Genomic DNA, 57,671 nt, shown 5'->3' on the forward strand with positions numbered 1-57,671 from the left:
TTGCTTAAATAAGTCACGTACTCTTGAGGCACCTACACCCACAAACATTTCAACAAAGTCAGATCCTGATAAGGAGAAGAACGGTACCTTTGCTTCACCAGCAACAGCTTTAGCCAATAAGGTTTTTCCTGTTCCAGGAGGTCCAACTAATAATGCTCCCTTCGGTATTTTACCTCCTAACGAAGTGTATTTATCAGGGTTTTTCAAGAAATCTACGATTTCTTCAACCTCTTCTTTTGCACCTTCAAGCCCGGCTACGTTCTTAAAAGAAACTTTAACGTCCGTATTTTGGTCAAAAAGCTTAGCCTTTGATTTTCCAATATTAAAGATCTGACCACCGGCACCACCACTCGCGCCACCACTCATTCGTCGCATGATAAAAATCCATACTCCAATGATCAACGCAAACGGAAGTAAAGTAATTAAAATTTCTCCCCAGAAATTATTTTCGGTATCGTAGATAACCTGAGTATCCAAACCTTCTTCACTTTTAATTTTGGCTATTTGATTTTCAAAGTTTTGAAGATCTCCAAACTCAAATTGATAATCGGGTTCACCTGCGGTAGAAGGGAGAAGGGATTTGTTTTTCTTGCTTTGATGTTTTTCCAGAGATTTGGCCTCTTGTGTTAAATATACTTTTGCATCACGACGATTTAAAATGACAACTTTGTCTACTTCGCCATTACGCAAAAACTCTTGGAAATTGGAAGTCGTAGTCTTAGGAGCGGAGTTCCATCCACTACCTCCCATAAAATTCAATGCTAAAAAACCGACTATAATGATAGCGTAAATCCAGTATGCACTAAATTTCGGTTTCTTATTAGGTTCCATTTTTTTATTTTCTTTAGCCATGTATGCTTAGTCTTTTAATATTTAGTTTGAATTGAAGTGGTTTTTGCGTCTCCCCATAAACCTTCAATATCATAAAATTCTCGAATATGTTTTTGAAAAACATGAACTACAACATTCACATAATCCATTAGTACCCATTCAGCATTTTCACTTCCTTCAATATGCCAGGGTTTGTCTTTAAGTGCTTTACTAACTATTTTTTGAATTGAGCTTACAATAGCATTAACTTGAGTGTTGGAGGTACCATTACAAATTACGAAGTAGTCACAAACGGTGTTTTCAATTTCTCTTAAATCAAGGATATCAATATCATTTCCTTTTACCTCTTCTATGCCTTTTATTATTTGAGCAATTAATTCATCAGAGTTTATTTCTTTTTTACTCATGCATTTTTTTAATTTGTGTAAAGTTATTATTTTTTATGATTTTTATGTTCGTATTAAAGGAACATTTATAAAACTTTCACACCATTTTATATGCATATAATCAAAGTTGATGCCATTGAGTCAACAAATTCATTTTTGCGTGATTTAATTCGGGACAACGCGTTGACCGAACCTACCTGTGTGCTGACAAATGAACAATTAGCCGGAAGGGGTCAAATGGGAACGACTTGGCAAAGTGAGAAAGGAGAAAATTTGACTACTAGCGTGTTTATGCCTTGTGACGATCTTAATATTAAGGAGCAGTTTAACGTTTCGATGGTTGTAGCTTTAGCAATTTATGACACCTTGCGTGAGATTTCCTTACCTAAACTTACCATAAAATGGCCAAACGACATTCTGTCAGACAAGTTGAAGGTTTGCGGAATTTTAATCGAAAACAGTATACGTAATGACAGGTTGCAAGGCGTGATTATAGGAATTGGTCTTAATATTAATCAACTATCCTTCAAGAATCTTCCGCAGGCAGGTTCGATACGTGCTATTTTGGGAATTCGGTATGAAGTGGAAGAAATTTTGGATATTTTATTAAAAAAGATAGTCTACCGTTTTAAAATGCTGAAGGCATCAAAATTTAATCTCATAAAAGAAGCTTACGAGGCAAAGCTTTTTAGAAAAGACAAGCCTTCTATGTTTACAGCACCCTCTAAAGGATCATTTGTTGGTATCATTCAAGGGGTTGATAGTTCGGGTAAATTGCAATTGCTTGTCGAGGACAATGAGATTGAAACCTATGATCTAAAAGAGTTGAAGTTTGTGTATTAAAAAAGGCAGCAACTATGGTCATATAGAAGCTGCCTCATTTATATATAGTACTTATATCTTGCTTAAATTTTCGCTCAGTGTACTGATAAATTTTTGAATTGGATTCTTAATCATCATCCCCATCATAGCGTTAAATTGCCCTTCAAATAATAACTGTGTAGTGCTTTTACCGGGTGCTACTTCATTAATGTTTGCTGTTAAGGTAAATGGAAGTTTATCACTTGCCGCACCTAAAACAACTTGAGAAGAAGCTGTACTCTCTTTTTGTTCCAGTACTATTTCGGGCATGCCTTTAAGTTGAAATAAAAACCTTGAATCGCTCAATTTTTCAAATTTCTGAATACTGTCCGGCATTATTTTTTCAAAGTTTTCAACTTGCGTTAAAAATTGGTAGACTTCTGCAGGGCTTTTTTCTACGGTAACCGTAGGACTTTCTAAATTCATATGATAATTATAAGGTTACTGGACTCCAGGAAGCCGGATCTTTTTTCCAGCTTTGCAAGGTTTGGTGTTGTTCTTTATTTATGTAGTTTGTGTCTAACGCCTGCTCTAATAGGTTGTCGTAATTGCTTAAAGTATGTAAGTTCAATTCGGCAGTTTTGAAATTTTGAACGGCAATATCGAATCCATAGTTAAAAATAGCAACCATTCCTTTAACATGCGCATTACATTCCCGCAAAGCTTTAACCGCGTTGAGACTACTTTGACCGGTACTAATCAAATCTTCGACTACTACTACGGTCTTTCCAGAAGGTACAATTCCTTCAATTTGATTCTTTCTTCCATGCTTTTTAGCTTCGGGGCGTACATAGATAAAAGGAAGATTTAGCTGTTCTGCAACAAGCATACCAATACCAATAGCACCCGTGGCAACACCGGCGATTACATCGGGTTTACCATATTTATCTTCTATAAATTTCGCTAAATTTTCTCTTAAGTAATTGCGTATCAATGGATAAGAAAGAGTTATTCTGTTGTCGCAATAGATAGGAGATTTCCATCCCGAAGCCCATGTAAATGGTTCTTGTGGTTGTAATTTTATTGCATTAATTTGCAACAATAATTCAGCGGTTTTTTTTGCTGTATTTTTATCAAAAATCATAGTGCAAATGTATAAAGTTTTTGTGAATAATACCCCAATTATTCTTTCTACCAAAAAGGCTGTTCAGGATTATACTACAATTCCTATAAAAGAGGTCGATTTTAATGATTTGATTCTTAAAATTTTGAAGGATGACAAACTAAAATTTCACCTCTATCATAAAAATCAAGAAAAACTAATTGACCATCTGTATACTAAACTTCCTGTGGTGCTCGCCGGTGGTGGGAAAGTTTATAATGATAGTAAAGAGATATTATTTATTCGCAGAAATGGAAAGTGGGACCTTCCAAAAGGTAAATCGGAGAAAAAGGAAGATATGGAGACCACTGCTATTCGAGAAGTAGAAGAGGAAACTGGGGTTAAGGATCTTGAAATTACAAAATTTCTCTATAAAACTTTTCATGTTTTTAAGCGCAATGACGAATATCGATTAAAAGTTACCTATTGGTTTGAAATGAAAACTGAATACAATGGCCCATTAACGCCTCAAATTGATGAAGGCATTAAAAAGGTGAAGTGGAAGGATGCAAAAAAAGCCAAAAAAGCATTGCAAAACTCCTATGCTAATATTCGTGAATTATTTTCTCACGAATACCTTTCGTAAGCTTTACTTCAAAATACGATAAATAGGATAGCGTTTATGTGCTTTTTCGTAATGTTCGGATTGCTTATGTAGCCAATCTAATTGTGAGTACCAGTTTTTGGCAAAAGCAGTATCCTCTTTCTTGTGATCAAATGCTGCTTGCAGTTCTTTATTACCCTTTAATATTTCCAAGGCTTTATCTTCCCATACATAAGGAGAAAAACCTTCCTTTTGTTGAAGAATGCTATCAAAAAAGTTCCAGTTAAAAAAAGAATCTATAGCTTCCGGCTCCAAGGTCTCTAATAAGTAACGTATTCCTTGTTGATTCGTGCTAACATAAAAGTCGCCTTGATTCACTTGTACTTGTTGAATACTTGGTGTGACTTTGGTGTTGGCATGCAAATAATGACCTTCATAAGGACTATCTTTAGTAGTAAAGCTCTTTATATAATATACTTCAGCAATCAACGTGGTGTCTTTTTGGTACTCCTTAAGTTTGATTTGATTGCGCTGTAATTTTTCAATGATTTCCCACTGTCCTTTAGGGATGATATATCCTTTGGGAATTAAAATATTCTCGGCCGGCTTAAAATAATTTTGATAGACCACTTCTTTAACATAGGGTTCTTCTTTGTAATATTTTAAACGATTTTGACCGGTTACCTCGCTGGGTATCATGTCACCTTTATATCCTTTGAATTGTAATTTGGACGACTTGGTAGTGTCAAGCTCCCATTGTACCGGATATTTATTTAAGGCTCCAATTTCATCAAAAGCACGGGCTCTTAACTCTTTAATTTTTGCACCATCTTTCTCAATGATTTGTAGCATAGATTTCATTAATTCATAAGTTCCCAGCACACGATCTTTATAAGGCTTTAGCATATGTGTCTCTACCATCATGCCCAGCGTATTCCATAATGCCGTGTACCCTGTAGAATAACGGGGATGGTCTATGAATTGTGAAAATCCTTTATCCGGAGTAGTACCCCATACATTGACGTAAGGAGTAATATCCCATTTTTTGGCTTGCAGGGATGTCTCTAGTTGTGGTTGGAAACTCTTTAGCAGGTAATCGCCTAACGCACCCCCAAGTTTGTTATGTTGTGTAAATAAATGAGTTAAGATATATTGATAGTCAGCTCCGTTACTAACATGATTGTCGATAAAAACATCCGGTTGGACTTCATGAAAAATTTCGGTAAAAGCGATTGCGTTCTTGGTATCACTCTTGATAAAGTCACGATTCAAATCATAATTACGTGCATTCCCTCTAAAACCATATGCTTTGGGGCCGTTTTGATTCGTACGTGTGCCTGAATTGCGATTCAATGCGCCTCCAATATTGTACACAGGAATCGTAGCTATGACGGTATTTTTTGGGATCTCATTTTTTTTGAGAGCAAGATCTCTAAATAAAAGCATCGTAGCATCTATCCCGTCACTTTCGCCTGGATGAATTCCATTATTAATTAAAAGGACGTTCTTATTTTTTCTTTGCTTTTCAAAATTAAAATTACCGTCTGCAGCATAAACAATCAGATGCAAGGGATGACCACTATCTGTCATACCCATCTCTTTTATTTCAATTTCCCTGAAATCGTCAGCAAGCTTTTGATAAAATTCAATAACTTCGGGATACGTGGGAGTTTCCGTGCCTTCACTTCTTTCAAAAAGCGTTTGATACGATGTGGTTTGACTTTGTGAAGAAAAAGATATAATATTCGTGAATACTATGAAAACTAGGAAGGAAACTGAATTGAAACGTCTATTGTCCATGAATTTTTGAATTATTCGATAAAGATAAAAAGATTTTTGACCCTTGTTTACGTAAATTTCATCAAGTCTTAAAAGTGCTATAAAACCGGATTTTCTTGTCATAAATCAAAATAACGTTACTTTTGCATCTTCAAAAAAAAATACTATGACTGAGTTTGTTAGAAAAATTGTTCCGAATGCAAAAGATGATGTACTGGCTGGAATTACAGTGTCACTAGCTATGATACCAGAGGTGGTTGCATTTGCATTTGTAGCTCAGATAGACCCCTTGGTAGCGCTTTCAGGAGCATTCATTATTGGGTTGATAGCAGCTGTTTTTGGAGGAAGACCAGGTCTTATTTCAGGGGCTGCAGGTGCAGTTGCTGTGATATTTGTGCATTTGATTTCCGAAGGTCATGCAAGAGGTCTTGCTTTTGAAACACCAATAGAGAACATGGGATATTACTATCTCCTTGCTACAGTTATTTTAATGGGTATTATACAGATCGGTGCCGGTGTTTTAAAATTGGGTCGATTTGTACGCTTGATTCCCCACCCGGTTATGATGGGATTTGTTAACGGATTGGCAATTGTGATTTTTATTGCACAAGTTAAAATGTTTTCGCATAAACAATTAGAAGTTGCTGCTGACGGAGTTAAAAAATATATCAATATTCCTATGGAAGGCAGTGAACTGTATACAACGCTCGCTTTAGTTCTATTAACAATGGGTATTGTATGGCTATTACCAAAACTTACTACCAAAATCCCCGCTGCTTTAACGGCGATTCTTGTGACCACCGGAGTAGTGATTTTTGCCAAATTAAATGTTAGCACCGTGGGCTCTTATATTCGTGAAGGAGGAGGAGATGGTCTTTCTGGAGAATTACCAACGCCAAATCTCGAATTATGGGAGTATCTTCCTTTTACTGCCGATACGTTCTCTTTTATTCTTCCGTATGCATTTTTGGCTGCTTCTGTAGGGCTTATAGAATCTTTGATGACCATGAACTTGGTTGATGAGTTGACGGAGTCTCGAGGAAATGGTAACCGTGAATGTATGGCACAAGGATTAGGTAATATGATGAGTGGTTTGTTTGGAGGTACCGGAGGATGTGGAATGATTGGCCAAACCGTAATTAATATCAACGCGGGTGGACGCGGACGACTATCCGGTATTATGATGGCACTTACCTTATTGACTTTTATATTGTTTACGGATCAATATATAGAGCAGGTACCAATTGCCGCATTGGTTGGGGTCATGTTTATGATGGTTATTGAGACCTTCGCATGGTCAAGTTTTAGAATTCTCAGAAAAATTCCTAAATCAGATGCGGCAGTGTTAATTATTGTTTCTGCAGTAACGGTAGTATATGATTTAGCAATTGCCGTGTTTGTCGGGGTGATCATATCGGCGCTTGTATTTGCCTGGGAAAATGCAAAACGTATTCGAGCGCGTAAACATATAAAGGAAGATGGTACTAAGGTTTATGAGATTTGGGGTCCTTTGTTCTTTGGTTCTATTCAAGATTTTAATGGGAAATTTGATATAAAGAATGACCCGGATATGGTTGAAATTGATTTTATGGAATCTCGGGTAACAGATCACTCAGCGCTTGAAGCAATATTCAATTTGGTAGGGAAGTATGAGGATGCTGGAAAACAGGTGCGTATAAAACATTTGAGTGAAGAATGTCAGGCATTAATGATCAAAGCTTCTCCTAAATTAGCAGGTGTTATAGAGCCTAATGTCGACGATCCTCGTTACCATGTAATGGCCAAAGTAATGAAATAAATAAGATTTTATATCTTTAGCAGGTCTAACAACCTGATCAATATAAAAAATGGATATTCCTGTTGAGCCTATAGTTTTTGGTGTTCAATTGAATATCCATTTACTTTTTGAATATCTGGCGTTCTTTGTTGGTTTTCGTTATTATGTTTATTTACGAAAGAGATCCAACGACACCATTTCATCTACTAATCGGCTGTCTATAATTATTGGTGCAGTGTTTGGTGCTTTTTTAGGATCTCGTGTGTTTGGTTATTTAGAGTATCCCATCGCGATTTCCAACCTAACCAAAGTATTGCAATTGCTTAATTCCAAAACTATTATGGGGGGATTGTTTGGAGGTTTGTTAGGAGTTGAGCTGAGTAAAAAGATAATCGGGGAGCAGCGATCCTCTGGCGATTTATTTGTATATCCTACACTATTAGCTATCATTATTGGTAGAATTGGCTGTTTTTTATACGGAATTAATGATTTTACCTACGGCGTTGAAACTGACTTTTTTTTGGGAATGGATCTTGGAGATGGGATACAGCGTCATCCGTTATCAGTATATGAAATCTTATTTTTAATAGCACTCTGGGTCTTTTTAAGGTATAAAGAGTCGCAGTTTGAGAGTAACCAAGGGTTGCTTTTTAGAGTTTTTATGATTGGATATTTTTCCTTCCGTTTTCTGATAGAATTTCTTAAACCAAATGAATTTTTAATATTGGGACTCAGTAGTATCCAGTATTTATGTATTTTGTGTCTGCTTTACTATCGCAAAACGATTGCAATACTTTTCTCAAGTACAAACGTACCACAGTTGAGATAGGTATGGTTAGACTCTAACATAAAAGCAAAAAAAACTAAGCTTATACTATGCCTACAAGATCCTATACGTATTATGATTTTACTTTAAGTTTATGTCCGACGTGCCTCAAAAGAATTGATGCTAAAATAGTATTTGAAGATGATAAAGTATATATGCTAAAACGCTGCCCGGAGCATGGGCGATCCAAAGTGTTAATAGCCGATGATATCGCATATTATGAGAACCTCCGAAATTATAATAAACCTTCAGAATTTCCATATAAATTTAATACAACCACTGATTATGGATGCCCCTACGATTGTGGGTTATGTCCGGATCATGAGCAGCATTCCTGTTTGTCGATAGTTGAAGTTACAGATCGTTGTAACCTGAGCTGTCCAACGTGTTATGCGGGCTCTTCTCCAACGTATGGCAGACATCGTACGCTCGATGAAATAAAAAAGATGCTCGATACGATCGTAGCTAATGAAAAAGAGCCTGATGTCGTTCAAATAAGTGGAGGAGAACCTACCGTTCATCCCCAGTTTTTTGAGATATTAGAGTACGCAAAACAATTGCCTATACGACACTTAATGTTAAATACTAACGGGATTAGAATAGCAAAGGATAAAAAGTTTGTCGAACGGTTAGCAGGGTTTATGCCGGACTTTGAAATTTATCTGCAATTTGACTCTTTGCAACCTGGAGTGTTGAAAAAGATGCGAGGTGAAGATCTTACTCAGGTACGCAAACGGGCTCTTGACAATTTAAACGAATTGAACCTGTCTACTACGCTGGTAGTTACTTTAGAAAAGCACTTAAATGATCATGAAATAGGAGAAATATTAGCATACGCAGTACGGCAGAAGTGTGTACGCGGAGTTACATTTCAGCCAACACAAATTGCGGGACGTTTAGAGGACTTTGATGCTCAAAACAACCGTATTACGTTGACCGAGGTACGCAGGAAAATATTAGAGCAATTTCCTGTTTTTGAATCCGATGATCTGATTCCCGTACCATGTAATCCTGATGCCTTAGTCATGGGGTATGCGCTCAAAAATGATGATGGGCTTCTTCCCTTAACACGATACATCAATCCGGCAGATCTATTGGATAATGGTAAAAACACCATCGTATACGAGCAGGATCAAGAACTGCACGGCAAAATGCTCGAGCTATTTAGTACCGGAAATTCTGTTGCAACAGCTAATAAAAATTTAAAATCTATCATGTGCTGTTTGCCTGAAATCAATGCGCCAGATTTGGGATATGATAATCTTTTTCGCATCATAATCATGCAATTTATTGATGCGTATAACTTTGATGTGCGCTCAGTTAAAAAATCCTGTGTTCATATAGTGGATAAAGATTATAAAATTATTCCGTTTGAGACCATGAACCTCTTTTATCGCGATGATAAACGAGATTATTTAGAAAAACTCAGAAAAGACGAACTATGATAGCTACTTTGATAATGCTGGAAGGAGGCAACTACGACGGGATCATTTATTTTATTCTGGGAATCATGTTTGGACCACCATTGGTTTTAGGACTTATAGGTTTAGTGCTTTGGAAGGCATTACAAAAAAAAGCTGCAAAAGTGTTCTTTATCCTGGCCGGTGTATATCTTATAGTTGGACTGGGAATTTGCGGTGCCCTGATATTAGGGAATTAGTTTTTCTTTAAAATATAAAAACTTTCGTTCAATACTTCGGCTTTTTTAGGCAGCGTATAGTTTACTGCATAGACACGGGCAGTTTCAAATTCATCAGTGTTTTTTAATAGCGTATATTCTTTTAAGTTTTGATAAAATGAAACAGGAAGTGTTTGATGCGCAAAGGTATCGTTGGTGTCATTATTCTTATCAAAATAAGCCAATAACTTTTGATAAACATCCGTTGTCTGGACTTGAGGGTCATAGGACACACTACCTAAGAGATCACCACTTTTTTGAATCGCTCCAAATAGTTGAAATAACTCGTTGGTTGTTTTTGAATTTAGAAAAAACAGTACCCCTTCCAAAAGAATAAACGTAGGGGCATCAGTTAATGATTTGGTTAGTTCATGTACTATTTTATTTACCGCAATCGTATTAAAATCCATCGATAGATAGTTGATTTTACGTTTTGGTAGCGTGCCATCTTTCATCCATGCAGTAACTTTTTCTTTTTTATAATTTACGATATCTTCCTTATCGATTTCAACCGTTAGCACAGTTTCAGGAAGTACAAATTGATACATACTAAAACCTGCGCCAAAATTTAATAAAGTTGCATTTGGATAGCGCTCAAAGAATGCAGTCATTTCTTCCAGAAAGAAGCGGTTTCTTAGACTATGCAGTAGAGGCTCATGTTCAGAAATCGAATCTAAAATTTCAGGAAGAAGGCTGTCGGTTTTAGAGTTGTTCCAAAGATGTGCGTATGGATCTTTACTTACCTCGGGATGAATGGATCGATACGTAGATATTATAAAGGCGGTTTCGTGGATTTGCATGGATTACAAATAGTTTGTTCAATTCAATAAATATATTAAATATCCAATTTAGTTCTTCAAAATCAATAGCTAATTTGATGAGTTTCTCTCTATCAAATCCCAGGTGTTTCCATATAAGTCCTCAAAAACAACTACAGTTCCATACGGTTCTTCTCGTGGTTCTTCTTTAAAAACTACTCCCTTGCCTTTCATACTGTTGTAGTCTCTCCAAAAATCATCAGTATGGAGAAATAAAAACACACGTCCGCCGGTTTGATTACCGATAGCTAATTTTTGAGCTTCATTAGTGGCTTTGCCCAAAATAAGTCTGGTTTCTGACTCTTGAGTGGGAGCAAGTACTACCCATCGCTTGGTATCATCGATTTTGAAATCTTCAATTATAATAAACCCTAAGCTTTTTGTGTAATACGAAATAGCTTCGTCGTAGTCTTTTACAACGATCTTAATGCCTCCCAAGTGTCTTTTCATAAGTTATTTGTTTACGCGAACTGTGTCTGGAACGAGTCCTGTATAATCACCACCATGCCGAATTACGTCACGTACAATGGATGAGGATATATAACTTTTTCCCGATGAGGTTAATAAAAATACAGTTTCTATTTCAGACATTTTGCGATTGGTGTGGGCTATTGCTTTTTCAAACTCAAAATCACCAGGGTTACGGAGCCCTCTCAAAATAAATTGTGCATTTTGAGTTCGACAAAAATCAACAGTTAACCCTTTATATGTCATTACTTTGATTCGGGGCTCATTTTTAAAAGCTTCTTTCATGAACCGGGTTCTCTCCTCAAGGGAGAACATATATTTTTTATCAGCATTGATACCGATTGCCAAAATAATTTCGTCAAAGAGTGTGAGCCCTCGTTCGATGATGTCATAATGTCCTAAGGTGATTGGGTCAAACGACCCTGGAAAAACTGCTCTTCTCATGATGTTTTTAATCAAATTGTTATTCGCTCCATGCGGGTTTATTTATACACGCTTCAATAACATTAGTGAATAATTCTTGAAGTGAGATGCCAGCTTTTAAGGCTTGTTGTGGTAAAATGCTAGCTTCACTAAGTCCCGGATTCGTATTTAATTCTAAAAAATGAGGTTCTCCATTATGAAAAATGTATTCACTACGAGAAAAACCTTTCATTTTAAGCGTTTGATATACTTTTAACGCCAGTTTTTTTACTTTCTCTGTATCCTCTTCAGACAATCTTGCGGGGGTGATTTCTTCTGACTGACCTAAATATTTGGCTTCGTAATCAAAAAACTCATTATGACTTACAATTTCTGTTATAGGAAGTACGATGTCTTCGCCATTAAAATTAATAACCCCTACAGAGACTTCGGTGCCACTTAAAAAAGACTCTATGATAATTTCATCATCTTCTTTGTAGGCATGTTCGATTGCCGGCAATAACTCCTGAAGCTTTTTAACTTTTGATATACCGTAGCTGCTTCCTGCTTTATTCGCTTTCACGAAACAAGGCAAACCGACTGTGTTTATGATGGCTTCAGGGTCTATGGGATCCCCTTGATTAAGAAAATAATTACTGGCCGTCGGGATACCATACGGTTTAAGTGTACTGATGCAATCTCGCTTGTTAAAAGATAACGCTGCTTGATAATAGTCGCAAGAGGTCTGGGGTATCCTAATTAATCTGAAATACGCTTGAAGCAGACCATCTTCTCCAGGGGTACCATGGACTGTATTAAATGCAGCGTCGAAGGTGATCTTCTCACCATCGATAAGTACAGAAAAATCATTTCTGTCAATAGTATGAGTTGCATCGCTATCATCCACATAAAACCATCGCTCTTTTGTAATATGCACTCTGTAAGGTGTATATTTATCTCGATCAATGTGTTTATAAACAACGTTTCCGCTGTTAATGGATATATCGAATTCACTCGAATATCCACCCATGAGAATGGCAATGTTCTTTTTCATTAAGGCTATGTTTGATAACAAAAATATCATTTATCTAATAACAAAGCGTAAAACTTTCCGTTTTTATATCTTTGCGCAAACTATCGATCTGTATATGAATTTCTTTAAATTTATTTTTAGCAAACTTTTTCTGATTCAGTTAATACTTGCTGTAGCCTTATTTGTGATTTTGTGTTTTGTCACCTTACAATGGTTGGACAGCACTACCAATCATGATCAACGTATTGTCGTGCCAAGTTTGAGTAAAAAAACATTGGACGAGGTAAAACAGATTTTAGAAGAAAAGGAATTGCGTTATGAGGTTCAGGATTCTGCCAATTTTGACCCTGCGTACCCAAGATATTCGGTTATAGAGCAAAACCCTGCAGCCGGTAATAGTGTTAAGGAGAATCGTAAAATTTATGTTACGTTGAACCCCTCGGGATACCGCAAAATTGAAATTCCGCAAGATGTTATACAAAAAACAAGACGACAGGTAGAACCAAAACTTTTGGCACTAGGATTTAAAATAGGATCCATTACCTATAAACCAAATATTGCAGAAGATATGGTGTTAGAGCTGCGTCATAAAGGTAAGCGTGTACAACCGGGGACAAAATTAATGAAAACTTCTACGATAGATTTGGTTTTGGGAGATGGTAAAGGAGCAACAATTAATTTATCTGACGATAATTAAGATTGCTCTGATTGCTAAGAGAATTTGCTCTTAAGCTCGCTGCTATATACATATGTTAATTTAATACTACTCACGTTGGAAGATTATAAAGAACCGGAGAATTTTGATACAAATGATGATGATTTATATGAACATCACCGCTTTGTTGCAAGCAGTGGACAAGAGCCCTTGCGAGTAGATAAATTTTTGATGAATTTTGTTGAAAACGCAACGCGCAATAAAATTCAGCAAGCTGCCAAAGACGGGAGTGTATTCGTAAACGATATACCGGTCAAGTCAAATTACAAAGTGAAACCCAATGATATAGTTCGGGTGCTGTTTACGCATCCACCTTATGAACAATTACTAACTCCAGAGGCTATCCCGCTAGATATTGTTTATGAAGATGAAGTATTATTAGTTGTAAATAAACCGGCAGGTATGGTGGTGCATCCCGGGCACGGTAATTATTCGGGAACTTTAATTAATGCGTTGGTATATCATTTTGATAATTTACCCAATAACAGCAGTAATCGTCCCGGCTTGGTTCATAGAATTGATAAAGATACCAGCGGACTTTTGGTGATTGCAAAAACTGAAGAGGCTATGACACACCTGGCCAAACAATTTTTTGATAAGACCTCAGAGCGGGAGTATATTGCCATTGTTTGGGGCAATATTGAAGATGATGAAGGTACTATCGAAGGTAATATTGGAAGGCATCCAAAAAATCGATTACAAAACACGGTGTATTATGGAGAAGAGGAAGACAAAGGAAAGCCAGCCGTTACGCATTTCAAAGTAATAGAACGATTGGGGTATGTAACTTTGGTATCGTGTAGGTTAGAAACCGGAAGAACACATCAAATACGTGTCCACATGAAACATATCGGGCATACCTTATTTAACGATGAGCGATATGGAGGCGAGAAAATTCTGAAGGGTACCACCTTTACCAAATATAAGCAGTTCGTCGATAATTGCTTTAAAGTTCTGCCAAGACAAGCGTTGCATGCGAGAACTTTGGGTTTCATACATCCTGAAACAGGTGAAAAAATGCATTTTGAAAGCGAAATACCTCAGGATATCCAGAACTGTATTGAAAAGTGGCGCGCTTACGCCAAAAATCAAACGTTACTGGAAGAATAATTTTTTATGCAAATAGATTTTGCATAAAGAATTTAAATACTGGAATAAGAATTTATTTCTAAAAACTATTTTCAGTAGTAATGCAAGGACGTATTTTTGATGTAAACTACAATAAATGAAAATCGTAATATCTCCAGCCAAGTCTTTGAATTTTGAAGATGCTTTACCTACAACACGTGGGACACAACCGGCATTTTTGGAAGTAAGTTCTAAAATCAATCGTAAACTTGCTCGAATGAGCAAAAATGAGATTGGTGAGCTCATGCATATAAGTGATAAACTGGCAGATCTCAATTACATAAGGAATCAGGAGTTTGAGCCAACGCACACGAAGTCAAATTCAAGACCGGCGGTATATGCCTTTGATGGCGATGTGTATGCCGGGCTGGACGCCTATACGATTCCTGAAGATAAATTAGACACCTTGCAGGATACATTGCGAATACTATCAGGATTGTATGGAGTTTTGAGACCGTTGGATTTGATACAACCCTATCGATTAGAGATGGGAACTAAGTTGCCAATCGAGCGAAATGATAATCTTTATGACATCTGGAGACCCATGCTTGCTGAAGCACTAAATAAAGAATTAGAGAAAGATGAATTGTTTGTCAACCTAGCGAGTAATGAATATTTTAAAGCAGTAGACACCAAGAAACTTAAAGTGCCTGTAATTACACCAGTTTTCAAAGATTGGAAAAATGACAAATTAAAAGTTATCAGTTTTTTTGCTAAGAAAGCCCGTGGCTTGATGGTGCGTTATATACTTGACACGAATGCCAAGACCGTTGAGGATTTAAAAGGGTTCAATTATGAAGGCTATGGCTTTAGTGAGGAGCACTCTGTCAAAAAAAATGAGTTGGTTTTTACAAGATAGCTGAAATCAATCTAAGATATTTTTGTATCTTACTTAATATTAATTCTGTAAGATGGATAGAATTATTACTTTAATTGATTGGATCAGTAAGAAGATTGGTGAACTAGTCAGTTGGTTTTCTGTTTTTTTAGCAATAATCATTGGGTTGGATGTAGTTATTCGCTACATTTTTCAGTTTACTTATATTTGGGTTATAGAAACAGAAATCTATTTATTCGGTTTTATGTTTCTCCTCGCTTCCGGATATACTTTTCAATTTCAAAAGCACGTACGGGTCGATTTATTTTATGCACGATTCTCTGAAAAGGGAAAAGCATGGATAGATCTGATAGGGGGCGTTTTATTTTTAATACCATGGTGTTATGTGGTCATAGCCTCATCTTGGTACTATGTGACTATTTCTTATGGGATGAATGAATCATCCGCTCAACCGGGAGGTCTTCCGGCTTTATACATTTTAAAATTCAGTATTACCTTAGGATTTTTATTGTTATTGCTACAAGGAATTTCTGATATTCTTAAGTCAATTCGAACTATTTTTAAACAGTACATCTAATGGAAATATTGGCTATTGTATTGTTTGCTCTCATTTTTATCTTAATACTTAAAGGGTATCCGGTAGCTTTCACCTTAGGAGGAATTTCTGTAATTTTTGCTTTTGGAATTTCGATTTTAGCGCCAGAATATTTTTCAATGACAACATTTTATTTATTGCCCTCCAGAATCATGGGGGTGGTCAATAACTATGTGCTTATGGCGGTTCCTTTGTTTATTTTTATGGGAATTATGTTAGAAAAATCCGGTCTAGCTCAAAGTTTATTAGAAACGATGGCCATGATGTTTGGAAGTATACGAGGCGGTTTAGCAATATCTGTGGTGATTGTGGGAGCTTTATTGGCTGCATCAACCGGAATTGTTGGTGCTACGGTAGTTACCATGGGGTTGATTAGTTTGCCTACCATGTTAAAGCGAGGATATAAAACCGAATTGGCTACAGGTGTTATTGCATCTTCAGGAACGCTTGGTCAAATTATTCCACCTTCAATAGTATTAGTTTTATTAGCAGATACAATTAATAGTTCTTCAAGAGGTTCTGACTCTGTAGATGTAGGTACCTTATTTTCTGCAGCACTGCTACCCGGTTTACTGCTAGTTGCTTTATATGTCGTTTACATTCTAATTATTTCCTTTGTAAACAAAAATGACGCACCCAGTATACCTAAGGAAGAAATTCGAGAATTTAGAGGTGACAATTTTTTGAGTAAAATCATAAAAATTATGCTTCTTCCTATTTTACTAATAGTTATTGTCTTAGGGTCCATATTTACCGGAGTTGCATCCCCTACAGAAGCTTCTGCGATTGGGGCTCTCGGAGCTACACTATTAACGTTAATACAAAAGAAATTTAGCCTTAAAATACTCAAAGAAGTGGCTAGAGAAACTACCAAACTTACGTCCATGGTTTTTTTCATTCTTTTAGGAGCGACTACCTTTACCTTAGTTTTTAGAACACTCGGGGGAGATCGATATTTACAGGAACTTATAGTGTCATCCAATCTTACACCTTTAGTTTTTTTATTGCTAGTTATGGTGGTAGTTTTTATAGCAGGCTTTTTTATTGACTTTATAGAAATTATATTCATCATAGTGCCAGTGGTTACGCCTATTTTTAATGCACTAAACATGGATATGTTATGGGTGGGAATTTTAATAGCATTAAATCTTCAGACCTCATTTCTAACCCCTCCTTTTGGATTTGCACTCTTTTATCTGAAAGGGGTTGCGCCTCCCGAAGTAAAGACAAGTCAAATATATAGAGGAATTTTACCTTTTATCATTATACAGTTATTTATAGTTGGTTTAGTATTCTTTTTTCCTGATTTAATTTTCATTTAGTATAGAGAAATTTTTGACTGGTATAATTGAGAAAAAGTTATGATATTAATTCATTCCATTTCAATTGAATTTTTTAAAAAGTTTATGATGAAACAAATAATTTTTAATCGAAAAGCTAAATCGATACAAATTCAGCCTGTTTATTATTTGTTAGTAAGTATGGTATGTCTGCTTAGCTCGTGTTTAGGCGATCCACCGGGATCCGTTAAAAGTACATCGTACGATGTGACAAAACCTTCACAAGTTTTTCATTGGAAAATGACAACTACATGGCCACCAAATTTCCCGGTACTTGGAGAGGTAGCAGAGAAATATGCTATGTGGGTAGATGAAGCTTCAAACGGACAAATTAAAATTAAAGTTTATGGCGGAGGTGAGTTGGTACCGGCGCTCGAGGCATTTGATGCGGTATCCAACGGAACTATAGAAATGGGATGCGGTGCTTCCTATTATTGGGCAGGGAAAACACCTGCGGCTCAATTTTTTGCTGCTGTACCCTTTGGTATGAATAGTCAACAACTAACTTCTTGGCTGGAGACCGGTGGTGGATATGAACTTTGGAAGAAAACGTATGCTAAATTTAATCTGGTACCTTTTATCGGTGGTAATACCGGTGTTCAAATGGGTGGCTGGTTCAACAAAGAAATCAATTCGGTTTCAGATTTTAATGGTCTCAAAATGCGTTTACCGGGGATAGGAGGTAATGTTTTAGAAAAAGCCGGAGGTGCGGCGATATTAGTATCTGGGGGAGAAATATATACTAGTCTAGAGCGCGGAGTGATTGATGCAACAGAGTGGATTGGTCCTTATCATGATTACAAAATGGGCTTTCATAAAATTGCTAAATATTATTACTCTCCAGGATGGCATGAACCAGGAACACAGTTTGAGTTTTTTATTAATAAACAACTCCATGATGCTTTACCACCACATTTACAAGCGGTTTTAATGTCTGCTTCAAAACAAGCTCAAGTGTGGGTGCTTGCAGAATTCGATAAGCAGAATGCAATATTTTTGGATAAACTAATTAATGAGGAAAATGTTGAGGTCAGAGAGTTTTCTAAACAAACTTTGGATGCGTTACGCGCATATACAAAAGAAGCCATTCAAGAAATGATTGGTAACGATGCTTTATCAAAAGAGGTGTATAAAAGTTATGCTGATTTTCAGAAAAAAGCAACCAAATGGTCTGAAATTACAGAAAAAGCATATTACAATAAAATTCAACAGCAGTAATATTGTACTTAGTGGAGTTATGTAATCAATTAAAGAATGAATAAAAAAACAGTGGCTTTGGCTACTGTTTTTCTATTTTATGCAGAATTATGTTAACTATATAACGAGATGTATAAAATGCTCTTAAAATTTTAGCAATAATTGCAAAGATACCCTCGAATCAATATCTTCGTTGCGAATGTTCGCTAAATAAAAATCATCTATTTTACACACTTACAATGAAAATTAAAAAGGTTTTAGTTGCCAACCGCGGTGAAATTGCTATTCGAATCTTTAGGGCTTGTACAGAAATTGGTCTCAAAACTGTTGGAATATATACCTATGAGGATCGATATTCTTTACACAGATATAAAGCTGACGAAGCTTACCAGATTGGTGAAAATAATGAACCTCTTAAACCATACCTGAATATACAAGCCATTATTCAGGTAGCACTGCAAAATCAAGTAGACGCCATTCATCCGGGGTATGGCTTTTTATCCGAAAACGCGGAGCTGGCTGCGCAGTGTGAAGCAAACGGAATAATTTTTATAGGACCTAAAGTGTCTGTGTTAAAATCCTTGGGGGATAAAATCATGGCAAAGCAAGTTGCTGTTGAAAATAAAATCCCAATTATCCAAAGTAATAAAGCGGATCTGACCGATGTTAAAATAGCACTCAAAGAAGCAAAACGAATAGGATATCCGGTGATGCTAAAAGCTGCATCGGGTGGTGGTGGAAGAGGAATGCGAGTCATTCGTGATGCAGAGACGCTACAAAAAGCATTTCCCGAATCCAAACGTGAAGCAGGTAATGCCTTTGGGGATGATACGGTGTTTCTCGAGAAATTTGTTGAGAATCCAAAGCATATAGAGATACAAATTGTTGCAGATAATCATGGCAACATGGTACACTTATTCGAGAGGGACTGTTCTGTACAACGACGCTATCAGAAGGTGATTGAATATGCCCCTTCTTTTGGTATTGATGAGACAACAAAGCATAAGTTATATGACTATGCGTTAAAAATATGTAAAGCTGTTGATTACAATAACATCGGAACTGTCGAGTTTTTGGTCGATGACGATGGTAGTATATATTTTATTGAAGTGAATCCGCGGGTGCAGGTAGAACATACGGTTACCGAGGTGGTTACGGGAATCGATTTAATTAAAGCTCAAATTTTTATCGCAGGAGGATATAAACTATCCGATCAGCAAATTAAAATCGAGAGTCAGGAAAGTTTAACTACTACAGGATTCGCTTTACAATGTCGAATTACAACTGAGGATCCTGAAAATGATTTCAAACCTGATTATGGAACAATAACTACGTATAGAAGTGCTTCAGGATTTGGTATTCGTTTAGATGCGGGGAGTTTGTATCAAGGTGTAACAATTTCGCCGTTTTTTGATTCTATGTTGGTAAAAGTTTCCGCAAGCGGAAGAACCTTGGATGGAGCCTGTCGTAAAATGCGAAGAGCCTTGTCTGAATTCAGAATTCGTGGGGTGAAGACAAATATGCCATTTTTGGACAATATTTTGTCTCATGAAACCTTTAGAAAAGGGGAGGCTACAGTCAATTTTATTCAGAATACTAAAAGTCTGTTTCAAATACAAGAATCACGTAATAGAGCAACAAAACTTGTTACGTTTCTGGGTGATATTGTCATTAATGGAAATCCGGATGTAAAAAAAATGGATCCTACTAAAAAGTTTGTTACTCCGATTGTTCCTAAATTTGATCCGGTAGGTTCACATCCAAAAGGAACCAAACAACTACTTACAGAGTTAGGACCTGATGGTTTTTCAAAATGGCTGAAAAACGAAAAAAAGATTCATTATACAGATACAACCATGCGTGATGCGCATCAAAGTTTATTAGCTACACGTATGCGTAGCTATGATATGCTTAAAGTTGCAGAAGGTTATGCTAAGAATCATCCTGAGATTTTTAGTATGGAAGTCTGGGGAGGAGCCACCTTTGATGTATGCCTGAGATTTTTAAAAGAAAATCCATGGGAACGATTGCGTGCTTTGCGTAAAGCCATGCCTAATGTATTGTTGCAAATGTTAATTCGGGGATCCAACGGGGTAGGGTATAAGGCGTATCCGGATAATTTAATTAGCAAGTTCGTAGAACAATCATGGGAGAATGGGGTGGATGTATTTAGAATTTTTGATTCACTAAACTGGATGCAGTCTATAGCGCCATGTATTGAACAGGTGCGAACCAAAACACAAGGACTTGCAGAAGGTTCCATTTGCTATACGGGAGACATTTTGGATCCGAAACGAACAAAATATAACTTAAAATATTACATCCAACTCGCCAAAGATATAGAAAATGCCGGAGCCCATATCCTGGGGATTAAGGATATGGCTGGTCTTTTAAAGCCTTATGCAGCTTCAGAATTGATTACTGCCTTAAAATCAGAAATTAATATTCCAATCCATTTACATACCCACGACACTTCATCAGTACAATCAGCTACCTATGCCAAAGCTATCGAAGCTGGCGTAGATGTGGTCGACGTAGCACTGGCGGGATTATCGGGACTCACATCGCAGCCTAATTTTAATGCGGTTGCAGAGATGATGCGTTTTCATGAGAGAGAAAATCCTATTAATATTAGCAAACTGAATGAGTATGCAAACTATTGGGAGGCTGTTAGAGAATATTATTATGTGTTTGAGTCAGGTCTAAAGGCTGGAACCGGCGAAGTGTATCAACATGAAATTCCGGGGGGTCAATATTCTAACCTAAAGCCTCAAGCTGAAGGGTTAGGACTGGCTGATCGTTTTCACGAAATAACAAAGATGTACGGAGAGGTCAATGAACTGTTTGGAGATCTGGTAAAAGTAACGCCAAGTTCCAAGGTGGTTGGAGATATGGCTCAATATCTGGTTAGTAATAACCTTACGATACAGGATGTAAAGGAACGTGGAGAGTCGCTTTCTTTTCCACAATCTGTGGTAAGTTTATTCAAAGGAGAATTGGGACAACCGGAAGGAGGCTTTCCTAAAGATTTACAAAATGCAATTTTAAAAAATCAGGAACCTTTTACGAACCGTCCTAATGCACATTTAGAACCCGTGGATTTTGAAACAGAATTCGAAGATTTTGTAAAAGTGTTCAAAAAAGGGATGGGAAGAGATTTAGATATCACCGATTTCTTATCTTATAAATTATACCCAAAAGTCTTTACAGGCGCATACAATCATCATGTTGAGTATGGAAACGTAATGAACATCCCGACAGAAAATTTCTTTTACGGGATGAAACCTGAGGAAGAAATTATCATTGAATTGGACAGAGGGAAAACCTTGCTGATTGAATTGATTTCTATAGGAGAACCGCACGAGAATGGTATGGTTACGGTGTTTTTTAAAGTTAATGGACAAACGAGAAATGTCGAGATTCAAGACAAATCTATAAAAGTAGAGAAGGTTGCCCATGTAAAGGCGGATAAAAATGATCCAAAGCAAATAGCGGCACCCTTACAGGGATCCCTGTCTACTGTTTTGGTTAAAAATGGACAGGAGGTAAAGAAAAATGAACCTTTGTTCATTATTGAAGCTATGAAAATGGAAACAACTATAACCGCAAATGAAGATGCTGTAATTAAGAAAGTTAATATTAAAGCAGGTACGATGGTACATGCCGATGACTTGATTATTACCTTGAAGTAAATTTCAAACATACTTCTAAAGGAGCTATATATACGTATAGCTCTTTTTTTTTATATATAATTGATTAGGAATTCCGTGATTACTCCCGACTTTAACGGGATACACTCGTTGTAAAATTTGATATTAGTAAAATCTTACTATTTTTACCTGAAAGTAACGTACCCATACAATCTTTTGAGAATTAAACCCATACAAATTGCAACGTTTATCCTTCTGATATTAGGTACATTGTTTGGACTTATGTTTTTGAGTCAAGACGAGGCAATTCAACATGCACAAACGACAGAGGATGGATTTGCCTTAGATATTGTGGATATTAAATATCCTACGGTTCCTAATTTTCTAAAGACAAACAAAGACACAACAACATTACAAAAGGAAATTATAACGATCACAGAAGCAATTGTGCCGGTCGAAGATGAAACACCGCTAAGTACAGATACGATTGCTACTGTGAATACTACTTTATCACTACGACCACCTGATTTTTCTAGATTGGACACAGCGATGGTTACTCGAATTCAGTATCCTCAAAGCAACCCTGAGTTTTTAGCCACCTTAAAGAAGCAGCTATCCTCTGCATCTTGTCGTATTGTTCATTACGGAGATTCACAGATAGAAGGCGATCGTATCACCGGATATTTGAGAAACAGACTTCAAGGGATATACGGTGGTAGCGGACCGGGATTTATTCCTGTAAAACCCGTATATCGACAAGTGAGCGCCATTGTTGAACCTAGTGAAAACTGGGAGCGCTTTGCCATTTTTGACCGAACCAAAGAGCGTTTCGAACATAAGAAATATGGTATGTTTATGTCGGTTAGCCGATTTACACCTTTGCAAGAGGTTCCAATAGATAGTATAGCTATGGACTCATTACCTACCAGAATCGCTACAATCAAAATAGGAAAATCATCCAAGACGTATACAAAATTCAGAAACTTTAGAACGATTGGTTTGCATTATGGAAACAGTGCATTTCCAATTAGTATTGTAGTTAAAAATGATGATGTAATTATTCAGCAGGATGAATTGATAGCAGATGGTCAATACCATCGCTATCAGATTCGCACTAAAACGACACCGAACAACTTAGTTATTGAACTCAAAGGAAAAGTGAGTGCTGATTTTTACGGACTCACACTTGGTGCAGACACTGATATTCAAATGGACAACGTAGCCATGCGCGGTTCATCAGGAACTATCTTTGCCGGCTCCAGTGCTTCGAGCTTTAAACAAATGGCCTCGGTGATTAAGCCTAAAGTCATTATCATGCAATACGGGGGGAATACGGTTCCTTACCTGAAAGACTCGTTAAAAGTCAGAGAATACGCTGACTATATTAAAAGTCAAGTCAATTGGATGCGCCGTCGTACCAACCCTAACGTTAGTTTTATTTTTATCGGACCCACAGATATGTGTATTCCCGTGAATGGGAATATGCAAACCTATCCTTTATTGCCATATCTCAACAATACCTTACGAGAGACCTGCTTGTCTAATAATGTTGCTTACTGGAGTATGTTTGACGCCATGGGTGGAGCCGGCGCCATGAAACATTGGGTGGATCAAAAATTAGCAGGCAGCGATTATACCCACTTTACCTCTAAAGGAACTAAAATCATATCAGAACTTTTTTTTACAGCCCTATACCTTGACCTAAACGCCTCAAAAAATGAACTTTAGATACCAAATATTTTTCTTTTTCCTACTCCTTTGCTTACCACTTACGGCACAGCACTATGTAATTGACTCTGTAAAACAAGAATTTTCATTTATTAATTGGAACGCCAATAAAATAAAGCTTGCCGAGTATTCACCGGCCTTTAAAAAGCTATATCAAAAGTTAAATAAGATAGCAAATGGTGAAGAAGAGAAAGTTCATGTATTTCATATCGGGGGGTCCCATATACAAGCGGATATTTACTCAAACCGCCTACGATCCTATTTGCAACATATGAGTAAAACAGCCAAAGGACAACGGGGTTTTATTTTTCCATATCGTATGGCAGAAACAAATAACCCTTCAAATTATCAAGTGAATTTTGATGGTGAGTGGCAAGGATACAGATGTTCTATCAGAAAAGATAGTGTTGCATGGGGAATGTCTGGTGTTACGGCCAAATTCAGAGATTCTTTAGCAAACTTTACGGTACAAGCAAATCATAACAATTATACAGATAATACTTATAATTTTGACAAAATCCGAGTATTCTATGATGCATGGACTGATGATTACGAAGTGCTACTTAAAGATACATCGCTGGTTAAACGTAGATCGATTAATCACGCTGCTAATTTTATCGAATTTGAGCTACATCAATCCGTCGAAACGCTAGAGTTGCAAGTTTGTAAGGTAAAAAATTCGGTGGATACAGAATTTTTAATGATGGGACTTGAATTGATGAATGACGGTAAGGGTATTGAGTATACTACAATTGGGGTGAACGGAGCGAGCTTTAGTTACTATAATCGTAGTGCTTATTTTGATGAGCAGTTACAATTGTATACTCCGGATTTATTTATAGTATCAGTGGGTACCAATGACGCCTACCACCCGGATTTTGAGCCGGAAGCGTTTCGTAAAAACTATGAGGAATTTATACAACGAGTACTCAAAGTTAATCCGGAGTGTGCGATACTACTCACCGTACCCAATGATTCCTATTACAAACGAAAGTTTCCCAATCCACGTACCAGGATTTCACGCGGAATTATCTACGAGCTGGCCAGAAAATATAATATGGCAGTTTGGGATTTTTATGAGATCATGGGTGGCTTTAACTCGTCGAAAGCGTGGTATGCAAATAAACTCATGCCAAAAGACCGTATTCATTTTACCCATAAAGGATACCATATTAAGGCAGATCTGTTGTTGCAGGCATTAGCTAACTCTTGGGAAAAAGAACTCAAGCTAGCACCGGATTCCATTTTAAAACAGATCGTGAATGAATAGACTTTACGATATTTTTAATTTTTCTCAGGAGTTTCCTTTGATTTTCACACAAGCTAACTTCTGGATATTTTTTGCTGTCATTTACCTGATATATGCCTTTATTTATCCAAATAAAAGCTTACGAAGTCTATACCTTTTTTTAATCAGCTTGGTATTTTATTATAAAACCAGCGGACTTTTTGTGGGTATTCTTCTCTTTAGTACAGTTAATGATTTCTTCTTGGGCAAAGCTATCTATAACAGCACCTCAAAGTTGACGCGTAAAATCCTTGTAGCGGTAAGTGTTACTGTCAACCTGGCCACCTTATGCTATTTTAAATATGCCTATTTTTTCACAGATTCTTACAATGCTTTGTTTGAGTCTGATCATAAAGTGATCAATCATCTGGCCCAATGGGCGAATACCTGGAGCGAGGTAGATTACTTTACGGTCGATAGTATCATACTCCCGGTTGGAATTTCATTCTATACCTTTCAGACGATTAGTTATAGTGTCGATATTTATCGTAAACAAATCAAGCCATTACGGTCTATGATAGATTTCGGGTTCTTTGTAAGTTTTTTTCCACAACTGGTGGCGGGTCCTATTGTACGCGCAGCAGATTTTGTTCCACAAATTCGTAAAGAGATACGTATTTCAAAAGTTGATTTTGGCAGAGCAACCTTTATGATATTAAAGGGACTGATTAAGAAAATGATTTTTGCTGATTATATTGCAGCAAATTTTTTGGACCGTGTTTTTGATATGCCTGAAATGTTTTCAGGATTTACGAATATCATGGCAATGTTTGGGTATTCGCTTCAGATCTACGGAGATTTTTCCGGCTACACGGATATAGCGATTGGTTTAGCCTTACTTATGGGCTATCGTTTGCCCAAAAACTTCAACTCTCCCTACAAAGCCATTCATTGTGGAGATTTTTGGAAACGTTGGCATATTTCCTTATCCAGTTGGTTAAAGGATTATTTATACATTCCCATTGGTGGCAATCGTAACGGTACTATTTTTTCGTACACCTTTATCTTACTATTTACTTTTTTAGGTGTGTTAGCAGTTTCCAATTACGCAATAGCACTATTGGCAGCAACGGTAATTGTAATAGCGTTGCTAGTGACTCTATTTTCAAAAAAAGTGGCCAAACATTTCAATACCAATGTCAATATTATGATAACGATGTTAGTAGGAGGACTATGGCATGGCGCCGCATGGAAATTTGTCATATGGGGAGGTCTCAATGGTTTAGGTATTGTTTTCTATAAATATTGGCGCAGAATGAGTCCGTATGAAAATAGCCGTTTGTGGATCATAACGGGCTGGAAAATTGCCCTGACTTTTATCTTTATCACCTTTACCAGAATTTATTTTAGAGGCAATAGTATGGATCATATTGACCGCTTCTATCAACAAATAGTCACCAATATGAACATGTCAAATGCGTGGAATGTGTTATATGAATACCGCCTTGTATTCATTGTGATGGCCGTAGGTTACCTTACCCATTGGTTGCCAAATTTATTGAAAACCAAAATAGAACATAGTTTTATTCGCAGTCATGCGATCATAAAAGGAGCTATAGCCGTTATTGTAGCTGTGATTTGCTATCAAACCTATGCTGCCGATTTTCAGCCTTTTATTTATTTTCAATTTTAAAGAAAAGTAGAAGGGCGTATCCCGGCATTTCATTTGGGTCGCGATATCCATTATATCTTTTTATCGTTTTTTTAAAACTATAAAAAGGATGTCATTGCTATCGCTTACGCAGATAGCGAAATGTTTGTATATTTGTTATCATTCATTATGGAAGTTATTTCTAAAATTATAATTCTTTTGATCTTCTCTTATTTTGGAGCTGGTGTCAGGTAGTTTATTTCGAAATTATGGAAATCTAAAAAAAAATTCAAGGATTTTGTAAACGATGATTCATATATGAATAGAATAATTGGGATATTAATACTCTCGGCACCAATAATTATATATAATTTGATCTAGACAATTACAAAATGGGAATATGTCGATTGTGTTTAGAAGATAAAAAACTCATAAAAGCACATATTATACCTGATTTTATGTATAATGGAATGAAAGATGATAATAATATCTTTCATTCTATGAAGGATATTTCTGATGAAATTAGGCTAACCAAATTACAAACTGGAGAGTTTGACAAAACAATACTTTGCGAAGATTGTGATAATAGAATACTAGGTGGTAAATATGAAAAATATGCTAAATCCATAATTTTTAGTGAGAAATTAAATCTTGATTCTTACCCAATTTACAAAGCAGAAAATGGTAAGAACTTCTCTATTCTCAATGATATTAGTTACAATAAAATAAAATTATTTCTATTGTCAATATTATGGAGAGCAAGCATTACAAAGAGACCATTTTTTAAGGAAGTTAATCTAGGACAGAACCACGAAAACCGTATCAAAGAAATACTTTATAAAAGTATCATTCCTGATGAGTTAGAATACCCAATACTGGCGACATCTTTTTCACAAACAAAACATCCTTTACAACAGGTAATTGCACAACCAAAAAAAATTAAATTCCCTTATAATATAAAAGGATATATTTTCTCAATGAGAGGTTTGAATTTTATTTTTCTGGTTAACTCAGTAAATCACAATCTACCTGTAAGTTTGAAGGAGTCTATTATAAATAAAAACAATGAAATTACAGTTTTTTACGATAATAACAAACAGGATTTCAATATTCTAAACTCAATTTTAAAATAACAACAAATACTAGTAATAAGAATTATGTTTTATCAGTTTCATTCTGAATCAAAGGACTAGTTTTTTTGCCATGGTACTAAGTTTTTTCAAGTTTAAAGAAATAAAAACAAGCGCGAATTAATTAATTGGTTAAAACGTACTCGCGTTGTTACAATTCATTTAATTTTATAAACTAAAATTATCCTAAACTAAACTATTGCATGTTTCATCATTCACATCCGTATGAACCATACTTTCCTGAGGGAGCCACCAAGCTGATTGTTGGGACCTTGCCGCCGCCAAGATTTACGGTAGGGCAATTTAAAGAAGGCGATGTGGATTTTTGTTATGGTAGTATCAGCGGTCTACTTTGGCCGGTGTTGGATAGAATTTTTGAGCTTAAGCTGGACTATGAAACTACCGAGTCAGCTATCGAGCAACGCAAAGCCTTTTTGAAATCCAGAGGAATTGGAATTTGCGATATTGTCGCCTCCTGTCAGCGGACTAAGATTGATGCTTCAGATCTGGGTATGGAAAATATAGAGTTACGTGATCTTATTGGATTTTTAAAAAAATACAAGCGTATTGACACCTTACTATTCACTGGGGGAAATAGTAAAAATGGCCCTGAATATTTTTTTAGAAAGCATTTAAAAGAATGTAACTTAAAACTGGAACTCCTAACTAACGAAATTCCAAGAATACACCAGTTTCAACTACCCGATGATGAAGAAGCAACCGCAACACGTACGATAAAAACTATTTCTTTAACTGCACCTTCCGGAGCTGCAAACAGAGCTATAGGGAGTATGGAGTTGTACAAACACTTAAAAAATAAAAACCCTGAATTCAATACCATTGATTTCAGGGTGTTGCAATATAAAAAATTCTTTTAAATTAAAATTACATGAGTTCCTTATCAGGGTCATGCGGCAGGGAGGTAGGTTTTATTTTAAATTTTCTACGTGGAGGTCGTAATCTTCCATACGATCCCAAAAAAATTTTCCCTCTTTTTGTTTTACGATCTCCTTTTCCCATACTATGATTTTTCTTCTTTTTTCTCTTTAAGCGAACCTTTTTTGGTGGTCGATATGTCTTTAGGTTTATCCTTAGGACCCAATGAACCTAGCGGTTTGTCCTGATCTTTTCTTTTTAGCTTTTTATCTTCAATACTTCCCATACTATCATTATTTTTAGAGTTACCTAAAGATAACTGATTAAGGTCTTAAAAAATGATAAAGCCCTCATAAACTCAGGTTAATTAAGAGTTGTCTCAAAAATCATTGCGTCTTCGTGACAGCTCGTTCTTCTTTTTTCTCTTTTATGTATCGATACCCTTGATACACTAATTGGACTACTGTGAGTATTCTAAAAAACTTTTTCATGCTACATTTTTTTGGCGTGATACAAAATAATTCACGCAAGTGAAATATAAAAATATAGCACTAACTTCACTGGTATCGAATAGATAACATAGTTTAACAGCAGAGTGTTAATACAATGAAAATATCTTAATTAGCGTATCGCTTTTATAAAACTATCGATCTGATCCACTCCATGTGCTGTCAAATGTTTTACGAAGGCAGAGCCGATAATAGCACCTTTTGTAGTTTTGGTGGCTTTTTCAAAAGTTTCCTTATTACTAATACCAAAACCTACAATTTGAGGTGTTTTTAAACCAAGTCCGGCGATACGGTCAAAATAACGTTGTTGTTCTTCACCAATACTGTTTTTGGCGCCCGTAGTACTTGCAGAACTTACCATATAAATAAAACCGTTAGAAATACTGTCAATTTCGTTAATACGATCCTCAGAAGTTTGTGGTGTGATTAAAAAAACATTAGAAAGACCATACTGTTCAAAAATCTCTTTATAGTGCTCAGTATATTCCTGTACCGGAAGATCCGGGATGATTAATCCATCGATTCCAATCTGCTGACATTTTGCGCAAAATGCATCTACGCCATATTGCAGCATTGGATTAAAGTAGCCCATAATCAATAGGGGAATGCTAACCGTTTTTCTAATATCTTTGATTTGATCAAAAAGCACTGCGGTAGTCATTCCGTTACGTAACGCTTGTGTAGAGCTTTCTTGAATTGTGGGGCCATCGGCTAAGGGATCGCTAAAAGGTAAACCGATCTCGACCATGTCAACGCCGCTTTCTTCAAGAGATTCCAGTACTTTGACCGTATCTGTCAGTGCTGGATATCCAGCGGTAAAATAGATAGATAACAGTTTTTTATCTTCGGCTAATTTTTTATGTATTCTATTCATGTACTTTTTATTAAGACATTTCTCTACAATCCAGAAATGCGATGTTTTTAGTAAGTATTTTACAACTTAAAATAATCGATATACGTATTTAAATCTTTGTCTCCACGTCCTGATAAATTGATGACAATCACATCATCCGGATTAAATTTACGTTCTTTAAAGATGGCGAGCGCATGCGAAGTTTCAATCGCCGGAATAATTCCTTCCAGTTTTGAGAGTTCTAGGCCGGCAGCCATAGCTTCGTCATCGGTTATAGAGATAAATTCGCCTCTTCCGGTCCTGAATAAGTTAGCATGCATCGGTCCAACACCCGGATAATCCAAACCGGCAGAAATAGAATAGGGTTCGGTAATCTGACCGTCTTCTGTTTGCATCAATAAGGTTTTACTACCATGGATAATCCCTTCTTTTCCCAAAGCCGATGTTGCAGCACTTTCTCCCGTATAAATTCCTTTTCCGGCGGCCTCTACCGCTATAATACCAACGTCTTCCTGATCCAGATATTGATAGTAAATACCGGCAGCGTTACTACCGCCACCCACACAAGCAACTACATAATCAGGGTTTTGTTTTCCTTCTTTTTCTTGTAACTGCCATTTTACCTCTTTTGAAATAACTGATTGAAAACGTGCCACCATATCAGGATACGGATGAGGACCTACCACAGAGCCAATTATATAGTGTGTGTCGACAGGATTGTTAATCCAATCCCGAATTGCTTCGTTCGTAGCGTCTTTTAAAGTTTTACTTCCCGAAGTGGCGGGAATTACTGTCGCGCCAAGCATTTTCATACGTGCAACATTGGGTGCTTGTCGCTCGATATCTATGGCACCCATATACACAATACAGTCCATCCCCATCAGAGCGCAAACCGTGGCTGTAGCTACGCCATGTTGACCGGCACCTGTCTCGGCAATAATGCGTTGTTTACCCAGTCGTTTCGCCAATAAGATCTGCCCGATAGTATTATTTACTTTATGCGCACCGGTATGACACAGATCTTCACGTTTCAGATAGATTTTGGTGTTATATTTTTTAGAAAAACGTTCCGCAAAATATAAAGGCGTAGGGCGTCCTACATAATCTTTTAATAGTTGATTGAACTCCTGTTGAAAGGAAGGTTCATTCATGATCTTTACGTATTGCGTTCGCAATTCCTCAACATTGGGATAGAGCATTTCAGGGATGTACGCTCCACCAAAATCTCCATAATATCCTTTTTCATTAACTTGATAACTCATAGCTTTTTTTAATTAATTTCTATGTATGAAAATTTATACTAATTCACTGATCTTGATGATACAAGTCAGTTATAAATGTTTTTAATTGATCGGTGTTTTTAAATCCCGGCTTGCTTTCAAACTTACTATTTACATCTATCGCGTGAAGCCTAGCCGCTTGCGGTTGCTTCATAAACTCACGTAAACTATCAACCTCATCAAGTCCGATACCACCGCTAAGAATGAATGGAGTATCTGACTCATATTTTGATAACAAAGTCCAATCAAAAGTTACGCCATTACCACCTTTATTTTTTCCTTTGGTATCAAACAAAAAACAGTCAACAATTCCTTCATACGGATTGAGTTGGCTAAAATCAAACTGATCTTTTACCGAAAAGACCTTCCACAGTGCTATTTGGTTTTGAGACGTTTTTGAACTGTCGTTAGCCTCTTGTACATTTAATTCATTTCTCAATTTTGTGCAAAACGCTACAGATTCGTTACCATGCAACTGTACGGCTTTTAATTTGTGTGTTTTTACCGTTTCCAGAATAAAAGAAATTTCGGCATCTACAAATACGCCTACACCCTTAATCTCCTCCGATAATTTGGGGATGCTTGCTTCAAAATTTCGTGGAGAGTTCGTATAGAAGATAAAGCCCAGATATCCAGGTTGCAATGCAGCCACATCCTCGATATTTTCTGGCACCTTCATACCACATACTTTAAGTTGTACTGAGTTTTTCATACTAGTTTATCTATTGACTACTCAATTGTTTTACAAATTGCATCGCGCTTGCACCGGGATCTTCTGTTTTCATAAAGTTTTCTCCGATTAGAAATCCTTGATACCCATACTGTTTTAAATCTTTGATCGCTGACACTGTACTAATTCCGCTTTCTGATACTTTTACAAAGTCATTTGGGATACGACTGCTTAGTTCTTTACTAATGTCGGTACTAACCTCAAAAGTTTTCAGATTGCGATTATTGACCCCCAGCATATCCAGCGAAGGCATAAGAGATTTTTCTAATTCCTCTTGGTTATGAACTTCTAAAAGTACATCCAATCCTAATTGTTTGGCAAAGGTTGACAATTCCTTGATTTGATCTTTACTCAACACGGCAGCGATCAATAAAATCGCATCAGCCCCGTAGGCTCGGGCTTCTAGTATTTGGTAAGCATCAATGATAAACTCTTTACGTAATAAAGGAAGTTGTACAGCTGCTCTAGCCAATAATAAATCATCTAAGGAACCTCCAAAATATTTTCCGTCAGTTAACACAGAAATTCCGTTAATTCCTGCATTCTCATACCCTTTGGTTACATTATCGACAGAGGTGTTGTTGTTGATGACTGATTTTGAAGGAGATCTTCGTTTATGCTCAGCTATGATACCAATATCACTCGTTCTTAAGGCATCTGCAAGCGATTTAGTGTCTCGCTCAAATAATACGGATTGTTCCAGCTGTTTTACGGGAATGAGTTGTTTTTTTAGCGCAACCTCTTTGTACTTATCTGCAACTATTCTATCTAAAATATTCATTATTTATGCGCTTAACTGTTGAACCTTCTTTAATACTTCTAATCCCTTGCCTGAAAGTAAGGATTCTTTTGCTTTTTCAAAACCTTGCAATGGCGTTAAATTTTCTACAGTAGCGATTGCCATACCTGCGTTGGCGCACACTACATTATTTTGAGCTTGTGTTCCTTTACCGGAAAGTACATTCATAAAAATTGTGGCTGCATCTTGAATAGAGTTTCCGCCCGAAATCTCCTCCTGAGATAAAGCGGTAATGCCGAAGTCCTGTGGACGCAACATACCTTCAGAGTGATTCGAGATTATTTTGGTATCACCGGTAAGGGAAATCTCGTCATACCCGTCAAGAGCATGCACGATGGTATAGTTTTTATCTGTATTTTGATAGAGATATCCATACATACGTGCCAATTCTAAATTGAAAACGCCAACAATTTGATTTTTTGGAAATGCAGGGTTCACCATCGGGCCTAACATATTAAAAAACGTCTTTACCGCGAGTTCTCGGCGTATCGGAGCGACATTCTTCATTGCAGGATGAAAAAGAGGTGCATGCAATACACATATTCCTGTCTCTGCGATACTGCGTGTCAAGAAATCTTTATCGTTACTAAACTTTATGCCTAAATGTTCCATGACATTTGAACTTCCACACGTAGAGGATACTCCGTAGTTTCCATGTTTTGTGACATGTATGCCTGCTCCGGCAGTAATAAACGATGAGAGCGTTGAGATATTAAAGGTGTCTTTGCCATCACCTCCCGTACCGCATAAATCGATGGCATTATAGTCGCTAAGATCTATAGCGACGCAGAGTTCCAGCAAGGCATCTCTAAACCCTTCAAGTTCATGTACAGTAATGCTTCGCATCATGTATACGGTAAGAAAAGAAGCAATTTGACTTTGATTATATGCACCATTGGAGATGTTTACCAATACCTGCTTGGCCTCATCCTTTGAGATGGTTTCGTGATTAATTAATCTATTTAGTAAATCTTTCATTTTACAATTTTGAGCGTGTTCGTTTTCTTTATGGAATAGGATCTTATAAATTCACCCAGTTTTCCAATATTTTTTTACCATCGGGAGTGAGCACCGATTCCGGATGAAATTGTACACCACAAACGTCATACGAGTCATGTCGTAGCGCCATTATCTGTCCGTTCTCATCATAGGCAGTAACCTTGAGACAATTAGGTAAATTTTTATCAGAAACTACCCAGGAGTGATAGCGGCCAACGGCAAATTCTTCATTGAGACCCGTAAACAAAATCTCGTCCGGTACAGTGACTTTTACTTGGGTAGCTACACCGTGGTAAACTTCATTAAGGTTTGTCAGGCTACCGCCAAAAACTTCTCCTATGGCTTGTTGACCAAGGCATACGCCAAAAATACTTTTGGTAGGTGCATAACGCTGTATGATCTCTTTGAGCAATCCTGCCTCCTCGGGAATACCGGGTCCGGGAGAAAGTAAAATTTTATCAAAAGCTTCGATCTCATCCAGATGAATTTGATCATTACGTCGTACGGTGACTGCACAATCTAAATCCTCCAGATAATGAACCAGATTGTAAACGAAGGAGTCGTAATTGTCAATAACTAATATTTTTTTCATTGCTTGTATGCTATTTTCGAGTGTGAATCGAATGGTTTCTTATATTGTTTGTGTTAGGGATAGCAGCCGGCTACCCTGCCTTGCCGTCAGGCAGGTATGTAGCGCGAATAGCCCGACCCGAAGGGTAACACCCCTATATTCCTTTTGCTAATTCTAATGCTTTGGTAAGTGCACCAAGTTTATTGTATACTTCTTGCAACTCACTTTCTTCGTTAGATTCATTTACCAAACCGGCGCCTGCCTGCCAATGTAATTCGTGATTTTTACTCAAAAATGTACGGATCATAATGGCATGGTTAAAGTTGCCTGAAAAATCCATGAAGCCTATGGCACCCCCATAAAAATCACGATTGACAGTTTCATATTTTTCTATGAGTTGCATGGCTTTGTGTTTGGGAGCTCCACTTAAAGTTCCGGCAGGAAACGTATCTGCTACCACACGCATGGTTGAGGTATCGGCGTGTATGTTACCGGTCACCTTGCTTACTAAGTGAATCACGTGAGAGAAGAATTGAACTTCGCGATAGTTCTCTACCATAACGTGTGAGCCGTTGCGACTTAAATCATTACGTGCCAGATCCACGAGCATAACATGTTCTGCATTTTCTTTTTCATCCGCTGCTAGTTTTTTTGCCAGTTCGGCATCTTGTTCGTCATTACCGGTTCGTTTAAAGGTTCCGGCGATCGGGTGAATCTCAGCTACTTTGTCTTTGACTACCAACTGCGCTTCTGGAGAACTCCCAAAAATTTTGAAATTTCCGTAATCAAAATAAAATAGGTAGGGAGATGGGTTAATACTACGTAAGGCGCGGTAAACATTAAACTCATCGCCCTTAAATTTTTGCGAAAAGCGTTTGGATAGTACGAGTTGAAAGACATCACCGCGCAGACAATGCTTTTTAGCTAAAGTTACCTGAGCTTTGTATTCGTCATCATTAAGATTAGAAGTGGTCTCACCAATCGTCTCAAAGGTATAAGAAGCAAAATTTTTAACTTGTAGCAGAGATTCTATTTGCGCAATATTATTCTCGGTTTGGTAACAGTGTGCGAAAATATAGGCTTCATTATTAAAATGATTAATGGCTATGATATTTTGATACACTGCATAGTAGACATCAGGAATGTTTAGATCCCCTTTTTTCTTACTAATTTCTACATCCTCAAAATAGCGAACGGCATCATAAGAGATATATCCAAAGAGGCCGTTATTGATGAACTTGAAATCATTTTTTTCTGTGTGGAACTGCTTTCCGAAAGTTTCGATGACTCCAGGGACATCAGTGTGTTCATCCACTTTTGAAGTAGACGAGGTACCATCGGGGAAAGTCTGCGTTATGATTTCATTCTCGATCTTAATGCTTGCGATCGGATTACAACATACGTATGAAAAGCTATTTTCGTTACCACGGTAGTCACTACTTTCTAGCAGAAGACTGTTTGGGTAGCGATCTCGTATCTTGAGATAGACACTTACCGGAGTAATCGTGTCCGCCAGAATTTGTTTGAATTGTGTGGTTAAAGTATAACTCATAATAATGTCTGATCTTTTTGGCAATTATTTGATTTGTTCACTGGTTGAATTTTAAGCATAAAAAAAGGCTTGTCGTGATGACAAGCCTTGGATATGTTTACTTAACATAATGATAGGAGCTATCTCACGAGATTTCGTTTTGATATGACCACCACCAAGTATTTGTTAAGATTAAATTCATTTCTACTTTTAATTTGCTCAAAGATATAAAATAAATATAGTGAGATGCAAAAAAAATTACATTTTTAATGTTACATCCAATGTAAAGTCATCAGAAATTGCTTTGTCTCCTAAGTTATCAAAGAAACTACCTGATCCGTATTTAATATCATATTTAGTACGATCTACATCCAGGGTAGTAGTAGCAATATCTTCATCTACATACATATCAAAGGTGATAGGTAGCGTTTTTCCTTTGATTGTTAAGTCTCCTACAACCTCGTATGTATCATCATCAGACATAGTTGCTGACTTAATTGTAAGCATTGCTGTATTATGATTTTTGATTCCGAAGAAATCATCAGAAGATAAATGTCCTTCTAACTTTTCCTTTCCTTCACCTGCCTCAAGGTCTGTTACTACAAGAGACGTCATATCTACTGTAAACTCTCCACCTACCAGCGCATCACCTTTAAACTCTAAGAATCCATTAGAAAAATTTAATGTCCCGTTGTGAGAACCTGTGATTTTTTTACCGGTCCATTCGATAGTGCTCTCTGAAGTGTCGATGTCCTTACGTTGTGCGTCTGCAGTTGTTGTAAATAATGTTGCAGTTACAAGAATTATTGAAGTTACTATTGTTTTCATAAGTATTAAATTAAATTAGTGATTGTTTATGATCTAAGTTTGTCTAAAAGTGTGTTGAATTGTTCTAACTCACTTTTTGTGAAAGGAGCTGTCAGTTTTTTTTCCAGATGTTCTATTACCGGATCCACTTCGCTTAAAAAGTTGAGACCTTCCTGAGTAATGGTGATTTCAATCTTTCTGCGATTGGAAGGGCATACACGACGCTCTACCAAACCCTTGTTAATAAGCTTGTCTACCAATCGTGTTGTATTACTCATCTTGCTTACCATTCTTGTCTGAATAGTTGATAGATTGGCAGGTGTTCCTTTTTGACCTTTTAAAATTCTAAGTACATTAAATTGTTGCACTGAGATATCAAATGATTTTAACTCGGCATTAATCTGCTCTTTTAAGATACGCTCCGTATAAATCAAATTAATCAACACCTTTTTGTGCAAGGGGAGTTTCGCTTTGGTTTTAATGAGGGTTTCTATATTCATTTGTATATACAACAATTGTTTATACAAATATAAGGTAACATTACGGAATGTAGGAGTGGTTCATCCATTAAACTTATGTTAATTTTTCCGATATCACAGGAAGGTACGGTGTTACTAAAATAATCTTAAACTCTGCTAACATGCGTATTAATTGCTGTTAATTAACTTTTTGTTGCAATAAGGAGATGCTAATTTGCATTGCTATGAAAAAAATATCCTTTGCTTTGAGCTATCTGGTTTTGATCGGTTTTTTGTTTTCTTGTAAACAGAAGCCGGCCGAAATTATGGATCCCATTGCGATCGTTGAGGCTAAGGGTTATGCTATTCCGGTATATGATTTTGAAAACTTTAAAGTGCTTTTGGGTAAAAAAGATGATAAAATACGGGTGGTGAATTTTTGGGCAACCTGGTGTAAGCCTTGTATTGAAGAGATGCCTTATTTTGAATTGGTTAATAGCGCCTATGCAGATAAGAACGTTGAAGTGATTTTGGTAAGTTTAGATGTGCCTTCACAAATAGAATCTAAACTAATTCCGTATCTGGAGCGTCAAAATATACAGAGTCAAGTAGTTGTTTTGGATGATCCGGATGCCAATTCATGGATACCAAAGGTAGATGAAGATTGGACAGGGGCAATTCCTGCAACCTACATATATAAAGGAAATGAATGTTCTTTTTATGAACAATCATTCTCTTATAATGAATTGGAAAAAGAACTAAAAAACTTTATTCCTTAAAAAGTAATAAATAACCTTAAGAATTTCTCAATATGAAAAGTATAAAAATTATAGTAGCTGTTGCCTTTATGGTGCTGATAAGCTCTTTTGCGATCAATCAAGTGGGGAACTCAAATTCTGATAGCGGCTACGCGATAGGAGATGCTGCTACTGACTTTAAATTGAGAAATATAGATGACTCTTTTGTCTCTTTATCCGATTATCCCGAGGCAAAAGGCTTTATTATTATTTTTACCTGTAATCACTGCCCATATTCGGTTGCTTATGAGGATCGAATCATTGCATTGGATCAAAAGTATAAATCACAGGGGTATCCGGTAATTGCTATTAATCCAAATAATCCAAAGGCGTATCCCGAAGATAGTTTTGAAAAAATGAAGGAACGTGCAGCTTCCAAGCAATTTACTTTTCCGTATCTTTTTGATGAGGATCAAACTATTTATCCGATATACGGAGCTACCAAGACGCCGCATGTGTATTTACTCAAAAAAGAGAACAACGCTTTAAAAGTTAAGTATATAGGGGCGATTGATAACAACTATAAAAATGCACTAAAAGCAGATCAAAAGTATGTGGAGGACGCTGTTGGAGCATTACTATCAGGCAAAGCAGTTCCTGTAGAGACTACGCGTGCGATAGGGTGTAGTATTAAATCTTAAAGTGCAACTCGTTAACTAAAAAAAGTGGAAAGCAGAAGATATTGTCAAGACTTCTTATCTTTGTATGAAATTTTATAAAAAGATAAACCAATGGCAGTAGATTTAAGTCAAAATGAGTGGGATGAGCAGTTAGCTAAAGATGATAATGCAATTGTTTTGGACGTCCGTACCGAAGAAGAAGTAGAAGAAGGGCACTTGCCTAACATGCAGCATATTGATATAAGACAGGGACAAGGGTTTCTGGATGCGGTGGAAGCGCTTGATAAATCAAAAAATTATTATGTGTATTGCCGCTCAGGAGCACGTAGTTCGCAAGCTTGTACACTTATGAATCAAATGGGTTTTGAGACCACTTATAATTTGGAAGGTGGCATTATGAATTATGAGGGTCCAATTGAACAATCATAAGTATATGCACTACCTACCCAGAATTGTAGTGCTGTTAATGCTTTTAGTATTTTCTAATTGTACTACTGCGACTAAGAAACCGGTAACGACCGAGGCGGTTATCGAACGAATTACATCAGAAGAGATGGTGAAATTGATGGAAGATCAAAAGATTCTAGTAATTGATGTTCGTACACCAGAAGAGTTTGAAACCGGCTATATCAGTGCTGCAGAAAATATAGATTTTAGGAATAAAAACTTTATGGATTCTATAGCAACGTTAGATAAGTCTAAACCGGTGATCGTTTACTGCGAACGCGGGGGACGAAGTTTGAAATGTTCTCAAATCATGAAAGAGGCTGGATTTACTAAGATTTATGATTTGGATGGCGGAATTTCACAGTGGAAATTTGATGGTCGTGACGTAGCGGTTGACTAAATAATAACCATACCCAATCTTATACATCCTATCGGCATAGCTGATAGGATTTTTTTTCTTTCTAATTTTTTCCATGTACTCAGAAGGCTAGGTACTAAATAAAAGTTAAACTTTTATTACTCAATAGTAATACTATTACCTTTGTAAGGTAAACAATGGAAAGATTATCACTTCATATCACCATTAGCCCTGAGCTTTATACCAAAGACCCTGAATCTTCAGTACTGGGACGAAAGATTATATCAAAAGGTATCGAAATGATCACTGATTTAGGTTTCGAGAGTTTTACTTTTAAAAAACTCGGGGGAGCCATAGGTTCAAATGAAAGTTCTGTCTATCGCTATTTTAGTAGTAAACATGCTTTGTTAGTATACCTAATTAGTTGGTATTGGAGTTGGATCGAATACAAATTGGTATTTGCCACAACTAATGTTACCGATCCCAAAGTGCGTTTACAGGAAGCTATAATTCTCTTAACACAAGATGTTACCGAGGACCATTCGTTCTCTTATATTAATGAGATTTTATTATATCAGATTATTATCTCAGAGTCTACCAAAGCATATTATACCAAAGATATTGATGCGGAAAATGAAAAAGGATATTACAAAACCTATAAGCGCGTAGTACAGCGTGTTAGTGAATTGGTACTGAATGTGAATCCTGCGTTTGAATTTCCTCATATGTTGGTCTCCACAGTTATCGAGGGAGCCCATCATCAGCGATATTTTTCTAAGCATTTGCCAACCCTTACCGATATAAAGGAAGGTGAAAACTACATTGTTCGTTTTTATACTGAACTTGTTCAAAAAACTATTCAATGAAAAAGGGTTTAAGCGAAACACATGCATCACTTAGGTTAATGGCAGTTATTATGACGCTGTCGTTAGTTTTTATACAGCCGGTATTGCAAGTTATGTTTTTTTTGGATGATACTTCTCCTACAGTTTTGATTTTAGGGAGTGAAGAAAATAATGAGGAAGATCATAACCTGCAAACCGCGGTAGATCATTATAAGCTAGATCAACCTTTGCTAGTTTCTTTCTTATGGGATGAGATCAAGTCCCCGACTAATTTTGGTTACTATACCACCCGTGGTTTTTCAGAAATCATTCTGGATATTCCCATTCCGCCACCCGATGTAGTCATATCTTAATACTTCTTAGTGTTGTGATTCACAACCAATTTTACCTGTTTCTTTAATTTACTTTTAATTATATCGATACATAGTAACAATAACTAGTGTGTCGTTACAAATCCAGAATAAATGAAAAAGACTATGTCGCCTTGGCAACGATTTATTGGCTTGTTGCAGTTAGACAGACGTGATATCAGACAAATCTTATATTATGCGGTTTTTGCGGGACTGGTGTCTCTGTCATTACCATTAGGTATTCAGGCAATTATCAATCTTATTCAAGGGGCACAGGTATCTTCCTCTTGGATCGTTTTAGTAGTATTGGTAACGCTGGGAGTAGCTTTTCAGGGAGGATTGCAGATTATGCAGATTCGAATTTTAGAGAATATTCAACAGAAAATTTTTACACGTTCTTCTTTTGAGTTTATCTATCGTTTTCCCAAGATCAAAACCAGCGAACTCCGTAACTATTATCCTCCGGAGTTGGCCAATCGTTTTTTTGATACCTTAACTGTGCAAAAAGGATTATCCAAACTCCTAATTGACTTTCCGGCTGCGGTGCTGCAGATTGTTTTTGGAATCTTACTGCTTTCTTTTTACCATCCGTTTTTTATAATCTATGGATTGCTATTGATCGTATTAATTTATATCGTTTTCAAATTCACAGCACACAAGGGATTGGAAACAAGCCTTAAGGAATCAAAAAATAAATATAAAGTTGCACACTGGATACAAGAGACGACGCGCTCTTTGATAAGTTTTAAACTTTCGGGCAATACGTCGCTTGCCATGAACCGCAATGATAAACTCACTACCGAATATCTGGATGCAAGAGAAAGTCACTTTAAAATTTTGCTACTTCAGTTTATTCAGATGGTAGGATTTAAGATTTTAGTGACTGCGGGTTTACTTGTAGTAGGAGGTTTGTTAGTACTTAATCAGCAAATGAATATCGGACAATTTGTGGCAGCCGAGATTATTATTCTTCTAGTCATTACTTCAGTAGAAAAACTGATTAAAGGACTAGAGACCTTTTATGATGTATTGACTTCGCTAGAAAAAATCGGACAAGTAGTAGATAAAGAACTGGAACCTCAAGACGGGGTCGATCCTTTCGAGAATCAGCAGAATCTCAAAATTGAATTAGAAAATGTAGCCTATACTACAAATGATGACTTTTCAATTCTAAAAAATATAAACCTAACAATTTCTCAATCAGATAGAATTGTGTTGGGGGGTCCCTCCGGTTCAGGAAAAACCACGTTGCTTAAATTGCTTTCAGGTATTATCTACCCAACTTCCGGAACGTTGTATGTCAACGATGCTTCTATCAAAGGGATCTGGCCTAACAAATATCGCAGTCACATTGGGCAAGTTTTGCCCGAGCAACAACCATTTGAAGGAACATTATTGGAAAACATCACCTTTGACGACCCACAGATAACTAGAGAGCGGGTGCATGATGTGCTTAAAAATCTAGGCTTATTATCCTTTGTGAAGCAACAAGCTAATGGACTGCAGACCATGTTGTATCCACAAGGACAGCAGATGCCCTACACCATCTCAAAGCGAATTATTTTGGCCAGAGCTATCATTCACGAACCTAAACTTTTATTGTTAAAAGATCCGCTGGAGCATTTTGAACCCAATGAATCCGCTGCGATTATTGAATATCTGACGAGACCGGAGCAACCCTGGGCAATTGTTGTGGCTTCTCGTAACCCACTTTGGCTTCGCAAGGCATCGTCAACTTTAGAACTTAATGAAGGAACTTTAAATCATACGCGCAATGCTTAATATATCAAATAACCAACTTAATAAAACGGTAACGTTAGAAGGGTATACCGCTTTCGCGAAAGCGTTCAAAACGGCGCACTTTAAACTTTTTAATCGCTTCCTTTTAGGTTTTGCGATCTTAGGAGTAATCATATTGTTTTTGCCATGGACTCAAAATGTAACCGGTAATGGATATGTGACCACCTTGACGCCCGATCAACGTCCGCAAACGATTCAATCCCCGATTCCCGGACGTATTGAAGAATGGTATATCAAAGAAGGGGATTATGTAAAGAAGGGAGATACAATTTTACATATTTCAGAAATTAAAAATGAGTATCAGGATCCACGATTGGTGGAACGTACCAACCAACAAAAAGATGCCAAGAGTCGATCGGTACAGTCCTATCAGGATAAAATAAAAGCACTGGGTAACCAGATTCAAGCATTACAAGCAGAACAGGCACTCAAATTAAAACAAGCCAAAAATAATCTGGTACAAGCTCGGCTTAAGGTTAAGAGTGATAGTATCGATTTTCAGGCAGCAAAAACAAATCTGGATATTGCAGAGCGTCAGTTCAACAGAACTGTGACACTGCAAAACGAAGGATTAAAGGCAGTAACCGATGTAGAGGAAAAACGACTAAAATTGCAAGAGACGCAGGCAAAATTAATTTCGCAAGAAAATAAACTATTGTCAAGCCAAAACGAAATTATCAATGCGCAATTAGAAATTAGCAGGACGCTGGCAGAATACACCGATAAAATTTCAAAAGCACGTAGTGACCAGTTTACCGCAGAGTCCAATCAGTTTGAGGCAGAAGGAGAAGTAACCAAGCTGGAAAATCAATCAGCCAATTATCAAATACGTAATGATCTCTATTATATCACTGCCCCACAAAATGGATATATAACCAAAGCAATATTCGGCGGAATCGGAGAAACGTTCAAAGAAGGTGAAAAATTGGTGGGTATTATGCCAGCTAACTATGATTTGGCAGTTGAAACCTATGTCGAACCTTTAGATTTACCGTTAATTCATTTGGGAGAAGATGTACGGATTCAATTTGACGGCTGGCCGGCAATCTTTTTTAATGGCTGGCCCAATGCCTCCTTCGGAACCTTTGGCGGTAAGGTAGTTGCTATTGAAAATTTTATTAGTAAAAATGGTAAATTCAGAATCCTAATTGCGCCTAATAAAGAAGATACAAGCTGGCCAAAAAATATTCGTGTGGGCTCCGGAGCCTATACCATTGCACTTTTGGAAGATGTTCCTATTTGGTATGAAATCTGGCGTCAGCTTAACGGTTTTCCTCCTAATTATTATGAATCGGCAGCTAAAACTCAAGAAGAAACCAAATCCGATACATCAGATAAAACTGAAAAATAGATGAAAGCAAACCTTTTATATCTAATAGTATTTTGCTGTTTAGGACGAATACAGACTATTCAAAGTCAGCAATCAATGGTTCAGAATAAACAGAATAATATTTCCACTCAGGAACAGGTATTAACCTTTGAGGAATATTTGGGTTATGTAAAACAGTACCATCCGTTGATCAAGCAAGCAAATTTACAGCTCAGCGTGGGAGAAGCTACCTTGCTACGGGCTCGTGGAGGTTTTGATCCAAAGATTGAGATAGATTACGATCGTAAAAAGTTTAAAGGGACCGAGTATTATGATCAATTAAACGGAGCATTTAAGATACCAACCTGGTATGGGATCGAGCTAAATGCCAAGTTTGAGGAAAATACAGGACAGTTTTTGGATCCCAGTTTAACTGTGCCTGAAGATGGTTTGTATAGTGCCGGAGTTTCATTTTCATTAGCGCAGGGTTTTTTGATGAATGAGCGAATGGCCATGCTTAAAAAAGCACGGGTATTTATGGATCAAACTGAAGCGGATCGCATACTATTAGTAAACACACTAATTTTTGAAGCTAGTAAAGCATATTTTGAATGGGCTGAAGCAGCAAACGAACAAGATATTTACGAGAATTTTTTGCAGAATGCCCTAATTCGGTATGAGGGTGTACAACGTAATGTTGAGGTAGGTGAAGTAGCTGCTATTGATGCTACCGAAGCACGTATTATTTATCAAACACGACAACTTGATCTGGAAGCTGCGCAACTCAAAAAAAGAAAAGCAGCATTAAGGGCAAGTAATTTTTTATGGCTGAATGAAGTGCCGTTGGAAATACAGGAAGATGTAGAACCCGAACTGCCAAAAGAGCAAATTCTGGCCTCATCGTTGCAATTGCAAAATGATGAACTACTCAATGAACTTGAACTTAATCATCCTAAATTAAGAAGTTTAACTGCCAAAATTGAAGGATTAGCGATAGATCGCAGATTGAAACGAAATAAATTATTACCTAAACTTGATTTACAATATAATTTTCTTACTCAGGAAGCCGAGCAGGTGAATACGCTGAATACTGCTAATTATAAAGTCGGTGTCAATTTTAGTTTTCCATTATTTCTACGAAAGGAGCGAGGCGAGGTACAATTAGCTAAGTATAAGCTGCAAGATGCTACGTTTGAGAGAATGTCGGTAACGGTTGAATTACAAAATAAGATTGAAGCTACCCGGGTGGAGATCGCATCTTTAACAGACCAGAATGCGCTTATTTTGGATATGGTTGGTAATTACCGGACGCTGTTAGTGGCCGAAGAACGTAAATTTGAGTTGGGAGAGAGTTCATTGTTTTTGATTAACTCTCGCGAACAAAAATTAATTGAGATCTTGTTGAAGGCAAATAAGTTGCAGGTAAAGTCACTACATGCCAATGCAAGTTTGTTTAATGTATTGGGTGTGACAATAGAGTAGGGGATTTGAAAAGATAGAGCAGAGAACAGAGAACAGAGAAAATAGAGCAGAGAACAGAGAAAATAGAAAAGAGAATAAAAAATAAAGAACACGGAATAAAGAATTATGGTTCCTGCCTCTTTCATACAGACTTTCATCTTATAATTTAGCATACATTGCTTAAAAAACACAGAATCGAGTCAAAAGTCAATTTTTGTAAACCCTTGCTACCACTGCTTGGAAAGTTGCCGCACTTGTCAGGAAGGTTTCCCGGTGGTGGGAAAGTTGCCGCCCGTGTCCTGAGCGTTTCCCGATAGTGGGAAAACGTGCCGCCCGTGTCCTGAGCGTTTCCCGATGGTGGGAAAACGTGTCGCCCGTGTCCTGAGCGTTTCCCGATGGTGGGAAAACGTGCCGCACTTGTCAGGAAGGTTTCAAAATCTATTTAGCGGTCAAATAGCTTATCTATAATAAATTATGTAGTTTAGTAACATTAAAACCCACTACCAACTTCACTTAGTATCCTTTGGGTAGTGTTTGTAAAAGAGAAATATAGTTACCTATGGTAAACATATAAAGGAGTATAGTTACCAAAGGTGACTATATAACATTGTTGTATGCAATAGTCAAGTTCGCAAGGACAATTTTTTCGGAGGGTTGCGCGAGGGTTATGGAGTTTTCCTCTGATTAACTATGCGGACAAAGCCTTTGATAAAAGGAGTTGTCCAAGTACTTTTCGATGATATCGTGGAGAGTTTATACTATCCAAACGTTAGCACGTAAAAAAGTACTTGATCAAGGTCGTGAAAAATTTTTACAAAGTCAAATTTGAAACGGACTTGCGGGATGTTAATCAGTATAGAAAACGGTTTTTTATTCCATTCACCGACGGACCATACATGGCCATGTATATTCCATAGGTTCGGGTAGCTCCGAAAAAGTTGGGGGCTATAATTTATGCCGAAGCTGAACTACTGTTCCTTTATTTTTTTAATTTTGGGAAAAGCTAAATTAAAAAGTATAAAGCACACAACACTATGTATGATTTCATTTGGCAAATAGTTTGTCTGCGCTATCGCTACGCAAACGATTATCACCAATCAAAACATACACCTAACGTTAGCAACAAGTTAAAACAATACGAACAACCAATTAGAACAATAACATAATATGGCAAAAAAGAAAAGCCAAAAAATGCCGAAATTCTCATCAGAAGAGACCTATGAACTACTTCGAATTAAAACAATTCAGAATGTAGAATCTGATATAAAAGAAAGATTGTTTTCAAAGTTAAAATTATGGGGGTTAGTATTTACAATAGCAATAGGTTTAGCAGGATTTTTAGGGTTTACAAGTTTCTGGTCTTTAATATCTAGCACAATTGACAATTCAGTCGATACTGAGGTTGAAAAAAGAATCAGTCCTCAACTTCTCAAATTAGAAAATCGGATTGATGACACTAGGGAAAGCAGTATCCTTGCTAAAAGTGCTAACCAAAAAATCAAAGAAACATCTGAAAGTGTTGAATTGCAAATTCAAAAATCAAATGAGAATATTGAACAAACAATGAGTTTGAATTCAACTGTAAAAGATTCTCTAAAAAGTCTTCAAAATTTAATAAAATCGCAGAATAAAGAATTAGTACGTTTAAAAGCTCAAATGATAAACTTGTTTAATAGTTTAAAAACCGAATCTTTTAAGATTGAGAATAATAGTAAGACTAGAATAGTTAAATTAAATGAAAAAGTAACTTTAGTATTTATGAGACTAGAGTCAATACCTATAGAGGTCAGTGTGAAACTACAATGGCATATTTATTCTCAACCACCAAATTCATTTTGGCTTGAGAAAAATATTTTAATTTTCAATTGGGGAGATCCTGCAAGTAAGTTAAGCACAAAACAAACTCACGTTTCTTATGCAACTGACCCAACCGATACTAATCTTTTAGGAGAATTAAGAGAAGTCAACGGCGAGATATTTGCAGGAGAAACTAAGATTTATGGTAGCGAAAAATAATTAAAAACCAGTTGCTAACACCGGTAACCGTTGCACAAGCCCTCAAGAAAGATAAGATCGGTATAATATCTTGGGTCTAAGCGCTGGTTTTTTAAAGCGATATACTAATAACTACTTCAATATAAATTGCTCTAAACGCTTTATTTCAGGTCTTAGAACGCATTTTAATTGAGAAATATGGACTAAATACACTCCCGATCTACTTATTGGGTTTTTCTTTATGAATTTTAAGTACTTCTTCAAATTATATGCGATAGCGGATAGATGCATTACTTTATTAGCTTGCTTAATTCCTATAGTATTGATTTTTCGCAAGCCCATAAACTGAATTGGCATTCCGAATACGGGTTCTACCGTAGTTTGTCATTTGCCTTTGTATTTAGTGAGACATATAGAAGATTCTCCTTTCCCTAAACAGGGAAAGGTGGCCAAGCAACGCGCGGTCGGAAAGGGTGGCGTCATGTTTCCTGTCATCGTGATTCCTGTTTCCTAATATAATCTTTTGCCTTCTGCCTCGTGCCTAGCATTAGCTTATTCAAAATAAAATTATTAGTTTAGTCATCATTAAAATCAGATTCCCACCCCACTTGGTAACCTTGCGTTACTTTTTATTTACTATATAAAGCATATATGTCTTTTATGCAATTGTTGTAGCCAATTAGAATGAAAAAATTTAGAGGTCAAAAAAAATATTACAAACGTCTCGAAATTGAAAATGATTTAGACAAAGCGAATTGGCTAGATTTTAGCGACCCTGAAATTTGGCTAGACAACTGGCATCTTCATTTTGACTGGAAAGGGTTAGGAAATAATAGTTTCAAAAAAAGAAAGCCACATCTTGATAAACTGATTAGACACTTTGAGCTCTTGGAAGAAGAAACAAAGAAATTAAATAAAGATTTTCAACTCTATGCAGTCCTACTTGATAATGATAGTTATTATGATGCATTGTTTGTGAATACATCAAATCCAAATAATAAGTTTCCTTGGAAATATGACAACCTAATAGCTAAAAGTAATTTGACAAATTCTGACCTTGAAAGATATGTAAATAATTTAGAAGGATTCGAAAAGTATTATGGTATTGCGGATGAAAATTTCTGTGTGCTTTACAAAAAAGGAATTGGTATTGAACCGAAATAAAACAAGCTAAAACACCGGTAACCGATGCACAAGTGCTCAAAAAAGATAAAATCGATATAAAATCTTGAGTCTAAGCGCTGGTTTTCTAAAACAATATACTAATAACTGCTACAATACAAATTGCTTTAAACGCTTTATTTCAGGTCTTAGAAAGCATTTTTAATTGAAAAATATAGGCTAAATACACTCCCGATCTACTTATTGGTTTTTTCTTAATTAATTTTAAGCACTTCTTCAAATTGTAAGCCATAGTAGCCATATGCATCGCTTTATTGGCCTGTTTTAGACCTAATAGTATTGATTTTTCGCAAGCTGATAAGCTGAGTTGGCATCCCGAATACGGGTTCTATCGTACTTTGTCATTTGCCTTTGTATTTAGTGAGACATATAGAAGATTTTCCTTTCCCTAAACAGGGAAAGGTGGCCAAGCAACGCGCGGTCGGAAAGGGTGGCGTCATGTTTCCTGTCATCATGATTCCTGTTTCCTAATATAATCTTCTGCCTTCTGCCTAACATTAGCTTATTCAAAATAAAATTATTAGTTTAGTCATCATTAAAACCAAATTCCCACCCCACTTGGTAGCTTTTTTAGTTGCCTTTTAATAATGATATTAGAGAAATATAGTTACCAAAAGTGAATATATAACAGTGTTACCATACATTTGAACCTAACTAACTATGAACGAATTTGACCAATTCACAAAATTGAAAACTGAACCAAATATTGGAAAACGAATTTTAGCAGGATTTGTAGATTACCTAATAATATATGTCTTCTTTTTTATCTATTTATTTGCGTTTGGAGAACCAAATTCTGAAGGAGAATATACTGTGAATGGATTACCAGCGCTTGTCCCAATAATATTTTGGGGAATTATGACAATCGGACTTGAAATCGGACTAGGAGCAACTCTCGGAAATTCACTCGTTGGATTAAAAGCCATACCGAAAAGCGGAATTAATCGGAATTTGACTTTTGGCGAATCTTTCAAAAGACATTTACTTGACCCAATTGATATGTTATTTTTTGGACTGATTGGATTGGTAACAATAAAAAATACAGATAAAAATCAAAGATTGGGTGACATTTGGGGAAACACAATTGTCGTGCGGAATCAAAATTTGACTGAATTAAAAACTGAATAAAAACGTATGGTAACAATTTATAACCGCAATTACGGGGGATTCGACTACGTCCGAATCCACGCGGAATTGCTAAAGGCCAAACCGAAAATTAATGCATATTAACCCGTAACTGACGGTTATACGAGGCCTTTGTACACAAGCTAACCCCCCCCATCAACTTAACTTCTTTATATATTAACTAAATTAGCTATTCTTAATAAAGAATAATGAGTAACACCTTTAATATATATTGTGATGAAAGCTGTCACATGGAAAATGACCATAAAAAATTTATGCTTTTAGGTTGTGTTAGTTCTGCTTATAATCAAGTAAAAAGACACACTTCTCGAGTAAAACACTTAAAAGAAAAACATAATTATTACGGCGAAATAAAATGGTCTAATGTATCTAGTTCTCAACTGTTATTTTATAAAGATTTAGTTGACTATTTTTTTGATACTGATATTATGTTTAGAGCAGTTATAATAGATAAATCTAAAATTAACAATTCCGCTTTTAATCAAGATTATGATGACTTTTATTATAAAATGTATTATCAGTTATTAAATCACAATAAAAATAGTTCTTTTAATTACAATGTTTATCTTGACATTAAAGATACTCTTAGTGCATATAAAGTCAACAAATTGAAAGAAATTTTAAATACAAAGTTTGGAGTCTTCAGAAATATTCAAAACATTCGTTCTCACGAAAGTATTTTAATGCAAATAGCTGATTTTATAATGGGGGCTTTATCTTACAATCTAAATAATTCTGAAAAGAAAGTAATAGCTAAAAAGCAAATAATAGAAAGAATAAAACAACACGCTCCTAATGGCTTAGATTGCAATTCACAATATGCTGATAAAAAATTAAACTTATTTTTTATTGAATTAAAATAATATGCCTTTTAATCAACTAAAAAAATATAACGATTTATTAGATATATCGGGTATGTCTCCCCAAATGAGAACTAAATCCTTAAGAGGTATCTTTGATAGGGATATCAGTGATGATAGTGAGAATTTCAAATTCAAGTCAAAACAGATTACTCCAACTCCTGCGGATGGTATAATTAAATTAGATACTTTATTTCGTCACCTGACAACCGTTATCGTCGATAAAAAAACAAGAAAAAGAGAATATGATGTTCATAGGTCTCAAAGACTACATTGGGTTAAATATCACATAAAAGAATTAAAAAAGGATGATGTTTTAATCTATTCAATAAAAGAACCTGATGGTTTTAGAACTTACATTTATGATGTTACTGAAAAATATGTAATTGTACTAGAACCACTTCGTAATAAAAATGAATATTATTTACTTTCTGCATATTATGTACGAGGAAAAGATGCTAAAAGAAATAAGTTTGTCAAAAAATACAAACGAAAATTAGATAATATCTTATAAAAAGCAAAAAACGCAGAGCATCTTGGCTTGCGTTTCTCGATTTCCTTCCTCCGAACGGTAGGATGAACTCGAGACAAATATATGACATAAGTATAATAACAAACAACTTTATTAACAATTATTATTCTTTATTAACAATTAATATAAAGCCAGTGTACAACAAAGGTAACCGTTGCACAAACCCTCAAAGAAAATAAAATTAGCATAAAACCTTGAGTCTAAGACCTAGTTTTCTAAAACGATATACTAATAACTCCTGTAATACAAATTGCTTTAAACGCTTTATTCCAGGTCTTAGAAAGCATTCTAATTGAAAAATATGGGCTGAATGTACTCCCTCTTTACGTATTGGATTTTTCTTGATGAATTTTAAGTACTTCTTCAAATTATATGCGATAGCAGCCATATGCATCACTTTATTGGCCTGTTTTAGAACTATAGTATTAGTTTTTCGCAAGCCCATAAACTGAGTTGACGTGCCGAATACGGGTTCTACTGTACTTTTTCGTTTGCCTCTATATTTAGTGAGTAATATAGAATTATGCTCCTTTCCTTAAACAGGGAAAGGTGGCCAAGCAACGCGCGGTCGGAAAGGGTGGCGTCTAAATATTAAATGCAAATCAAAAATTTTTAAATGTAAAAGTGATGCATAGTTGATCGGTTGTCAATAGAAAATCAAGAATTGAAGATTATCATCCTGTTACCTATCATCCTTTTTCTTGTCTACCTTCAATAAACCTTTGCCTCGTCCCTCGTGCCTAATATTAGCTTATTCAAAATAAAATTATTAGTTTAGTCATCATTAAAACCAGATTCCCACCCCACTTGGTAACGTGAAGTTGCCTTTTAGTAATGATATTAGAGAAATATTTTTACCAAAAGTGATTATATAACTGTCAGCTTCCCTTAAAACCGAACTGTTTAAAAGTAGAATAAAAATCTTAAATTTAAACAGTATGAGAAAGAGTAAATTTTCACCACAGCAAATCGCAAAGATTTTAAAGGAGTTTGACAACGGTAAATCGGTTGACCAAATCAGTCGCGAACATGGGGTTAGTTCGGCAGCTTTTTATAAGTGGCGTTCAAAATACGCGGGGATGAACTCAAAAGAATTGAAACGACTTAAGGAGCTTGAAGAAGAAAACCGAAAGCTCAAACAAATGTATGCAACCTTAGCCCTAGATCATCAAATGGCCAAAGACATCATCGAAAAAAAGCTTTAAAGCCTTGCCGTAAGAGAGCTATCTGTAAAGAACTTGCGCATTACGGTATCAGCAGGGCGTGCCGTGTTATGAATATGAGCAAGAGTGTTTTTTATTACAAGGCGCTACCAAGAGATGATTCTGAGATAGAAGAGGCTTTACAACAAAAAGCAGCAGAACACTCAGATGAAGGGTTCTGGAAAGCCTACGATCGCTTACGTGAAGAAGGAAAACCTTGGAACCACAAACGCATGCATAGAGTATATGTAACCTTAGGGCTACCTTTACGCAGAAAAGTAAAGAAACGATTACCGACAAGAGTAAAAGAGCCCTTAGAAGTTCCTTCAGACCTCAATCATACTTGGAGTATGGATTTTGTAACTGATGTCCTAGAGAATAAAAGACGTTTTAGAGCATTTAATATTATAGATGACTACAACAGGGAAGTTTTACACATAGAAATAGACTTCTCTTTAACAAGTAATCGTATTGTATGGGTGCTCAATCACCTTATCAATAAAAAAGGTAAACCACAACGAATTCGAATGGATAATGGTCCTGAATTCATTGCCAATATCACCAATGACTGGAGTCAGATGCACGCTATAGATTTTAAGTATATCCAACCCGGAAAACCGACTCAAAATGCGTTTATAGAGTGTTTTAATGGTACCTATCGAAGAGGTGTACTAGATAAGTACATTTTTGAGGATATACATCAAGTAAGAGAACAAACGCAGATTTGGATGGAGGATTATAATAATCACAGGCCTCACGATGCGCTTGGTAAAATTTCTCCAGTAAAATATGCCGAAATTAATTCTTCTGTGGCTAGCCACAGAAGAATTAAAAACAATAACTTTATTGAAATTTTAGAAAAATAAGCAGTTCTAATTAGGGGAAGCTGACATAACAATGTTGTGGTGCATAAGATGAAGCTAGTAGAATCTACATATGAAATTATTGCTTGGAAGTATTTGAATCAAAGTGTTGACGAAAAGTGGTCTGCTCGGGCTGTTGAAATGATGTTGGTCGGGTTTGATACCGAGCATTTAGTTGAACTTGCTGGAATTGAAAAACCATACAACCAATTTGAATTAAAAGAATTGACTGATAAGGTATTTGAAGAACTAAATCTTAACTTTACAAATCAGGACAAAGTAGTAATTGACTATGTGACTTATTTGGCAAAAGAAGTGCTGAATGATAAAAGAGATTTATTGAAAACTTTAAGGGAGATTAAGGACTTATACATCGCATTTGATTACGATAGCCAAATTTATGATTTCTACTCTCTGTACTTTGCTAAAGAAGATTTGAACTATGATACCGTACAATGGTATTGGAACGGGGCAGACAGAAACAACATTGACCAAATTTGTAAGGACTATTTAAAAGAATGGATAAACAAACATGAAATTGGATGAACTATTAGAAAAAGTAAATTCTAAAGAGACTTTTTTCCAATTTGTCAAAGCTCTTAAAGAAGATAAGATTGATGAAGATGAAAAGGAGAAAACAAGTTCATCTTCACCTTATGGACCTGGAGTCAACGGATGGGAAAATGGAACAATCTCAACTTTTTTAGATGCTGTTGAAGCATATGGAGAGGATAGTGATTTAATTAAGGAGGAACCTAATTGGAAGAGCTTTGCACTTTTACTATATGCTGGAAAGTTTTATGAATAAAGAAATACGACACCACAACACTGTATATGAAATCATAGCACCCTACGGGATGCTACGCTTCATATACTAAACGTTGTACTTAATGGGGTATGGTAAAGGATGTCCCTTAACGAACATGCCGAAAAAACTGAATTGAATTGATATTTAGACCAATAAAATACGAAAAATACGCTCAAAAAGCAGTTGGCAAACTTCAAGAAAGTCAACCTAAATTCAGAGAAAATTTTGATACGGATAACTATGCAAATTGGTTTTATAACCAATCAAGCGAAACGCTAAGATTGTATAGTGAAGACAAAGAAATTTATTTCAGATATATTCCTGTTGGAACATTTTCGCTGAATACAAATAGTTGGATGTGGGCTTGGGCTAATGAAGATTCTGTTGAACCGAGAAAATTTAGAACTTTGAAAATTAAAGAATTCGGCGAAAAGAAAAATTATGAAAATCTGACAAATGCTTACTTTGAAGGGGACAAATATACAGGTTGGGAATTGACTTCTATTGCATTTGACATAATTGGTGGAATTGGGACTTACCGAGTCATTTCTGACCATTTAGAAAAGTACTTTCTTCTGACTGAACAAATAACGAAAGAAGAAGCCGAAAAAATTGAGAGTGAATTAATTGAATGTAGTGTTCACGGAAAAATCAGAAAAGCATTTATTTGCCAACATTTGAATACCGAACAAAAAACTGGATTTGAAGAGGCTTTTGAGACCTATCGAGGAATGGAATTGGAAGAAGAAGATGATTTGCAAGCTTGGTGTTCTGAATGCGAAAAAGAGCGAATTAAAACAGATGGTTGGAATGATGAATCTATGGGGTTTGCTAAAATAAAATTAGTGTGTGAAAGGTGTTATTTTGAAATTAAAGAAATGCATTAAAAGGAATAAAGCACATAACATATTTATTTTTAGACATTAGCAGAGGATATGATCAAGAAAGCAGTATCTAATAGTTGTAAAATAACGGCAGCTAAAATAATTTACAAATGAAAAAATGTATGCTACTTTTAATGGTCCTTGCTTGTCATAGTCTAATGACGGCGCAGGATACAGATGCAGAATTGTTTTTTAACGATGGAACTTCAATCGAGGGGTATGGAATGCTTCATAAAACTGATAAAATCAAATTTCGTATTTCCCTAGATGACAAACCGGATATATGGACAAAACTAATGGTCAAAAAGATAACTTTCTATGGTTTCAATATGAGTACTACTTTTGAATACGTGCAATTGAAACCTGATGAACCTGCAACACTAGTAGAAGTACTCGTTGATGAAAACACAAAATTATTCTCTGATGTAACCACTTACTATTTTTATGCAAATGATGGAATGATGAACGGTTTGCCAACATCAAGATCACGACAACAATTTTCAATTTCGAAAATTTATATTCAAAAAGCTGGAGATGAGTTTCCGGTAGCCTTAACCGGAAATTTTAAACGAAAAGCAAAAGAATACTTTTCTGATTGCTCCGGATTGGTTAAGAAAATAAATAGTGGAGAATTCAGAAAATCTACAGTAAAAGACATGGTATACTACTATAATGATTTTTGTGCGGAATAAGTAGCTGCTAATAATATGCTAATAAGTAAGAATTTTTATATAAAGAAACGAGTTTTTTAATTCGTAGATAATAGTAGAGGAAAATATAAGCAGGAATACTTTGACTACGAGTTGAAGAAGGCAGCTAGTCTCGCTTAGGATTGCAAATAGCTTTTTAAAGTTGCGTTTATCCTCTAAATAACTCCTATAGCAACTATTATATCAAAATCCTCCTTAATTTTCCTATCTTTATAAAGGACTCAGTCAAAACAACATAAATTATGGTTATAAACGTTAAACCGCCAACTTCCTTTTGGATCGTCGCTACCTTTGCTCTTTTGTGGAATATCATAGAAATCTATTTCAGTTCCTTTGAGCTAGACGTGCTACAAGAAAATATGACGACTGAGGAATTTGATAATATGCAGTCAATCCCTTTTTGGTATGTAGGAGTATTTTTAATTGCGCTATTCTCGGAAATGCTAGGTAGTTTTATGCTGTTTATGAGACGTAAATTTGCTACTGTATTCTTTGCAGTTGCCTTAATTACGCTACTATTTATAGAGTTTTATTGGTTGTTCTTTTTTGATATTCAAACCACATCTATTGTATTTTCTATAGTTATACCAATTATAGTCATTGGAATAGCCGCATTTCTTTATTATTATAGTAAAATGGCTGTCAAAAAAGGTTGGCTTAAATAGACAAGGATTCATCAAAATCGATTGTTTCAATGAGGTCAATTTATAACCCAAGATAGTATAAATGTTATGTTGGCGGATTGATACTTTTGACATTAATTAATAGAATACAAACAAAAAATGACTCAAACAGCGCGTCCAAAAATCCAAATATCATTAACTAATTTGGATAAAAGTATCGAAGTGGTAGCGGCTATCCTATTGATGATAATTTGGATACTGCCTTTATCAACGTATACTGATTTGCCAGAGATAATTCCGATTCATTATAATGGTTTAGGGAAAGCAGATGAGTTTGGTCATAAAGGGAATATTTTTTTAGGTCCGAGTCTGGCATTGATATTCTATATTGGGATGACGCTATTGGTTAGCAAACCACACCTTTTCAATTATCCTAAGACAATCACAAACGAAAATGCTTTAAAAAACTATACGCTGGCAACGCGATTAATTAGAGTGGTTAAATTGACTATTGTAGTTGTTTTCACTGTCGTTGTTCTAAGAACGTTACAAAATGCAACTGGAACTATCGATGCTCTTGGGACTTGGCTTTTGCCGGTATCACTTGGAGTTATGTTTATTCCGATAGCTTACTTTTTGCTTAAGATCATAAAGACGAATTGATAAGATTTCTGGTCCTTCCGATGAATGAAATCAAGAAAAGGTTTCCAGTTTCTAAGTTCTCCTTTTAGTTCACCTCATGTTTCTCGTTCCCTTCTTTTTCTTTTTACAAAGACTTTGGTGAAATATCTATTTCAAAAAAAATCGGTAGTTTAGTACTACTTAAAACCAAAATATCCACTGATTCTGATTATAAACTTTTCATCGCTTGTTGCTAGCATTGCTAAAATAGAAGACTAGACCATTTAGCTTATTGAAGAAGCCATTGGTAGTAAGCAATGAAGTTTGAACAGGTGTCATGGTCCTTAGGTTTTTACAAATTTGAATGTTATGATAAAAGAGATGTACATACAATTGACGCTCTCAATCATTTGTTTTTTAATCAAACTAACTAATTATTAAAGAAGGAAAGAATGGACAAATTAACTCAGTTTTTCAACGAACTGTTGACCAATACAGAAACATTCAATCATTTTAATTCTGGTGCTACAAAAGGCGAAATTGCCAACAATCGAAAACGCATGTTACATGCAGCCGGAGTTGAACATTCAGAAGAGATTATAAAGATGTCTGCTCAAGATCTGCAAAAATTTATGGAGAAAGAGTTGTTTCCAAAATCCGGTGAGATAATGAAAACAACCATATCCGAGTTAATTATCCAACAAATGTTAGCACATCCCGAACGGATGGCAATTATTGATGGTAATACCAATATTGAGTACAAGGACCTTATGAAACGGGCTAGTGAAGTGGCAGGAGAGCTTAATAATCGTAAGGTAGTACCGGGATCATTAGTTGGGGTGTGCATGAGTCGCACCTGGGAACTTGTTGCCACACTAATTGGAGTGATGCAAGCAGGATGTGCTTATGTGCCCTTAGATCCAGCATACCCGCAAGATCGAGTGCAATATATGTTAGAACATTCTCGTGCGGTAGCAGCCATTGTTGATACGGATAAGGCAGCAGCCCTTTGTAAAGGTGTACGTGAACTGCTATGGCTCAATTCAGTTGGTAGTCATACGGATGCTACAATTCGACCCTCTGAAAATGATTTGGCTTATGTCATCTATACCTCAGGATCAACAGGTCGCCCAAAAGGAG

General features: G+C 36.2%; 61 protein-coding genes and 1 pseudogene (1 of these 62 only partly in view). 40 read left to right on the forward strand and 22 right to left on the reverse strand.

Annotation, left to right across the window (positions count from 1 at the left end; all coding sequences use genetic code 11):
* Together ACJRPK_RS09305 and rsfS are read right to left on the reverse strand one after the other, a co-directional pair.
* Positions 1–852: ATP-dependent metallopeptidase FtsH/Yme1/Tma family protein (locus ACJRPK_RS09305; RefSeq protein WP_407139643.1), on the reverse strand; the 852-nt coding region annotated here is incomplete at its 3' end.
* A gap of 14 nt (positions 853–866) precedes the next feature.
* Complete coding sequence (gene rsfS / locus ACJRPK_RS09310) at positions 867–1,238, reverse strand: ribosome silencing factor (RefSeq protein WP_148782713.1); 372 nt, start codon at positions 1,236–1,238, stop codon at positions 867–869.
* Positions 1,239–1,328: 90 nt separating this feature from the next.
* On the opposite strand from rsfS, the gene ACJRPK_RS09315 reads away from it, so the two are divergent.
* Entirely contained in the window at positions 1,329–2,060 is a 732-nt protein-coding gene (locus tag ACJRPK_RS09315; protein ID WP_407139644.1) for a biotin--[acetyl-CoA-carboxylase] ligase, read from the forward strand.
* Between the two features lie 51 nt (positions 2,061–2,111).
* Here the strand turns inward: ACJRPK_RS09315 and ACJRPK_RS09320 are convergent, their stop codons facing one another.
* Both ACJRPK_RS09320 and pyrE read right to left on the reverse strand, forming a co-directional pair.
* Positions 2,112–2,504, reverse strand: coding sequence for an SRPBCC family protein (locus ACJRPK_RS09320; RefSeq protein WP_407139645.1), 393 nt, complete (start codon positions 2,502–2,504; stop codon positions 2,112–2,114).
* Between the two features lie 7 nt (positions 2,505–2,511).
* Positions 2,512–3,162, reverse strand: coding sequence for an orotate phosphoribosyltransferase (gene pyrE / locus ACJRPK_RS09325; protein ID WP_407139646.1), 651 nt, complete (start codon positions 3,160–3,162; stop codon positions 2,512–2,514).
* 7 nt (positions 3,163–3,169) lie between these two features.
* Between pyrE and ACJRPK_RS09330 the strand changes: the two genes are divergently transcribed.
* The gene (locus ACJRPK_RS09330) at positions 3,170–3,766 is read left to right on the forward strand and encodes an NUDIX hydrolase (protein WP_407139647.1); all 597 of its coding nucleotides are present in this window, start codon (positions 3,170–3,172) and stop codon (positions 3,764–3,766) included.
* A gap of 3 nt (positions 3,767–3,769) precedes the next feature.
* Here the strand turns inward: ACJRPK_RS09330 and ACJRPK_RS09335 are convergent, their stop codons facing one another.
* Complete coding sequence (locus tag ACJRPK_RS09335; RefSeq protein ID WP_407139880.1) at positions 3,770–5,524, reverse strand: M14 family metallopeptidase; 1,755 nt, start codon at positions 5,522–5,524, stop codon at positions 3,770–3,772.
* A gap of 145 nt (positions 5,525–5,669) precedes the next feature.
* Here ACJRPK_RS09335 and ACJRPK_RS09340 point away from each other — a divergent pair, with 145 nt between their 5' ends.
* Genes ACJRPK_RS09340 through ACJRPK_RS09355 form a run of 4 tightly spaced genes read left to right on the forward strand, consistent with a single transcriptional unit; the run spans position 5,670 to position 9,766 of the window.
* Positions 5,670–7,301: a SulP family inorganic anion transporter gene (locus ACJRPK_RS09340; RefSeq protein WP_407139648.1), complete on the forward strand. Its 1,632-nt coding sequence runs from the start codon at positions 5,670–5,672 to the stop codon at positions 7,299–7,301.
* A gap of 49 nt (positions 7,302–7,350) precedes the next feature.
* Positions 7,351–8,109, forward strand: coding sequence for a prolipoprotein diacylglyceryl transferase (locus ACJRPK_RS09345; protein WP_407139649.1), 759 nt, complete (start codon positions 7,351–7,353; stop codon positions 8,107–8,109).
* Positions 8,110–8,156: 47 nt separating this feature from the next.
* Positions 8,157–9,551 (forward strand): radical SAM protein, encoded by a 1,395-nt coding sequence (locus tag ACJRPK_RS09350; RefSeq protein WP_407139650.1) that lies wholly within the window; start codon positions 8,157–8,159, stop codon positions 9,549–9,551.
* Positions 9,548–9,766: a hypothetical protein gene (locus ACJRPK_RS09355; RefSeq protein ID WP_407139651.1), complete on the forward strand. Its 219-nt coding sequence runs from the start codon at positions 9,548–9,550 to the stop codon at positions 9,764–9,766. Before ACJRPK_RS09350 ends, ACJRPK_RS09355 begins: the two co-directional genes overlap by 4 nt.
* Here ACJRPK_RS09355 and ACJRPK_RS09360 read toward each other — a convergent pair.
* The 4 genes from ACJRPK_RS09360 to ACJRPK_RS09375 form a co-directional block, all read right to left on the reverse strand.
* Positions 9,763–10,584, reverse strand: a complete 822-nt coding sequence (locus ACJRPK_RS09360) for a class I SAM-dependent methyltransferase (protein WP_407139652.1) — start codon at positions 10,582–10,584, stop codon at positions 9,763–9,765. The genes ACJRPK_RS09355 and ACJRPK_RS09360 overlap by 4 nt on opposite strands.
* 69 nt (positions 10,585–10,653) lie before the next feature.
* A complete protein-coding gene (locus ACJRPK_RS09365; RefSeq protein WP_407139653.1) occupies positions 10,654–11,052 on the reverse strand; it encodes a VOC family protein in 399 nt (132 codons plus the stop codon).
* Between the two features lie 3 nt (positions 11,053–11,055).
* Positions 11,056–11,514: a pantetheine-phosphate adenylyltransferase gene (gene coaD / locus ACJRPK_RS09370; protein WP_148782723.1), complete on the reverse strand. Its 459-nt coding sequence runs from the start codon at positions 11,512–11,514 to the stop codon at positions 11,056–11,058.
* A 19-nt stretch (positions 11,515–11,533) separates the two neighbouring features.
* Positions 11,534–12,526 carry a D-alanine--D-alanine ligase gene (locus tag ACJRPK_RS09375; RefSeq protein WP_407139654.1) on the reverse strand — a complete coding sequence of 331 codons (993 nt, stop codon included), beginning with the start codon at positions 12,524–12,526 and terminating at the stop codon, positions 11,534–11,536.
* A 94-nt stretch (positions 12,527–12,620) separates the two neighbouring features.
* On the opposite strand from ACJRPK_RS09375, the gene ACJRPK_RS09380 reads away from it, so the two are divergent.
* From ACJRPK_RS09380 to ACJRPK_RS09435, 12 genes are all read left to right on the forward strand, one after another.
* The gene (locus ACJRPK_RS09380) at positions 12,621–13,202 is read left to right on the forward strand and encodes a PASTA domain-containing protein (protein WP_148782725.1); all 582 of its coding nucleotides are present in this window, start codon (positions 12,621–12,623) and stop codon (positions 13,200–13,202) included.
* A 75-nt stretch (positions 13,203–13,277) separates the two neighbouring features.
* Positions 13,278–14,330: an RluA family pseudouridine synthase gene (locus tag ACJRPK_RS09385; RefSeq protein ID WP_407139655.1), complete on the forward strand. Its 1,053-nt coding sequence runs from the start codon at positions 13,278–13,280 to the stop codon at positions 14,328–14,330.
* 115 nt (positions 14,331–14,445) lie between these two features.
* On the forward strand, positions 14,446–15,207 hold the full coding sequence (gene yaaA, locus ACJRPK_RS09390; protein WP_407139656.1) for a peroxide stress protein YaaA: 762 nt from the start codon (positions 14,446–14,448) through the stop codon (positions 15,205–15,207).
* Positions 15,208–15,259: 52 nt separating this feature from the next.
* Complete coding sequence (locus ACJRPK_RS09395; protein ID WP_407139657.1) at positions 15,260–15,763, forward strand: TRAP transporter small permease subunit; 504 nt, start codon at positions 15,260–15,262, stop codon at positions 15,761–15,763.
* Positions 15,763–17,103 carry a TRAP transporter large permease subunit gene (locus tag ACJRPK_RS09400; RefSeq protein ID WP_407139658.1) on the forward strand — a complete coding sequence of 447 codons (1,341 nt, stop codon included), beginning with the start codon at positions 15,763–15,765 and terminating at the stop codon, positions 17,101–17,103. Before ACJRPK_RS09395 ends, ACJRPK_RS09400 begins: the two co-directional genes overlap by 1 nt.
* 87 nt (positions 17,104–17,190) lie before the next feature.
* Positions 17,191–18,339, forward strand: a complete 1,149-nt coding sequence (locus tag ACJRPK_RS09405) for a TRAP transporter substrate-binding protein (RefSeq protein WP_407139659.1) — start codon at positions 17,191–17,193, stop codon at positions 18,337–18,339.
* A 218-nt stretch (positions 18,340–18,557) separates the two neighbouring features.
* A complete protein-coding gene (locus ACJRPK_RS09410; protein WP_407139660.1) occupies positions 18,558–22,010 on the forward strand; it encodes a pyruvate carboxylase in 3,453 nt (1,150 codons plus the stop codon).
* Between the two features lie 174 nt (positions 22,011–22,184).
* Complete coding sequence (locus ACJRPK_RS09415; protein WP_407139661.1) at positions 22,185–23,696, forward strand: lipase; 1,512 nt, start codon at positions 22,185–22,187, stop codon at positions 23,694–23,696.
* Positions 23,686–24,966: a GDSL-type esterase/lipase family protein gene (locus ACJRPK_RS09420; protein WP_407139662.1), complete on the forward strand. Its 1,281-nt coding sequence runs from the start codon at positions 23,686–23,688 to the stop codon at positions 24,964–24,966. Before ACJRPK_RS09415 ends, ACJRPK_RS09420 begins: the two co-directional genes overlap by 11 nt.
* On the forward strand, positions 24,959–26,617 hold the full coding sequence (locus tag ACJRPK_RS09425) for an MBOAT family O-acyltransferase (protein ID WP_407139663.1): 1,659 nt from the start codon (positions 24,959–24,961) through the stop codon (positions 26,615–26,617). The genes ACJRPK_RS09420 and ACJRPK_RS09425 overlap by 8 nt, the downstream gene beginning before the upstream one ends.
* Before the next feature lie 350 nt (positions 26,618–26,967).
* Positions 26,968–27,708, forward strand: a complete 741-nt coding sequence (locus tag ACJRPK_RS09430) for a hypothetical protein (protein WP_407139664.1) — start codon at positions 26,968–26,970, stop codon at positions 27,706–27,708.
* 200 nt (positions 27,709–27,908) lie between these two features.
* Positions 27,909–28,583 carry a uracil-DNA glycosylase family protein gene (locus tag ACJRPK_RS09435; protein WP_407139665.1) on the forward strand — a complete coding sequence of 225 codons (675 nt, stop codon included), beginning with the start codon at positions 27,909–27,911 and terminating at the stop codon, positions 28,581–28,583.
* Positions 28,584–28,590: 7 nt separating this feature from the next.
* Here the strand turns inward: ACJRPK_RS09435 and ACJRPK_RS09440 are convergent, their stop codons facing one another.
* The 11 genes from ACJRPK_RS09440 to ACJRPK_RS09490 form a co-directional block, all read right to left on the reverse strand.
* Positions 28,591–28,725 carry a 30S ribosomal protein THX gene (locus ACJRPK_RS09440; protein ID WP_148782735.1) on the reverse strand — a complete coding sequence of 45 codons (135 nt, stop codon included), beginning with the start codon at positions 28,723–28,725 and terminating at the stop codon, positions 28,591–28,593.
* Between the two features lies 1 nt (position 28,726).
* The gene (locus tag ACJRPK_RS09445) at positions 28,727–28,867 is read right to left on the reverse strand and encodes a hypothetical protein (RefSeq protein WP_407139666.1); all 141 of its coding nucleotides are present in this window, start codon (positions 28,865–28,867) and stop codon (positions 28,727–28,729) included.
* A gap of 335 nt (positions 28,868–29,202) precedes the next feature.
* Positions 29,203–29,964 carry a tryptophan synthase subunit alpha gene (gene trpA / locus ACJRPK_RS09450; RefSeq protein ID WP_407139667.1) on the reverse strand — a complete coding sequence of 254 codons (762 nt, stop codon included), beginning with the start codon at positions 29,962–29,964 and terminating at the stop codon, positions 29,203–29,205.
* A gap of 59 nt (positions 29,965–30,023) precedes the next feature.
* On the reverse strand, positions 30,024–31,205 hold the full coding sequence (trpB, locus tag ACJRPK_RS09455) for a tryptophan synthase subunit beta (protein ID WP_407139668.1): 1,182 nt from the start codon (positions 31,203–31,205) through the stop codon (positions 30,024–30,026).
* 43 nt (positions 31,206–31,248) lie between these two features.
* Positions 31,249–31,935: a phosphoribosylanthranilate isomerase gene (locus tag ACJRPK_RS09460; RefSeq protein WP_407139669.1), complete on the reverse strand. Its 687-nt coding sequence runs from the start codon at positions 31,933–31,935 to the stop codon at positions 31,249–31,251.
* Positions 31,936–31,945: 10 nt separating this feature from the next.
* Positions 31,946–32,734 (reverse strand): indole-3-glycerol phosphate synthase TrpC, encoded by a 789-nt coding sequence (trpC, locus tag ACJRPK_RS09465; protein WP_407139670.1) that lies wholly within the window; start codon positions 32,732–32,734, stop codon positions 31,946–31,948.
* A 3-nt stretch (positions 32,735–32,737) separates the two neighbouring features.
* Positions 32,738–33,730 (reverse strand): anthranilate phosphoribosyltransferase, encoded by a 993-nt coding sequence (gene trpD / locus ACJRPK_RS09470; RefSeq protein ID WP_407139671.1) that lies wholly within the window; start codon positions 33,728–33,730, stop codon positions 32,738–32,740.
* Between the two features lie 43 nt (positions 33,731–33,773).
* Positions 33,774–34,343, reverse strand: a complete 570-nt coding sequence (locus ACJRPK_RS09475) for an anthranilate synthase component II (RefSeq protein ID WP_407139672.1) — start codon at positions 34,341–34,343, stop codon at positions 33,774–33,776.
* 133 nt (positions 34,344–34,476) lie between these two features.
* Positions 34,477–35,874, reverse strand: coding sequence for an anthranilate synthase component I family protein (locus ACJRPK_RS09480; RefSeq protein ID WP_407139673.1), 1,398 nt, complete (start codon positions 35,872–35,874; stop codon positions 34,477–34,479).
* 237 nt (positions 35,875–36,111) lie between these two features.
* Positions 36,112–36,681, reverse strand: coding sequence for a YceI family protein (locus ACJRPK_RS09485; protein WP_407139674.1), 570 nt, complete (start codon positions 36,679–36,681; stop codon positions 36,112–36,114).
* 26 nt (positions 36,682–36,707) lie between these two features.
* Positions 36,708–37,160, reverse strand: coding sequence for a MarR family winged helix-turn-helix transcriptional regulator (locus ACJRPK_RS09490; RefSeq protein WP_407139675.1), 453 nt, complete (start codon positions 37,158–37,160; stop codon positions 36,708–36,710).
* A gap of 203 nt (positions 37,161–37,363) precedes the next feature.
* On the opposite strand from ACJRPK_RS09490, the gene ACJRPK_RS09495 reads away from it, so the two are divergent.
* The 10 genes from ACJRPK_RS09495 (at position 37,364) to ACJRPK_RS09540 (ending at position 47,121) form a co-directional block, all read left to right on the forward strand.
* Positions 37,364–37,897, forward strand: coding sequence for a TlpA disulfide reductase family protein (locus tag ACJRPK_RS09495; protein ID WP_407139676.1), 534 nt, complete (start codon positions 37,364–37,366; stop codon positions 37,895–37,897).
* A 32-nt stretch (positions 37,898–37,929) separates the two neighbouring features.
* The gene (locus ACJRPK_RS09500; RefSeq protein WP_407139677.1) at positions 37,930–38,556 is read left to right on the forward strand and encodes a thioredoxin family protein; all 627 of its coding nucleotides are present in this window, start codon (positions 37,930–37,932) and stop codon (positions 38,554–38,556) included.
* Between the two features lie 90 nt (positions 38,557–38,646).
* Complete coding sequence (locus ACJRPK_RS09505; RefSeq protein WP_407139678.1) at positions 38,647–38,964, forward strand: rhodanese-like domain-containing protein; 318 nt, start codon at positions 38,647–38,649, stop codon at positions 38,962–38,964.
* A 4-nt stretch (positions 38,965–38,968) separates the two neighbouring features.
* Positions 38,969–39,382 (forward strand): rhodanese-like domain-containing protein, encoded by a 414-nt coding sequence (locus ACJRPK_RS09510; protein WP_407139679.1) that lies wholly within the window; start codon positions 38,969–38,971, stop codon positions 39,380–39,382.
* 155 nt (positions 39,383–39,537) lie between these two features.
* The gene (locus tag ACJRPK_RS09515) at positions 39,538–40,206 is read left to right on the forward strand and encodes a TetR/AcrR family transcriptional regulator (protein WP_407139680.1); all 669 of its coding nucleotides are present in this window, start codon (positions 39,538–39,540) and stop codon (positions 40,204–40,206) included.
* A complete protein-coding gene (locus tag ACJRPK_RS09520; RefSeq protein WP_407139681.1) occupies positions 40,203–40,538 on the forward strand; it encodes a hypothetical protein in 336 nt (111 codons plus the stop codon). Before ACJRPK_RS09515 ends, ACJRPK_RS09520 begins: the two co-directional genes overlap by 4 nt.
* 111 nt (positions 40,539–40,649) lie before the next feature.
* A complete protein-coding gene (locus ACJRPK_RS09525) occupies positions 40,650–42,317 on the forward strand; it encodes a peptidase domain-containing ABC transporter (RefSeq protein WP_407139682.1) in 1,668 nt (555 codons plus the stop codon).
* Positions 42,310–43,686 (forward strand): HlyD family secretion protein, encoded by a 1,377-nt coding sequence (locus tag ACJRPK_RS09530; RefSeq protein WP_407139683.1) that lies wholly within the window; start codon positions 42,310–42,312, stop codon positions 43,684–43,686. Before ACJRPK_RS09525 ends, ACJRPK_RS09530 begins: the two co-directional genes overlap by 8 nt.
* Entirely contained in the window at positions 43,687–45,126 is a 1,440-nt protein-coding gene (locus ACJRPK_RS09535) for a TolC family protein (RefSeq protein ID WP_407139684.1), read from the forward strand. It abuts the gene before it with no gap.
* Between the two features lie 1,146 nt (positions 45,127–46,272).
* Positions 46,273–47,121, forward strand: a complete 849-nt coding sequence (locus ACJRPK_RS09540) for a hypothetical protein (RefSeq protein ID WP_407139685.1) — start codon at positions 46,273–46,275, stop codon at positions 47,119–47,121.
* Positions 47,122–47,232: 111 nt separating this feature from the next.
* Here the strand turns inward: ACJRPK_RS09540 and ACJRPK_RS09545 are convergent.
* Positions 47,233–47,469: pseudogene (locus tag ACJRPK_RS09545) on the reverse strand (hypothetical protein); the annotation flags it as partial.
* Positions 47,470–47,784: 315 nt separating this feature from the next.
* Between ACJRPK_RS09545 and ACJRPK_RS09550 the strand changes: the two are divergent.
* From ACJRPK_RS09550 to ACJRPK_RS09565, 4 genes are all read left to right on the forward strand, one after another.
* On the forward strand, positions 47,785–48,264 hold the full coding sequence (locus tag ACJRPK_RS09550; protein ID WP_407139686.1) for a hypothetical protein: 480 nt from the start codon (positions 47,785–47,787) through the stop codon (positions 48,262–48,264).
* A gap of 678 nt (positions 48,265–48,942) precedes the next feature.
* Positions 48,943–49,410: an RDD family protein gene (locus ACJRPK_RS09555; protein ID WP_407139687.1), complete on the forward strand. Its 468-nt coding sequence runs from the start codon at positions 48,943–48,945 to the stop codon at positions 49,408–49,410.
* Between the two features lie 206 nt (positions 49,411–49,616).
* Positions 49,617–50,291 carry a DUF3800 domain-containing protein gene (locus ACJRPK_RS09560; protein WP_407139688.1) on the forward strand — a complete coding sequence of 225 codons (675 nt, stop codon included), beginning with the start codon at positions 49,617–49,619 and terminating at the stop codon, positions 50,289–50,291.
* 64 nt (positions 50,292–50,355) lie between these two features.
* Positions 50,356–50,802, forward strand: a complete 447-nt coding sequence (locus ACJRPK_RS09565) for a hypothetical protein (RefSeq protein ID WP_407139689.1) — start codon at positions 50,356–50,358, stop codon at positions 50,800–50,802.
* Between the two features lie 199 nt (positions 50,803–51,001).
* Here the strand turns inward: ACJRPK_RS09565 and ACJRPK_RS09570 are convergent, their stop codons facing one another.
* Positions 51,002–51,337 carry a transposase gene (locus ACJRPK_RS09570; RefSeq protein ID WP_407139881.1) on the reverse strand — a complete coding sequence of 112 codons (336 nt, stop codon included), beginning with the start codon at positions 51,335–51,337 and terminating at the stop codon, positions 51,002–51,004.
* Between the two features lie 421 nt (positions 51,338–51,758).
* Here ACJRPK_RS09570 and ACJRPK_RS09575 point away from each other — a divergent pair.
* The 8 genes from ACJRPK_RS09575 to ACJRPK_RS09610 form a co-directional block, all read left to right on the forward strand.
* Positions 51,759–52,888, forward strand: a protein-coding gene (locus ACJRPK_RS09575; RefSeq protein WP_407139690.1) for an IS3 family transposase whose coding sequence is annotated in 2 segments (ribosomal slippage) — positions 51,759–52,020 and positions 52,020–52,888 — 1,131 coding nt in all. Because the reading frame shifts where the segments join, the coding sequence is not laid out codon by codon here.
* 48 nt (positions 52,889–52,936) lie between these two features.
* Entirely contained in the window at positions 52,937–53,431 is a 495-nt protein-coding gene (locus tag ACJRPK_RS09580) for a hypothetical protein (RefSeq protein WP_407139691.1), read from the forward strand.
* On the forward strand, positions 53,424–53,693 hold the full coding sequence (locus tag ACJRPK_RS09585; RefSeq protein ID WP_407139692.1) for a hypothetical protein: 270 nt from the start codon (positions 53,424–53,426) through the stop codon (positions 53,691–53,693). Before ACJRPK_RS09580 ends, ACJRPK_RS09585 begins: the two co-directional genes overlap by 8 nt.
* Positions 53,694–53,830: 137 nt before the next feature.
* Entirely contained in the window at positions 53,831–54,580 is a 750-nt protein-coding gene (locus ACJRPK_RS09590; protein ID WP_407139693.1) for a DUF6882 domain-containing protein, read from the forward strand.
* A 107-nt stretch (positions 54,581–54,687) separates the two neighbouring features.
* A complete protein-coding gene (locus tag ACJRPK_RS09595) occupies positions 54,688–55,269 on the forward strand; it encodes a hypothetical protein (RefSeq protein ID WP_407139694.1) in 582 nt (193 codons plus the stop codon).
* Positions 55,270–55,529: 260 nt separating this feature from the next.
* Positions 55,530–55,952, forward strand: a complete 423-nt coding sequence (locus tag ACJRPK_RS09600; protein WP_407139695.1) for a hypothetical protein — start codon at positions 55,530–55,532, stop codon at positions 55,950–55,952.
* 117 nt (positions 55,953–56,069) lie between these two features.
* Positions 56,070–56,573, forward strand: a complete 504-nt coding sequence (locus ACJRPK_RS09605) for a DUF1648 domain-containing protein (RefSeq protein WP_407139696.1) — start codon at positions 56,070–56,072, stop codon at positions 56,571–56,573.
* Positions 56,574–56,983: 410 nt separating this feature from the next.
* A protein-coding gene (locus tag ACJRPK_RS09610; RefSeq protein ID WP_407139697.1) for an amino acid adenylation domain-containing protein crosses the window boundary here: on the forward strand, positions 56,984–57,671 show its 5' portion. The gene runs 3,062 nt beyond the window's last position; only the first 688 of its 3,750 coding nucleotides appear in the window; its start codon is at positions 56,984–56,986; the stop codon falls past the right edge of the window.

It is taken from the genome of Aquimarina sp. 2-A2 (assembly GCF_045505135.1).
Taxonomy (GTDB): domain Bacteria; phylum Bacteroidota; class Bacteroidia; order Flavobacteriales; family Flavobacteriaceae; genus Aquimarina; species Aquimarina intermedia.

Excerpts from the sequence above, each read along its gene's own strand:
- rsfS (WP_148782713.1), bottom strand. The coding sequence starts at position 1,238 with ATGAGTAAAAAAGAAATAAACTCTGATGAATTAATTGCTCAAATAATA.
- ACJRPK_RS09315 (WP_407139644.1), top strand. The coding sequence starts at position 1,329 with ATGCATATAATCAAAGTTGATGCCATTGAGTCAACAAATTCATTTTTG.
- ACJRPK_RS09320 (WP_407139645.1), bottom strand. The coding sequence starts at position 2,504 with ATGAATTTAGAAAGTCCTACGGTTACCGTAGAAAAAAGCCCTGCAGAA.
- pyrE (WP_407139646.1), bottom strand. The coding sequence starts at position 3,162 with ATGATTTTTGATAAAAATACAGCAAAAAAAACCGCTGAATTATTGTTG.
- ACJRPK_RS09330 (WP_407139647.1), top strand. The coding sequence starts at position 3,170 with ATGTATAAAGTTTTTGTGAATAATACCCCAATTATTCTTTCTACCAAA.
- ACJRPK_RS09335 (WP_407139880.1), bottom strand. The coding sequence starts at position 5,524 with ATGGACAATAGACGTTTCAATTCAGTTTCCTTCCTAGTTTTCATAGTA.
- ACJRPK_RS09340 (WP_407139648.1), top strand. The coding sequence starts at position 5,670 with ATGACTGAGTTTGTTAGAAAAATTGTTCCGAATGCAAAAGATGATGTA.
- ACJRPK_RS09345 (WP_407139649.1), top strand. The coding sequence starts at position 7,351 with ATGGATATTCCTGTTGAGCCTATAGTTTTTGGTGTTCAATTGAATATC.
- ACJRPK_RS09350 (WP_407139650.1), top strand. The coding sequence starts at position 8,157 with ATGCCTACAAGATCCTATACGTATTATGATTTTACTTTAAGTTTATGT.
- ACJRPK_RS09355 (WP_407139651.1), top strand. The coding sequence starts at position 9,548 with ATGATAGCTACTTTGATAATGCTGGAAGGAGGCAACTACGACGGGATC.
- ACJRPK_RS09360 (WP_407139652.1), bottom strand. The coding sequence starts at position 10,584 with ATGCAAATCCACGAAACCGCCTTTATAATATCTACGTATCGATCCATT.
- ACJRPK_RS09365 (WP_407139653.1), bottom strand. The coding sequence starts at position 11,052 with ATGAAAAGACACTTGGGAGGCATTAAGATCGTTGTAAAAGACTACGAC.
- coaD (WP_148782723.1), bottom strand. The coding sequence starts at position 11,514 with ATGAGAAGAGCAGTTTTTCCAGGGTCGTTTGACCCAATCACCTTAGGA.
- ACJRPK_RS09375 (WP_407139654.1), bottom strand. The coding sequence starts at position 12,526 with ATGAAAAAGAACATTGCCATTCTCATGGGTGGATATTCGAGTGAATTC.
- ACJRPK_RS09380 (WP_148782725.1), top strand. The coding sequence starts at position 12,621 with ATGAATTTCTTTAAATTTATTTTTAGCAAACTTTTTCTGATTCAGTTA.
- yaaA (WP_407139656.1), top strand. The coding sequence starts at position 14,446 with ATGAAAATCGTAATATCTCCAGCCAAGTCTTTGAATTTTGAAGATGCT.
- ACJRPK_RS09395 (WP_407139657.1), top strand. The coding sequence starts at position 15,260 with ATGGATAGAATTATTACTTTAATTGATTGGATCAGTAAGAAGATTGGT.
- ACJRPK_RS09400 (WP_407139658.1), top strand. The coding sequence starts at position 15,763 with ATGGAAATATTGGCTATTGTATTGTTTGCTCTCATTTTTATCTTAATA.
- ACJRPK_RS09405 (WP_407139659.1), top strand. The coding sequence starts at position 17,191 with ATGAAACAAATAATTTTTAATCGAAAAGCTAAATCGATACAAATTCAG.
- ACJRPK_RS09410 (WP_407139660.1), top strand. The coding sequence starts at position 18,558 with ATGAAAATTAAAAAGGTTTTAGTTGCCAACCGCGGTGAAATTGCTATT.
- ACJRPK_RS09420 (WP_407139662.1), top strand. The coding sequence starts at position 23,686 with ATGAACTTTAGATACCAAATATTTTTCTTTTTCCTACTCCTTTGCTTA.
- ACJRPK_RS09425 (WP_407139663.1), top strand. The coding sequence starts at position 24,959 with ATGAATAGACTTTACGATATTTTTAATTTTTCTCAGGAGTTTCCTTTG.
- ACJRPK_RS09430 (WP_407139664.1), top strand. The coding sequence starts at position 26,968 with ATGGGAATATGTCGATTGTGTTTAGAAGATAAAAAACTCATAAAAGCA.
- ACJRPK_RS09435 (WP_407139665.1), top strand. The coding sequence starts at position 27,909 with ATGTTTCATCATTCACATCCGTATGAACCATACTTTCCTGAGGGAGCC.
- ACJRPK_RS09440 (WP_148782735.1), bottom strand. The coding sequence starts at position 28,725 with ATGGGAAAAGGAGATCGTAAAACAAAAAGAGGGAAAATTTTTTTGGGA.
- ACJRPK_RS09445 (WP_407139666.1), bottom strand. The coding sequence starts at position 28,867 with ATGGGAAGTATTGAAGATAAAAAGCTAAAAAGAAAAGATCAGGACAAA.
- trpA (WP_407139667.1), bottom strand. The coding sequence starts at position 29,964 with ATGAATAGAATACATAAAAAATTAGCCGAAGATAAAAAACTGTTATCT.
- trpB (WP_407139668.1), bottom strand. The coding sequence starts at position 31,205 with ATGAGTTATCAAGTTAATGAAAAAGGATATTATGGAGATTTTGGTGGA.
- ACJRPK_RS09460 (WP_407139669.1), bottom strand. The coding sequence starts at position 31,935 with ATGAAAAACTCAGTACAACTTAAAGTATGTGGTATGAAGGTGCCAGAA.
- trpC (WP_407139670.1), bottom strand. The coding sequence starts at position 32,734 with ATGAATATTTTAGATAGAATAGTTGCAGATAAGTACAAAGAGGTTGCG.
- trpD (WP_407139671.1), bottom strand. The coding sequence starts at position 33,730 with ATGAAAGATTTACTAAATAGATTAATTAATCACGAAACCATCTCAAAG.
- ACJRPK_RS09475 (WP_407139672.1), bottom strand. The coding sequence starts at position 34,343 with ATGAAAAAAATATTAGTTATTGACAATTACGACTCCTTCGTTTACAAT.
- ACJRPK_RS09480 (WP_407139673.1), bottom strand. The coding sequence starts at position 35,874 with ATGAGTTATACTTTAACCACACAATTCAAACAAATTCTGGCGGACACG.
- ACJRPK_RS09485 (WP_407139674.1), bottom strand. The coding sequence starts at position 36,681 with ATGAAAACAATAGTAACTTCAATAATTCTTGTAACTGCAACATTATTT.
- ACJRPK_RS09490 (WP_407139675.1), bottom strand. The coding sequence starts at position 37,160 with ATGAATATAGAAACCCTCATTAAAACCAAAGCGAAACTCCCCTTGCAC.
- ACJRPK_RS09495 (WP_407139676.1), top strand. The coding sequence starts at position 37,364 with ATGAAAAAAATATCCTTTGCTTTGAGCTATCTGGTTTTGATCGGTTTT.
- ACJRPK_RS09500 (WP_407139677.1), top strand. The coding sequence starts at position 37,930 with ATGAAAAGTATAAAAATTATAGTAGCTGTTGCCTTTATGGTGCTGATA.
- ACJRPK_RS09505 (WP_407139678.1), top strand. The coding sequence starts at position 38,647 with ATGGCAGTAGATTTAAGTCAAAATGAGTGGGATGAGCAGTTAGCTAAA.
- ACJRPK_RS09510 (WP_407139679.1), top strand. The coding sequence starts at position 38,969 with ATGCACTACCTACCCAGAATTGTAGTGCTGTTAATGCTTTTAGTATTT.
- ACJRPK_RS09515 (WP_407139680.1), top strand. The coding sequence starts at position 39,538 with ATGGAAAGATTATCACTTCATATCACCATTAGCCCTGAGCTTTATACC.
- ACJRPK_RS09520 (WP_407139681.1), top strand. The coding sequence starts at position 40,203 with ATGAAAAAGGGTTTAAGCGAAACACATGCATCACTTAGGTTAATGGCA.
- ACJRPK_RS09525 (WP_407139682.1), top strand. The coding sequence starts at position 40,650 with ATGAAAAAGACTATGTCGCCTTGGCAACGATTTATTGGCTTGTTGCAG.
- ACJRPK_RS09530 (WP_407139683.1), top strand. The coding sequence starts at position 42,310 with ATGCTTAATATATCAAATAACCAACTTAATAAAACGGTAACGTTAGAA.
- ACJRPK_RS09535 (WP_407139684.1), top strand. The coding sequence starts at position 43,687 with ATGAAAGCAAACCTTTTATATCTAATAGTATTTTGCTGTTTAGGACGA.
- ACJRPK_RS09540 (WP_407139685.1), top strand. The coding sequence starts at position 46,273 with ATGGCAAAAAAGAAAAGCCAAAAAATGCCGAAATTCTCATCAGAAGAG.
- ACJRPK_RS09550 (WP_407139686.1), top strand. The coding sequence starts at position 47,785 with ATGAAAAAATTTAGAGGTCAAAAAAAATATTACAAACGTCTCGAAATT.
- ACJRPK_RS09555 (WP_407139687.1), top strand. The coding sequence starts at position 48,943 with ATGAACGAATTTGACCAATTCACAAAATTGAAAACTGAACCAAATATT.
- ACJRPK_RS09560 (WP_407139688.1), top strand. The coding sequence starts at position 49,617 with ATGAGTAACACCTTTAATATATATTGTGATGAAAGCTGTCACATGGAA.
- ACJRPK_RS09565 (WP_407139689.1), top strand. The coding sequence starts at position 50,356 with ATGAGAACTAAATCCTTAAGAGGTATCTTTGATAGGGATATCAGTGAT.
- ACJRPK_RS09580 (WP_407139691.1), top strand. The coding sequence starts at position 52,937 with ATGAAGCTAGTAGAATCTACATATGAAATTATTGCTTGGAAGTATTTG.
- ACJRPK_RS09595 (WP_407139694.1), top strand. The coding sequence starts at position 54,688 with ATGAAAAAATGTATGCTACTTTTAATGGTCCTTGCTTGTCATAGTCTA.
- ACJRPK_RS09600 (WP_407139695.1), top strand. The coding sequence starts at position 55,530 with ATGGTTATAAACGTTAAACCGCCAACTTCCTTTTGGATCGTCGCTACC.
- ACJRPK_RS09605 (WP_407139696.1), top strand. The coding sequence starts at position 56,070 with ATGACTCAAACAGCGCGTCCAAAAATCCAAATATCATTAACTAATTTG.